43 protein-coding genes and 4 pseudogenes (1 of these 47 running past the window's edge) are annotated in these 57,671 nt (G+C 71.1%); 24 read left to right on the forward strand and 23 right to left on the reverse strand.

What is annotated here, in order from left to right; all coding sequences use genetic code 11:
* Window positions 1-5 precede the first annotated feature (5 nt).
* Window positions 6-6,059, forward strand: a pseudogene (locus AQJ67_RS50315) (type I polyketide synthase); the annotation flags it as partial.
* Between the two features lie 179 nt (window positions 6,060-6,238).
* Here the strand turns inward: AQJ67_RS50315 and AQJ67_RS50920 are convergent.
* The 3 genes and pseudogenes from AQJ67_RS50920 to AQJ67_RS42130 all read right to left on the reverse strand — a co-directional run.
* Window positions 6,239-6,599: pseudogene (locus AQJ67_RS50920) on the reverse strand (DNA polymerase III); the annotation flags it as partial.
* A 286-nt stretch (window positions 6,600-6,885) separates the two neighbouring features.
* Complete coding sequence (locus AQJ67_RS48050) at window positions 6,886-7,041, reverse strand: hypothetical protein (RefSeq protein ID WP_159058934.1); 156 nt, start codon at window positions 7,039-7,041, stop codon at window positions 6,886-6,888.
* Between the two features lie 505 nt (window positions 7,042-7,546).
* Entirely contained in the window at window positions 7,547-7,900 is a 354-nt protein-coding gene (locus AQJ67_RS42130) for a condensation domain-containing protein (protein WP_159058935.1), read from the reverse strand.
* 323 nt (window positions 7,901-8,223) lie between these two features.
* Here AQJ67_RS42130 and AQJ67_RS42135 point away from each other — a divergent pair, with 323 nt between their 5' ends.
* From AQJ67_RS42135 to AQJ67_RS42180, 10 genes and pseudogenes are all read left to right on the forward strand, one after another.
* A complete protein-coding gene (locus AQJ67_RS42135) occupies window positions 8,224-9,792 on the forward strand; it encodes a hypothetical protein (protein WP_279616925.1) in 1,569 nt (522 codons plus the stop codon).
* Entirely contained in the window at window positions 9,789-10,949 is a 1,161-nt protein-coding gene (locus AQJ67_RS42140) for a Gfo/Idh/MocA family oxidoreductase (RefSeq protein ID WP_079056529.1), read from the forward strand. The genes AQJ67_RS42135 and AQJ67_RS42140 overlap by 4 nt, the downstream gene beginning before the upstream one ends.
* A 14-nt stretch (window positions 10,950-10,963) precedes the next feature.
* Window positions 10,964-12,274, forward strand: coding sequence for a B12-binding domain-containing radical SAM protein (locus AQJ67_RS42145; protein WP_062725091.1), 1,311 nt, complete (start codon window positions 10,964-10,966; stop codon window positions 12,272-12,274).
* A gap of 7 nt (window positions 12,275-12,281) precedes the next feature.
* On the forward strand, window positions 12,282-13,397 hold the full coding sequence (locus AQJ67_RS42150; RefSeq protein ID WP_062725093.1) for a Gfo/Idh/MocA family protein: 1,116 nt from the start codon (window positions 12,282-12,284) through the stop codon (window positions 13,395-13,397).
* Entirely contained in the window at window positions 13,394-14,323 is a 930-nt protein-coding gene (locus AQJ67_RS42155) for a class I SAM-dependent methyltransferase (protein ID WP_244190784.1), read from the forward strand. Before AQJ67_RS42150 ends, AQJ67_RS42155 begins: the two co-directional genes overlap by 4 nt.
* A gap of 228 nt (window positions 14,324-14,551) precedes the next feature.
* Window positions 14,552-14,734: a hypothetical protein gene (locus AQJ67_RS42160; protein WP_062725095.1), complete on the forward strand. Its 183-nt coding sequence runs from the start codon at window positions 14,552-14,554 to the stop codon at window positions 14,732-14,734.
* A 196-nt stretch (window positions 14,735-14,930) separates the two neighbouring features.
* Window positions 14,931-16,058, forward strand: a complete 1,128-nt coding sequence (locus tag AQJ67_RS42165; protein WP_062725097.1) for a methyltransferase — start codon at window positions 14,931-14,933, stop codon at window positions 16,056-16,058.
* A gap of 155 nt (window positions 16,059-16,213) precedes the next feature.
* Window positions 16,214-18,931, forward strand: coding sequence for a helix-turn-helix transcriptional regulator (locus AQJ67_RS42170; RefSeq protein ID WP_341846199.1), 2,718 nt, complete (start codon window positions 16,214-16,216; stop codon window positions 18,929-18,931).
* Window positions 18,932-19,608: 677 nt separating this feature from the next.
* Window positions 19,609-19,854 (forward strand): annotated as a pseudogene (locus AQJ67_RS42175) (DUF5655 domain-containing protein); the annotation flags it as partial.
* 60 nt (window positions 19,855-19,914) lie between these two features.
* Window positions 19,915-20,655 carry a transposase gene (locus AQJ67_RS42180; RefSeq protein ID WP_244190786.1) on the forward strand — a complete coding sequence of 247 codons (741 nt, stop codon included), beginning with the start codon at window positions 19,915-19,917 and terminating at the stop codon, window positions 20,653-20,655.
* A 128-nt stretch (window positions 20,656-20,783) separates the two neighbouring features.
* Here AQJ67_RS42180 and adh read toward each other — a convergent pair whose 3' ends face one another.
* The 5 genes from adh to xylB all read right to left on the reverse strand — a co-directional run bounded on the left by adh (window position 20,784) and on the right by xylB (window position 27,448).
* Complete coding sequence (adh, locus tag AQJ67_RS42185; RefSeq protein ID WP_062725101.1) at window positions 20,784-22,307, reverse strand: aldehyde dehydrogenase; 1,524 nt, start codon at window positions 22,305-22,307, stop codon at window positions 20,784-20,786.
* A gap of 106 nt (window positions 22,308-22,413) precedes the next feature.
* On the reverse strand, window positions 22,414-23,730 hold the full coding sequence (locus AQJ67_RS42190; RefSeq protein WP_062725103.1) for a GAF domain-containing protein: 1,317 nt from the start codon (window positions 23,728-23,730) through the stop codon (window positions 22,414-22,416).
* Between the two features lie 94 nt (window positions 23,731-23,824).
* Window positions 23,825-24,424 (reverse strand): N-acetylmuramoyl-L-alanine amidase, encoded by a 600-nt coding sequence (locus tag AQJ67_RS42195; protein WP_062725105.1) that lies wholly within the window; start codon window positions 24,422-24,424, stop codon window positions 23,825-23,827.
* A 355-nt stretch (window positions 24,425-24,779) separates the two neighbouring features.
* Entirely contained in the window at window positions 24,780-25,988 is a 1,209-nt protein-coding gene (locus tag AQJ67_RS42200) for an ROK family transcriptional regulator (RefSeq protein ID WP_062725107.1), read from the reverse strand.
* Window positions 25,989-26,002: 14 nt separating this feature from the next.
* Window positions 26,003-27,448, reverse strand: a complete 1,446-nt coding sequence (gene xylB / locus AQJ67_RS42205; RefSeq protein ID WP_062725109.1) for a xylulokinase — start codon at window positions 27,446-27,448, stop codon at window positions 26,003-26,005.
* Between the two features lie 201 nt (window positions 27,449-27,649).
* On the opposite strand from xylB, the gene xylA reads away from it, so the two are divergent.
* Together xylA and AQJ67_RS42215 are read left to right on the forward strand one after the other, a co-directional pair.
* Window positions 27,650-28,816, forward strand: a complete 1,167-nt coding sequence (gene xylA / locus AQJ67_RS42210; RefSeq protein WP_062725111.1) for a xylose isomerase — start codon at window positions 27,650-27,652, stop codon at window positions 28,814-28,816.
* Window positions 28,817-29,217: 401 nt separating this feature from the next.
* A complete protein-coding gene (locus AQJ67_RS42215) occupies window positions 29,218-29,475 on the forward strand; it encodes a hypothetical protein (protein ID WP_062725114.1) in 258 nt (85 codons plus the stop codon).
* A gap of 89 nt (window positions 29,476-29,564) precedes the next feature.
* Here the strand turns inward: AQJ67_RS42215 and AQJ67_RS42220 are convergent, their stop codons facing one another.
* From AQJ67_RS42220 to AQJ67_RS42230, 3 genes are all read right to left on the reverse strand, one after another.
* A complete protein-coding gene (locus AQJ67_RS42220) occupies window positions 29,565-30,923 on the reverse strand; it encodes an esterase-like activity of phytase family protein (RefSeq protein ID WP_062725116.1) in 1,359 nt (452 codons plus the stop codon).
* 127 nt (window positions 30,924-31,050) lie between these two features.
* Complete coding sequence (locus AQJ67_RS42225; protein ID WP_062725118.1) at window positions 31,051-32,337, reverse strand: SWIM zinc finger family protein; 1,287 nt, start codon at window positions 32,335-32,337, stop codon at window positions 31,051-31,053.
* Complete coding sequence (locus tag AQJ67_RS42230) at window positions 32,334-35,186, reverse strand: DEAD/DEAH box helicase (protein ID WP_062725120.1); 2,853 nt, start codon at window positions 35,184-35,186, stop codon at window positions 32,334-32,336. Before AQJ67_RS42230 ends, AQJ67_RS42225 begins: the two co-directional genes overlap by 4 nt.
* 290 nt (window positions 35,187-35,476) lie before the next feature.
* Between AQJ67_RS42230 and AQJ67_RS42235 the strand changes: the two genes are divergently transcribed.
* Complete coding sequence (locus tag AQJ67_RS42235; protein WP_062725222.1) at window positions 35,477-35,659, forward strand: hypothetical protein; 183 nt, start codon at window positions 35,477-35,479, stop codon at window positions 35,657-35,659.
* 3 nt (window positions 35,660-35,662) lie between these two features.
* Here AQJ67_RS42235 and AQJ67_RS49985 read toward each other — a convergent pair.
* The 4 genes and pseudogenes from AQJ67_RS49985 to AQJ67_RS42250 form a co-directional block, all read right to left on the reverse strand.
* Window positions 35,663-35,916 (reverse strand): annotated as a pseudogene (locus tag AQJ67_RS49985) (tannase/feruloyl esterase family alpha/beta hydrolase); the annotation flags it as partial.
* Window positions 35,917-36,052: 136 nt separating this feature from the next.
* Complete coding sequence (locus tag AQJ67_RS42240; protein ID WP_062725122.1) at window positions 36,053-36,946, reverse strand: hypothetical protein; 894 nt, start codon at window positions 36,944-36,946, stop codon at window positions 36,053-36,055.
* Between the two features lie 134 nt (window positions 36,947-37,080).
* Window positions 37,081-37,395 (reverse strand): hypothetical protein, encoded by a 315-nt coding sequence (locus AQJ67_RS42245; RefSeq protein ID WP_062725224.1) that lies wholly within the window; start codon window positions 37,393-37,395, stop codon window positions 37,081-37,083.
* A gap of 114 nt (window positions 37,396-37,509) precedes the next feature.
* Window positions 37,510-38,034: a PadR family transcriptional regulator gene (locus AQJ67_RS42250; protein WP_062725124.1), complete on the reverse strand. Its 525-nt coding sequence runs from the start codon at window positions 38,032-38,034 to the stop codon at window positions 37,510-37,512.
* A gap of 229 nt (window positions 38,035-38,263) precedes the next feature.
* Between AQJ67_RS42250 and AQJ67_RS42255 the strand changes: the two genes are divergently transcribed.
* Window positions 38,264-39,019: an alpha/beta fold hydrolase gene (locus AQJ67_RS42255; protein ID WP_062725126.1), complete on the forward strand. Its 756-nt coding sequence runs from the start codon at window positions 38,264-38,266 to the stop codon at window positions 39,017-39,019.
* Window positions 39,020-39,023: 4 nt separating this feature from the next.
* On the opposite strand, the gene AQJ67_RS42260 is transcribed toward AQJ67_RS42255, so the two are convergent.
* Entirely contained in the window at window positions 39,024-39,632 is a 609-nt protein-coding gene (locus AQJ67_RS42260) for a class I SAM-dependent methyltransferase (RefSeq protein ID WP_208615143.1), read from the reverse strand.
* A 143-nt stretch (window positions 39,633-39,775) separates the two neighbouring features.
* On the opposite strand from AQJ67_RS42260, the gene AQJ67_RS42265 reads away from it, so the two are divergent.
* The 5 genes from AQJ67_RS42265 (at window position 39,776) to AQJ67_RS42285 (ending at window position 44,772) form a co-directional block, all read left to right on the forward strand.
* Window positions 39,776-40,549: an MHYT domain-containing protein gene (locus tag AQJ67_RS42265; protein ID WP_062725128.1), complete on the forward strand. Its 774-nt coding sequence runs from the start codon at window positions 39,776-39,778 to the stop codon at window positions 40,547-40,549.
* 69 nt (window positions 40,550-40,618) lie between these two features.
* On the forward strand, window positions 40,619-43,141 hold the full coding sequence (locus AQJ67_RS42270; RefSeq protein WP_062725130.1) for a sensor histidine kinase: 2,523 nt from the start codon (window positions 40,619-40,621) through the stop codon (window positions 43,139-43,141).
* Window positions 43,138-43,611 (forward strand): roadblock/LC7 domain-containing protein, encoded by a 474-nt coding sequence (locus AQJ67_RS42275; RefSeq protein WP_062725132.1) that lies wholly within the window; start codon window positions 43,138-43,140, stop codon window positions 43,609-43,611. Before AQJ67_RS42270 ends, AQJ67_RS42275 begins: the two co-directional genes overlap by 4 nt.
* Window positions 43,612-43,633: 22 nt before the next feature.
* Window positions 43,634-44,047 carry a DUF742 domain-containing protein gene (locus AQJ67_RS42280; RefSeq protein WP_062725134.1) on the forward strand — a complete coding sequence of 138 codons (414 nt, stop codon included), beginning with the start codon at window positions 43,634-43,636 and terminating at the stop codon, window positions 44,045-44,047.
* Between the two features lie 119 nt (window positions 44,048-44,166).
* Complete coding sequence (locus tag AQJ67_RS42285; RefSeq protein ID WP_062725136.1) at window positions 44,167-44,772, forward strand: GTP-binding protein; 606 nt, start codon at window positions 44,167-44,169, stop codon at window positions 44,770-44,772.
* 18 nt (window positions 44,773-44,790) lie between these two features.
* On the opposite strand, the gene AQJ67_RS42290 is transcribed toward AQJ67_RS42285, so the two are convergent.
* Window positions 44,791-45,219, reverse strand: a complete 429-nt coding sequence (locus AQJ67_RS42290; protein ID WP_062725138.1) for a PPOX class F420-dependent oxidoreductase — start codon at window positions 45,217-45,219, stop codon at window positions 44,791-44,793.
* A 95-nt stretch (window positions 45,220-45,314) separates the two neighbouring features.
* Between AQJ67_RS42290 and AQJ67_RS42295 the strand changes: the two genes are divergently transcribed.
* The gene (locus AQJ67_RS42295) at window positions 45,315-45,728 is read left to right on the forward strand and encodes a roadblock/LC7 domain-containing protein (RefSeq protein WP_062725140.1); all 414 of its coding nucleotides are present in this window, start codon (window positions 45,315-45,317) and stop codon (window positions 45,726-45,728) included.
* Between the two features lie 126 nt (window positions 45,729-45,854).
* Complete coding sequence (locus tag AQJ67_RS42300) at window positions 45,855-46,835, forward strand: DUF6397 family protein (protein WP_062725142.1); 981 nt, start codon at window positions 45,855-45,857, stop codon at window positions 46,833-46,835.
* Here AQJ67_RS42300 and AQJ67_RS42305 read toward each other — a convergent pair.
* Together AQJ67_RS42305 and AQJ67_RS42310 are read right to left on the reverse strand one after the other, a co-directional pair.
* Complete coding sequence (locus tag AQJ67_RS42305) at window positions 46,822-47,691, reverse strand: acyl-CoA thioesterase (RefSeq protein ID WP_062725144.1); 870 nt, start codon at window positions 47,689-47,691, stop codon at window positions 46,822-46,824. The two genes, AQJ67_RS42300 and AQJ67_RS42305, sit on opposite strands and share 14 nt — an antisense overlap.
* Window positions 47,692-47,719: 28 nt before the next feature.
* The gene (locus AQJ67_RS42310; protein ID WP_062725146.1) at window positions 47,720-50,233 is read right to left on the reverse strand and encodes a DEAD/DEAH box helicase; all 2,514 of its coding nucleotides are present in this window, start codon (window positions 50,231-50,233) and stop codon (window positions 47,720-47,722) included.
* Window positions 50,234-50,378: 145 nt separating this feature from the next.
* On the opposite strand from AQJ67_RS42310, the gene AQJ67_RS42315 reads away from it, so the two are divergent.
* A complete protein-coding gene (locus tag AQJ67_RS42315; RefSeq protein WP_062725148.1) occupies window positions 50,379-51,173 on the forward strand; it encodes a metal-dependent hydrolase in 795 nt (264 codons plus the stop codon).
* Between the two features lie 272 nt (window positions 51,174-51,445).
* Here AQJ67_RS42315 and AQJ67_RS42325 read toward each other — a convergent pair whose 3' ends face one another.
* From AQJ67_RS42325 to AQJ67_RS42340, 4 genes are all read right to left on the reverse strand, one after another.
* On the reverse strand, window positions 51,446-51,706 hold the full coding sequence (locus tag AQJ67_RS42325) for a type B 50S ribosomal protein L31 (protein ID WP_062725152.1): 261 nt from the start codon (window positions 51,704-51,706) through the stop codon (window positions 51,446-51,448).
* 123 nt (window positions 51,707-51,829) lie between these two features.
* Window positions 51,830-52,300 carry a DUF5709 domain-containing protein gene (locus tag AQJ67_RS42330; protein ID WP_062725154.1) on the reverse strand — a complete coding sequence of 157 codons (471 nt, stop codon included), beginning with the start codon at window positions 52,298-52,300 and terminating at the stop codon, window positions 51,830-51,832.
* A 705-nt stretch (window positions 52,301-53,005) separates the two neighbouring features.
* Entirely contained in the window at window positions 53,006-54,793 is a 1,788-nt protein-coding gene (locus AQJ67_RS42335) for an ABC transporter ATP-binding protein (protein ID WP_062725156.1), read from the reverse strand.
* Entirely contained in the window at window positions 54,790-56,643 is a 1,854-nt protein-coding gene (locus AQJ67_RS42340; protein ID WP_062725158.1) for an ABC transporter transmembrane domain-containing protein, read from the reverse strand. Before AQJ67_RS42340 ends, AQJ67_RS42335 begins: the two co-directional genes overlap by 4 nt.
* Before the next feature lie 320 nt (window positions 56,644-56,963).
* Between AQJ67_RS42340 and AQJ67_RS42345 the strand changes: the two genes are divergently transcribed.
* Window positions 56,964-57,671, forward strand: partial view of a L,D-transpeptidase family protein gene (locus tag AQJ67_RS42345; RefSeq protein WP_244190787.1) — the 5' portion only. Its footprint extends 9 nt past the window's final position; the window shows 708 of its 717 coding nt (coding positions 1-708); its start codon is at window positions 56,964-56,966; the stop codon falls past the right edge of the window.

A 57,671-nucleotide genomic window follows, 5' to 3' on the forward strand; every position in this document is an offset into this window, starting at 1 on the left:
TGGTGGCATGTGATGTATCGGACCGGGACGCCGTCGCCGGACTGATCGCCGGGGTACCGGAACAACACCCCCTCACCGCAGTGATCCACGCGGCGGCTGTACTGGACGACGGGACGATCACGTCACTGACCCCGGAACGCGTGGACACGGTGATGCGCCCGAAGGCGGACGCGGCGTGGTACCTCCACGAAGCGACCGCCGGGCTGGACCTCGACGCGTTCATCCTCTTCTCAAGTTTCTCGGCCACCTCGGGCGGTGCGGGGCAGGGCAACTACGCCGCGGCCAACGCGTTCCTGGACGCGCTGGCGTCGCACCGTCAGGTCCAGGGCCTGCCGGCCGCATCGCTGGCCTGGGGCTGGTGGGCTGACAGCAACAGCATGACCGGGCTGGGCCACACCGACCACGCCCGGTTCGGCCGGGCCGGGGTGCGTGCCATGTCGGCGGCCGAGGGGCTGGCGTTGTTCGATCTGGCCATCCGGCGCCCGGAAGCGAATCTGGTCCCGGTCGGGCTCGACCTGCCACGGCACGGCGGGCCCGGGTCGGTGCCGTCGCTGCTGCGGGGCCTGGTGAGTGCCGGCGGTCCGGCCCGTCCGGTCGCCCGCGTGGCAGTCCAGGACGGCACCGGCCTCGCCGGGCGACTGGCCGCACTGACCACCGCCGACCAGCAACGACTGCTCCTCGACCTGGTGCGCGGCCACGTCGCCACCGTCCTGGGACACGCCTCCGCCGAGGTCGTCGACCCCGAGAAGGCGTTGCGGGACATGGGCTTCGACTCGCTGACGACGGTGGAGCTGCGTAACCGCCTTGCGACGGCGACCGGGCTGCGGCTGCCCGCGACGCTGGCCTTCGACCACCCGACCGTGTCACGGCTGGCCGACTACCTGCGGCAGCGGCTGACCGGCACGGTCGAGGCCGTGCAGGTGACGCCGGTGAGTACGACGGCGGTGGACGAGCCGATCGCCATCGTCGGGATGGGCTGCCGGTTCCCCGGCGGCGTGGAGAGCCCCGAACAGTTGTGGGCCCTGCTCACGGCCGGTGTCGACACCATCTCGACGTTTCCGACACAGCGCGGCTGGGATGTGACTGGTGACGGCTCTGCCCGGGTGGGCGGGTTCGTCGAGGACGTGGCCGGGTTCGACGCGGCGTTCTTCGGCATTTCACCGCGTGAGGCGCTGGTGATGGACCCGCAGCAGCGGTTGCTGCTGGAGACGGCGTGGGAGGCGCTGGAACGGGCCGGGATCGACCCGAACACGCTGAAGGGCAGCAAGACCGGTGTGTTCGTGGGCGGGACAGGATCGGGCTACGACACTGTCGGGGACGCCGTGGAGGAAGTGGACGGATACCTGCTCACCGGTGCCGCGAGCAGCGTGCTGTCGGGCCGGATCGCGTACACGCTGGGCCTGGAGGGGCCCGCGGTGACGGTGGACACGGCGTGCTCGTCGTCCCTGGTGGCCTTGCATCTCGCCGCCCAGGCACTCCGCTCCGGCGAGTGCTCGATGGCACTGGCCGGCGGTGTGACGGTGATGGCCACCCCAGGGGTCTTCATCGCCGGGTCCGCCATGCAGGGCGGGGTGGGCGGCGATGGCCGCTGCAAGGCGTTTGCAGCGACCGCCGATGGGTTCGGCGTTGCGGAAGGCGTCGGCTTGTTGGTGGTGGAGCGGCTGTCGGACGCTCAGCGCAACGGCCACCAGGTACTCGCCGTGGTGCGGGGCTCGGCCATCAACCAGGACGGCGCGTCGAACGGCTTGACCGCGCCGAACGGTCCCTCCCAGCAGCGGGTGATCCGGCAGGCGCTGGCCAGTGCCGGCGTGGCCCCGGCCGAGGTGGACGTGGTGGAAGCCCACGGCACGGGCACCCGGTTGGGTGACCCGATCGAGGCCCAGGCACTCTTGGCCACGTACGGACAGGACCGGCCGGAAGACCGCCCACTGTGGCTGGGATCGGTCAAGTCCAACCTCGGCCACACCCAGGCCGCCGCTGGTGTCGCCGGTGTGATCAAGATGGTGCTGGCGATGCGACACGGCCAACTGCCCCCCACCCTCCACGTGGACCAACCGACCCCCGAGGTGGACTGGTCGGTTGGCGCGGTGGAACTGCTGACCGAACAACAACCGTGGCCGACGGTCGACCGGCCGTGGCGGGCCGGGGTGTCCTCGTTCGGGATCAGCGGCACCAACGCCCACGTCATCCTCGAACAGGCCCCCGAACCAACTCCGGTCACGGGCGCGGACGTCACTGCCCCGCCGGTGGTGCCGTGGGTGCTGTCAGCCAGGTCGGAGACAGCGCTGCGAGAACAAGCTCGACGCCTCGCGGCACACGTGGAAGCGGCCCCGGAACTGGACCCGGTCGACGTAGGTGCGGCACTCGTCTCCACCCGGGCGAGTTTCGGGCACCGGGCGGTCGTTCTCGGCACCGACCGGGACGAGTTGATCGCCAGGCTCACCGCACTGGCTGAAGGGGAGCCCGCTGCCGGTGTGGTGACCGGAGCAGCCGCTCAAGGCGGCCGGACAGCGTTCCTGTTCACCGGTCAGGCTGCTCATCGAGCCGGCATGGGCCGTGAACTCGCCGCAGCCTTCCCGGTGTTCGCGGACGCCTACGACGAAGTACGCGCACAGTTCGCCGAGTGGCCGGCGGGGTCGTCGACCGACGACGAACTCGCCGATCCCCGATGGGCGCGAGCGGCGTTGTTCGCGTTCGAGGTCGCCCTGTTCCGGTTGCTGTCGTCGTGGGGCGTCACGCCGGACTACGTCGCCGGGCACTCGACCGGCGAAGCGGTGGCGGCCTACGTGGCGGGAGCGTGGTCGCTGGACGACGCCCGCAAGCTGCTGACCACCGGGGACGACGAGAGCGGGACGGCGGTTGCCGAGACCCTGTCGTCCGGCCCTTCGCGGATCGCGTTGGTGTCGCTGGAGAGCGGCGAACTCGTCGGAGAGCGGCCCGTGTTCGCCGTAGCGGACACGGAGCGGCCGGCACGGTACGCCGAAGCTGTGGACCGGCTGCGTGAGCAGGGAGTGACCCGGTTCGTGGAGCTGGGCCCGGACGCGGCGCTGACCGCGCTTCGGCCGGACGGCGTGGACGCCGAGTTCGTCGCCGTGCAACGGCAGGACCGGCCGCAGGTGTGGGAGGCCATGGCGGCGCTGGCGTTCCTCCACACCCGTGGGGTGGCCGTCAACTGGCGCGCGGTGTTCGCCCGCTCGGGCGCCCAGCGGGTCTCGGGCACCCAGCGGGTCGAGTTGCCGACCTACGCGTTCCAACGGGAACGGTTCTGGCTGGCGGCCTCGGGAACGGGCGGTGTCGCCAGGGCGGGCCTGTCCACTGCCGGGCACGCTCTGCTCGGCGCGGTGGTGCGGTTGGCCGACCGTGATGAGCTGGTGTTCACCAGCCGGCTGTCGCAGGCCACCCACCCGTGGCTGGCTGATCACCGCATCGGCGCGGCAGCCGTTCTGCCGGTGGCGGCGCTCGTCGACATAGCGATGCGGGCCGGTGACGAGGCCGGGTGCGCTGTCGTGCAGGAGCTGACCGTCCGTACGCCCCTGGTGATTCCCGACCAGGGCGCGGTGCAGGTGCAAATCGTGGTCGGCAGCCCTGATGAGGAGGACCGGCGCTCGATCGCCGTGTACGCGCGTGGGGAGAACACGGACGACGACTGGCTCGCGCACGCCACCGGTCTGCTCTCCGCGGCGGCCGGCGAACCCGCGTGGACCGAGCGGACCTGGCCGCCGGCGGACGCCCGTCCGGTACCGGTCGAGGACGCCTACGGCATGCTCGCCGAGCGTGGGCACCGGTACGGGCCGGTGTTCCAGGGGCTGCGAGCGGTGTGGCGGCGGGCCGGCGCGGTGTTCGCCGAGGTCGCCCTGCCGCAACAGGCGACCGGCGAGTCCACCCGATTCGGCGTTCACCCGGCTCTGCTGGAAGCGGCTTTGCACCCCCTGCTGATCGCTGCGGGTGGGGACGTCCGGACGCCGTTGACGTGGACGGACGTCTCGCTGCACGCCACGGGCGCGACCGCGTTGCGGGTCGCCCTGACCCCGGTGGGCGACGACGCGTACCGGCTCGACCTGGCCGACGAAGTCGGCAACACCGTGGCCACGGCCCAGGTTTCCCAGTGGGAGTGCGTGTCCACCGACGCCCTCGCCGGCGAGCGGGGAGCGGAGGACGACCTTCTGAGGGTGCAGTGGGTGCCGGTCGGGCCGCTGGAGGACATCGGGGAACGCCACGACGAGGATGTGGTGGCGCTGCTCGGTGACGTGAGCGGCGGGTTCCCGGAGGCGGGATTCCTGCGGTTCGCCGACGTCACCGAGGCCGCAGGGTCCTACGAGCCATGGGACATCCTCGTCGCCGAATCACCCGCGGTGTCCGCCTCGGACGGTGAGCTGCCGTCCGCGGTGCACCGGGCGGTACAGCACGTGCTGGCCGTGCTTCAGGCGTGGGTCACCCGGGACGACCTGCCGGACAACCGGCTGGTGGTGTTCACCCGTGGGGCCGTCGCGGCGAGCGAGGGCGAGGCCGTGGTGGATCTCGCGGGTGCGGCGGTGTGGGGACTGGTGCGGGCGGCACAGTCGGAGCACCCGGGCCGCATCACCCTGGTGGACATCCCCGCGGGCACCGGTGGGCCGGTGCCGTGGGCGCGCGTGGCCGAGGCCGCCGCGAGCGAGCCGCAAGTCGCGGTACGTGACGGCGAGTTGCTGGTTCCCCAACTGGTCCGGACGGCCGACAGCGGGCCTGCCCGGCCGGCCCTGGCGGAAGGTGGCACTGTGCTGGTGACCGGGGGCACGGGCGCGTTGGGAGCGATGTTCGCCCGGCATCTGGTCACCCGTCACGGCGTACGGCATCTGGTGCTGGCCGGCCGCCGCGGGGCCGGGGCGCCGCAGGCGGACGCACTGCGGGAAACGCTGGTCGGACTGGGCGCCCACGTGGAGTTCGTGGCATGTGATGTGGCGGACCGCGAGTCGGTCGCCCGGATGCTGGCCGGGATCGGCGAGGAGCACCCGCTGACCGGGGTGGTGCATGTGGCCGGAGCGCTGGACGACGGGGTGGTCACCTCGTTGACCGGTGAACGGGTCACCGAGGTCCTGCGGCCGAAGGCCGACGGAGCCTGGCATCTGCACGAGCTCACCCGGCATCTGGAGCTGGACCTGTTCGTCCTGTTCTCCTCGGTGTCGGGGGTCCTGGGGATGCCGGGACAGGCCAACTACGCGGCGGCGAGCGCGTTCCTGGACGGTCTGGCCGAGCATCGCCGGGCGCAGGGCATGCCGGCGGTCTCGCTGGCCTGGGGGCTGTTCGACGACACCGCCGCGGCGGCCAAGCAGTTGGGGCTGAGGGCGATCACCGCCGAGACGGCGACCCGGCTGTTCGACCGGGCCCTGCTCGACGGTCCGGCGGCGGTCGTCCCCGCACCGCTGGATCTGGACCGGCTCGCACAAGGCGGCGTCCGGGTGCCCGCGCTGTTGCGGTCCCTGCTGCCGGACCTGACGATCCAGAGCGCCGGTCATGCGGCCGGCGCCGAGAAGCCGCTGGCCGAGCGGCTGGCGGAGCTGCCCAGGGGCGAGGCCGTGCAGTACGTGCGGGATCTGGTGCGCCGCGAGACGGCGACGGCACTGGGGTACGCCAGCGCCGGTGAGGTCGCACCGGAGGTCTCGTTCCGGGACGCCGGGTTCGACTCGCTGGCGGCGGTGCGGTTCCGTAACCAGCTGACCGACAAGACCGGTCTGCAGCTGCCCACCACGCTGGTGTTCGAGTACACCTCGCCCGCCGACCTCGCCGACCACCTCGTCAGCCGGCTGGTCGTCACCGAGGAGAGCCCCGAGCGGGCCGTGCTGGCCGAGTTGGACAGGCTGGAAGCGGCGCTGATGTCCCTGCCTGCGGGACCAAGCGCCGGTGGACACCCCGAGAGCGAGGCGATCGCTGCGCGGCTCGACGCGATCGTGTCGCGCTGGCAGACCACGTTCAGTCCCAGCGGCGGCGACGGCCACGCCGAGACGGTGGACACGCTCCAGGACGCGAGCGAGGAGGAGGTACTCGCCTTCCTCGACCGGCGTTTCCGCCGCGACGAACGGTAGGAGTCCAGCGCCCGCCGGGGGCCTTGCCGGAGAGATCCGGCAAGGCCCCTCGCCCGTTGCGGGGACCGGCCGGAGCCCTCAGCCGAACAGACGGCGCTGGATCTCCCGCGGGTAGTCCTCCAGAGTCGGTCGAGGTGCGCTCCTCCCAGTCTGCGCACTCTCTACGGCCCCGCCACCAACCTTGCTGGCCGAGAGGTTGACCGCCGCGGAGGCACCAAGAGCAACGGCACGAGCTCGTGCGGCCACGGCCTCTTCATGCGTACCGCCCAGAACCAGGACCCGACGCCCGGCCAGCAACTGACTTTCCCCGGCAGCAGGCAGGGTCGTTGCGGCCGTCCGCTGTGCCGGGACACTCGGGACGGACGCGGGCTGTGCGGTCGTCGCATCCTCGGGTTTATCGGCCGCGCGGCGCTGCCTGGCTGTGCCTGCGCGGGCTGTGCCTTTGGCCTGGCCGGGCTGGACATTCTCCAGCAGTCGTAGGTAGGTCAGCTCGTCCACGAGGGGAACGCCTTCGTCCGCGGCGCGACGCAGTTTGCCGGACGCGGCGCACCGGGTGCGGGCGCACAAGGGGCGCGGGCTGTTCGTCGCGGACGACGAGGGGTCGGGTGTCGTCTGCCTCGTTCTGCTGGTCGTGTTCTGGAAGGTGATCTGGCCGTACCTCGTCGGTGGGGTCGTTCTCGTCGGGAGTGCGTCCGGCGGGTGGTGGTTGTGGCGTATGAATCGATCCAGCAAAGGGCGCGATGAGCAATGGCGGAAGGAGGAGGCACTCAAGGCCGGCCACCGATCCGTCATCGAAGTGGACGCGATGTCGGGGGAGCGCCGACGGTCACGTAAAGCCCCAGGGGGCATGGTCACGTAATTCCCCAGGTGGTGGTTGCGGCGGTTTCCTGATCGTCTTGCGGTCCACCCCCAGCGAGGCGGCCACCTGGCTCTTGGACCGGCCCGCGTACCAGTGCACGTAAATCTCGACGATGTCGACCACGGTGACTGTTCTCCTTGCCATCCGGTGCGTCCGTCGACCTCTCGGCTCGCAGGTCAAGGGACCGCGAGGCTCCGAGAGGCCAGGACCCTCAACCCGGGCACCGGCATGCCTGTGGGGAACCCGACCGATTCGCAAGGAACAGCTAACAGTTGATCAAACCACCCGAGACAGGGCACATGCGGCCAGTTCGAGCAGGACACGGCGGGTGCGGACGGAGCCCGGCGCCAGCCGATGCGCTGTGCCTCGTACGGCAGCGCCGAGACGGGGTGACGGCGGACCTGCTCCACGAGCCCGGCGGCGAACTCCGCGGCGTCCTCGGGACGGCTCGGCGGCAGGGGCTGGGAGATGGGAGGCGGCAAGGCCGTCGGCGGGAGCGCCGTCGCGGCGCGCCTGTCGGCCGGCTCGCCGTACAAGTGCCAGATCCCGGCGTGCTGTGCGAACAGACTCCCGCCGTCGCAGACGAGGTGGTCCGCGCACAGAACGAGGGTGTGCTCGTCCCCGTTGCTCAGCAGAGTGGCCGGATGAGCGGCCCGTCCGCCTGCAGGGGATTGTTCCACTCGTCCTCGACCGCTTCCGGGCTGCCCGGCCGCAGGCCGAGGGCGGGTGCCTCCGCCGGCTGGAGCGGCTGGAAGGCGGGGCGTTCGCCTGCCATCACGACTCGGCGGCGCAGCGAGGGGTGCTGAGCCACCTTGGCGGCGAACGCCTCGGCAAGGCGTTTCGCGTCCGGGTCGCCCCGGAACACCGTAGCCAGCAATGCCCGGGCGCGGGGCATCAGATAGAACGCCTCCAGGGAGCACAGCTCGCGGTGTGTTCCGGCAGCGACGGACGATAGACCTGCCGAATGCTCAATTCCATCCATTTTCTCCACCGTCGCCCCTCTCTTGTCCTATTCATTATCTGGCACCCCATGGCGCCTTTTCGTACGCGAACCAGAGGTGAAGGCCGAAGTCGGAGGTTTCCCCCTCGAGTAGGGGTCTGTAGGGGTCTGTAGGGGGTGTAGGGGGTGGGAGGCCTCGCCTCGGCGTCCGTAGAATTTCGGGCAGCTGAATGGAGTGTCGGAATAATTCACAAGAAGAGGTCGAGTCGATGGATGTTTCTGCAAGCGAATCTTCGGTCACCGCAGTCGAAGATGGAATATCCGCATGTTTACCGGACGGCCGCTATGAAATTATCGACAGTCGTATGGCGACGTCGGCCCTGCTTGACATCGTGCTTTCGGTGCTGCGCGGAGAGGGAATACCGCTCGATGAACTCCATGACGTAGGTAAACCAGGCGCCGGGGAATACCGGATTGTTCTGGACGGCGTTCCGGTCCGAATCCGCAGTCGGGAGATCGCGGAATCGGCCCCCGGTACGCTGGACGCCGCCGACCCGCCGGCCGTCCTCAGTCAGGTGCTGATCGCCGCTGCCGGACCACTCTCCGAGCGCGCCGACGCCGTCTTCGCCCGGCTGGTGCGGGCCGTGAACCTGCGCGGCCAGTGCTACACCGACGCGGAGATCGACTCGATCGTCCGGGGCATGCCCCTGGTCGACCGGTACGCGACGGATGAACCCGCGTTCCGTGACTGGGCGTTGGTCTTCCGGGACCACTACGTGGAGAACAGCGTCGGCTTCCTGCTCGGCATGGAGCGCGCCGGGATCGACCCGAAGTGGATCTTCGCGCTCTCCAAGGGCGACCGGACCCTGCACAGGGAGCGGGTGCATGCCTGGTTCCTGCACCGCGGGTACCGCAGTGATGTCCTCGACAACTCGGTCATCAACGGCTCGGCCGACACGGCGGAGCGCGCCTACGCTCTCGCCGTCAACGAACAGGTGGACCAGTTCATCCGCCAGGCACACGCCTCGGGGCGCAAGGTTCTGGTGATCGACGACGGTGGACTGCTGGCCCAGGGCTACGGTGCCGACGGTGTGCTGGACGAACACATCGACGGCGCGCTGGAGCTGACCGTCAGCGGTCTGAAGCGCATCGCGGGCGCACCGGGCGAACTGACCGTGCCCGTACTGAACATGGCACGCTCCCGACTGAAGACCATGCTCGGCTACCATGAGATCGCCGACTCCTGCGTTCGCCGGCTGCGGGCCATCCTGCCCGGCGAGAAATTCCTCGGCCGGCACGTGCTGCTGCTCGGCTTCGGCACGCTGGGCGCGCGCGTGGCGCACTACCTGCGCTCCCAGGGCGTCAGGGTCGCCGTGGTGGACACCGACATGCTCGCGCTGATCACGGCCGCCGAGCACGGCTACGAGACCTACACCAGCACGGCCGAGGCACTGCGGGCGCACTCCCCCTTCCTCGTCATCGGCAACACCGGTGAACTCGCCCTCACCCACGAGGAGTTGCCGCTGCTGCCGGACGGGGTGTATCTGGCGGGGTTCGCCACCAAGGACTTCAGCGTGCTCAGCGAGGGGTTCGAGGGACTCAGCTCCACCGAGATCCCGTACGTCGGAGTGCGCTACACCCTGCCCACGGGCACCACAGCGACCCTTCTCGGCGACGGTCGTTCGCTCAACCTGTTCGAGTACGAGGGCATCGCCAACCGGGGGTACGACGCCTACCGGGCGGGCACGCTGATCGCCGCCAGGCTGCTGTGCCGCGAGGCGGACCGGCTCGGTCCCGGTCTTCATCTGGAACCCGTCGACCAGGTGATCGATGAGGCCGGTCTGTTCGCCGCGTACTACGAGCAGTACCTGGCCCCGGGCAGCCGCCGTCCGGCCGCCCCGGCGCAGGACGGCACGACCTCGGAGACCCGATGACGGCACCCGGGGCCACCGGCCTGCCCGATGACTCCGGCAGTCCCGAGGCCCCTCATACGTCGGGAGCGCATGTCTGCGTCGTGGGTCACGGCGCCGCCGGCCGGCTGCACCTGCGGTTGCTGGGCAACCTCGGCTTCGCCCTGAGTGTGGTCGACCCGTCCGCCGTCGCCCCGCCCCCGGGGGTGCCGGCCTTCGACCGGATCCACGCCGCCGTACGGCACCGTGCCGTGGACATCTGGTCGGTGTGCTCGCCGACCGCCACTCATGTCGACACCGTGGCGGCCATTCTGGAAACGGACCCCAAGGCCCGGCTGCTGGTGGAGAAACCGCTGTGCCGCACCTGGGAGATCCCCCGGATCACCGCGCTGCTCGCGTCCCACCCCGAGGCCCGGCTGGTCACCATGGACCAGTACCGGCACACCACGTCGATGGCCCTGCTGCGCTCGATGCTGCGGGAGCTCGCCCCGCAGCACCCGCTGCGGGCGGTGCGCGTGGGGTTCGGCAAGGACCGGCGGGACGACATCGCGGCGGGCCGGTTCGTCGACCGGGACCACGGCGTGTTCGGCTACGAGTGGCTGCACATGCTGGCCCTGTTGCGCGAGGCCCTGCCGCAAGAGTCCTTCGACGCCTATCTCGCTGCCTCCCCCGAGCCGGACCACCTGCGCGTGGCGAGCGACCCCGAGTTGGTCAGCGCAGCCGCACACGAGGTGGCCGAGGCCGGCGGAGTCGCCGTGGAGCTGTACTCCACCGTCGTGGGTCCCGCGGCCCGCGGCCAGGTGCCGATGCCGGGCTGGTTCGACCTGCCCGTCACGGCAGACGAGAGCCGGCAGCGCTACGTCGAGGTCGACGCCGGACTGATCCGGTTCGGCCTGACCCTGGATCCGGTGACCCTCCCGCAGGGCACCCGGCTGCCGCGCAACACCCACTGGCTGACCGCGACCGGTCCCGACCTGCGGCGCGAGTGGTTCGTCCACGACTCCCCGCTGGACACCGCACTGCGCTGGTCGATCGCGGCACTGCTGTCCCCGTCCGGCCCGCCCGCCCTCGACCTGCGCGGGGTGTCGCGCATCGGCCTGCTCGCCGAGGCGGCCCGTTCCTCGCGCACACCGTCGGTTCCTTCCCGGCTTCCGGCCGACACGCCCTCCATCCGTCTGTGAGGTCCCCCCACCCCATGCGTATCTGCCTGGTGATTCCCACCAATCGATTCGACCGGTTTTTCATCCAGGTCCCGCTGGACGTCCTGACCGCGGCCGGCCGGCTCCGGGCCGACGGGCACACCGTCACCGTCTGGGACCAGCGCCTGCAGGAGACGCCCCCGGAAGGCGAGGCCCCCGACCTGCTGGTGCTCTCCACGGCCATCGCCGACCGTGCCCAGTGCTACCCGCTGGACCTCGCTCCCGTCCGCGTCGCCCTTGACCGGGCGCGGCAGCACTTCCCGGCCGCCCGCACGATGGCGGTCGGCCCGCACGGCACCCAGCTGCCCGGAGCCACCCTGATCGAGCTGGGTGTGGAGCACGTGGCCGTCGGTGAGTCCGACTCGGCGACCGTGTACGGGGTCCGGGCACTCACCGACGGAATCACCGCCCCGGTGCTGTACGGGGATCTTCCGGCACCCGGCGCGGTTCCTCTCACCGTCGTGGGCAACAGCCCCCGCCCCTACCCGAACCTCGACCTGAACGAGTGGGCGCTGCCCGCCTACGACCTGGTCCCCCTGGAGCGTTACACGGCAGAGGTCATCGTCGACGGCCTGCCGCAACGGGGCCCCAGCGGCATGGTGCTGGCTGCCCGCGGCTGCACCTACGGCTGCACGTTCTGCCATCTCCCGTTCGGCACCCGCATGCGGCTGAACCCGGTCGACCGCGTACTGGCCGAGGTGGACGCGCAGCAGCGCGGCGGACTGCGCTTCCAGTTCTTCCTCGACTACGTCTTCGGCATCAACAAGGCCTTCTACGGCGAGATCTGCGAACGGCTCAAGGGCCGGGACATCGGCTGGGTGGGCCAGACCCGGGCGGAGATCGTCCTCAAGACCGATGTCCGGCAGTGGGCCGAGGCGGGGTGCCAGGGCATGTGGCTGGGCGCCGAGTCACCCTCGGTGGCCGGTACCAGTGTGCACAAGCGGGTCACCGAGCAGCAGATCCGCGACGCGGTGCTCAAACTGAAGGACGCGGGCATCACCCCCTTCGCCTTCATCCTGCTCGGCCTGCCCGACGACGAGGCCTGTGTCTCCGACTGGCTGGTCGACTGGGCATCGGAGATGCCGGCCTGGTTCGGCCTCAACCAGCTGTTCCTGCGCCCCGGCACCCCGCTCTACGACCAGCTGGCCGCCGACCTCAACGGTGGTACGGCGCCCGCCACCTGGGAAGAGGTCCGTGAGGTCACCCGCCGCTACCGCGAGCGGTACCCGGCGGACCTCGACGGACAGGAACGCCGACTCACCGCGTTGCCCAACTATCTGGGCAACGCCATGGCAGTGGCCGGGTGAGGCGGCCGTGCTGACCTTCGGCATCATCGGAAGCGGGTCGATCGGCGGCTTCCTCGCCCGGCTCCTCACCCGCGACGACCCGCTGCTGGCGGGCCGGGCCCGCCTCGCCGCGTTCGCCGGCCGGGACGCCTCCCGAGCCCGGGACGCGGCGGCACAGGTGGGCTGTGCCGCGCTGGACGTGCCGGGTCTGCTGGCCCGGCCGGACGTGGACGCCGTCCTGGTGTGCGCCCCGAGCGGTACCCACGCCGAGCTGGCCGAGGCCGCGCTGCGCGCGGGCAAACACGTGCTGGTGGAGAAGCCCGTCGACGTCACGCCCGAGGCGGCCGACCGGCTGACAGCCGTGGCCCGTGCCGAGGGACGGGTGCTCGGCGTGGTGTCGCAGCACCGCTTCGATCCGGCCGCCCGTCTCGCCCACGAGGCGGTCCGGGCGGGCCGGCTGGGCCGGATCACCTCCGCCACGGCCGAACTGGCCTGGTGGCGGGGCCCCGCCTACTACGCCTCCGGAACCTGGCGTGGCACCCGGGAGCTGGACGGCGGCGGTGCCCTGATGAACCAGGCGATCCACGCGGTGGACCTGGTGCAGTGGCTGGCCGGGCCGGTGGTGGAGGTGCACGCGCACACCGCGCGCCTGGCCCATCCCGGTATCGAGGTGGAGGACGTGGCCACCGCGTCCCTGCGCTTCGCGAGCGGCGCCCTGGGCACACTGCTCGCCACCACCGCCGCCTACCCGGGCCGCACCGCCCGGCTGGCGGTGCACGGCGACCGGGGCTCGGTCGTCATCGACGACGATGAAATCGCCTATCTGCATCTGGCCGCGGAGGGCGAACAGGCGCCCGCCTACGGGGCGTTCGGCGCGGCCGACCAGTCCGACGAATATGCCTCGGCACTGGTCCGGGACACCGCTCGCGACAGCTGCGGCCTGCTGTACCAGCCGCACCGAGACCAGCTCGTGGACTTCTGCGACGCGGTGCGCGAGGGCCGGCCGCCGCTGGTCGACGCGGCGGCCGGGCGGCAGGCGGTGGCCGTGGTGAGCGCCGTCTACAAGTCCGCCGCGACCGGCCGGCCCCAGCGGATCGACGGGCCGGTACCGGCCTACGACGCTCTCAAGGAGAGGATCTTGTGAACAGCACATCGCCCCACGCGGCCGGTGTCGACACCGACGGGATGACGGACCCGCAGAGGGCTGGGCAGCCGGACGGGCGAACCTGCGGAGAACCGGACGGGAAAGAGGCGCTGGCCGGGCTCTTCGACCGCAATGCGCCGAGCTACGAGCGGGTCGGCGTGGACCACTTCGCGCAGCTCGGACAGCGGTTGGTCGCCCACGCCCGGCTCCGGCCGGGGCAGCGCGTCCTGGACGTGGGCTGCGGCACCGGAGCCGTACTGGTGCCCGCCGCCCGCGCGGTCGGTGTGCACGGGGAGGTGACCGGCCTGGACCTGTCCGCGGGCATGGTGGCCCGCGCGAGGGAGGAGATCGCCCGGCTCGGACTCGTCCAGGCCCGCGCCGTACAGGGCGACGCGGAGACGGTCTCCCCGCGGGACCTTCCCGTCGCGGCCGGTTCCCTCGACGCCGTTCTTGCCGGGATCTGCCTGTTCTTCTTCCCCCGCCCCCATGTCGCGACCGCCCGCTACCGTGAACTGCTGCGCCCCGGCGGTCGGTTGGCGGTCTCCTGGTGGGGCGAGGGCGATCCACACTGGACCCCGGTGTTCGTAGCGAGCGCCCCCTACGGCCGGGCGGCATCCTGGCACACGGTCGGCGACGCCAGTCCGTTCCGCTCCGTCCCCGCGTTCCACGCTCTGCTGGCCGAAGTGGGATTCACCGAGGTGGAGACCGTCGAGGAGGAGTGCGTCACCCGCTTCGCCGACGCGGAGCAGTGGTGGCGGTGGTTATGGTCGACCGCGGGACGCCAGTTCTGGGAGGGAGTACCCGAGGACTCCCGCCCCGCAGCCGAGGCCGCGGTGAACGCCGAACTGGCCCGGCTGACCGCCCCGGACGGGAGCCTGACCAGCAGGTCGACAGTCCGGTTCACTTTGGCGCGGAGGCCCCGGTGAGTGACACGGACGTTTCGCCGGGCCGGCGTACGGGCCGGCGTACGGGCCGTCACCGCGGCCGACGCGGTCACCGCTTCGCCGACGGCCCGGAACGGCCGGTACCCGCTGTTCGCCCCGGCTTGGCTCGCGGCGGCGGATGTGGCATGCGGGGGTGCGCCGCCAGACTAGGAGACGGCCATCCGGGGCGGACTGCGCGTCACTGACGCGCCTGACGGAACCGCGGCGGTAGTGGAACTCCTCGCCGATCTGACCACCGGCGCCCTGCGGTTCCGGCCGGGGCCGATCACCGGGCGGCCGACCTGCACGCTCGATCTCGCCCACGCCGCGGCCAGAACACTTCTGCTGGGCACTGGTGCCCAACGCACCTCGCTGTTCGAGGACGGTGGCCTCCGGTTGGATCCACAGCGATGACGGCCCGCCACCGGGTGGGCCTGACCGACCACCCCTGTGGCAACGCCGACCGGGGCTGGGCTTTCGCGTGGAGTCCCGCCATGAGGCCCACACTCGCCATCGGCGACGCCGCGTACGAGGACCTCCGCCTCACCTTATGAGACACACCGTCGCATAACCCTCATGAAATGAAACCCTCACGAAAGGCAGCCGCAGAATGAGCACGAACACGAACACGAACACGAACACGAACACGGACACGAGCGCGCCCGGACGGCGTTCCCCGCACGAGATCATCTCCATCGCCACCGCGTTCTGGACCTCGAAGGCGCTGCTCAGCGCGGTGGAAATGGGCGTCTTTGCGGAGTTGGTGAAGGGGCCGATCAGCGCCGGGGAACTGTGCGCGCGGCTGGGCCTGAAGGGGCGGGGCGCGTCGGACTTCCTGGATGTCCTGGTCTCGATCGGATTGCTGGAGCGCTCCGACGACGGGGTGTACCGCAACACGGAACTGGCGGACGCTTACCTGGACCCGGGCAAGCCCGCCCAGGACATCTCCGGTTACCTGGAGTACCTCAACTCCGCCTTCCCCGCCTGGTCCCAGATGTCCGCGGTGCTCCGCAGCGGTGACCGGCTCGACTTCTCCGAGGCTCTCCGGGCGGCGGCCGATGGCGGCGCCTCGACGGCCTCGGGTGCCGTGCTCACCGATGCGGACGCCGAGGCTGACACCTTCGGCGAGGCTTTTGCCAGCCCCGAGCAGGTCACCGGGTTCGTCCGCTCCATGACCGGGTTCAGCCTGGGCGCCCACCAGGCGCTGACCTCCGCCTTCGACTGGAGCGAGGTGCGCGAGGTGATCGACGTCGGCTGCTCCGAGGGCGCGTTCCTCGGCCATGTCATGGCCGCCCACCCGCACTTGACCGGCACCGGGTTCGACCTTCCGCAGGTCGCCGACCGCTTCCGGGTCTATCTGGAAAGTGTCGGCATCGCTGACCGGGTCCGATTCGCGCCCGGCGACTTCTTCACGGACCCGCTGCCGTCCGGGGACGTTCTCGTGATGGGGCACGTCCTGCACGACTGGAACCTCGACATCAAGCAGATGCTGATCCGCAAGGCGTACGAGGCACTGCGGCCGGGCGGCTCCCTTCTCGTCTACGAGATGCTCGTAGACGACGAGCGGCGCTGCAACACCACGGGCATGCTAACCAGCCTCAACGTTTCCCTGGTGTCGGCCGGCGGGCTCGGTTACACCGGTGCCGAGTGCCGGGCATGGCTGACGGAGGCAGGCTTCCGCGAGGTCTCCGTCACCCATCTCGACGGTCCCGAGTACATGGTCGTCGGCACCAAGTGAAGCGGCTTACGCCTAATCAATCAGTCCTTCATGAATAGGTAAGGACAAGGCCAAGGTCTGATTCGTAAGCCGGACGGACATCCATCGTGTCCTAGAATTGATCATGGTGTGTGGGGGAACTCCCACACACCATGAACTCGTAACTGAACGGCTCCGTGAATCCTGCGGACAGGGGTGTTGTGATGGGTGTTCTGGTAATTCAGGGCGGTCCTGGAACAGGTAAGAGCCACACCTTGGCGGACATCAGAAGAAAATCCATGGGATCCGGCGCACTGTGTCTGAACGCGAGTGGGTTCCGCGACGAGCGACCCATTCGCTTCGCTATTCTGTCCCAGCTCACGCACACGCCGGGAATTCCGGAGGACTTACAGTCCGCTCTTTTACGACTGATCGACGAGGGGGAGCACCCGGGCCTGTTACCCAGGTTAATGCGGGAAATCGTCTCGGAAATGGCCGCGTGTGCGGCCCGGAAACCCCTCTTACTTCTCATCGACGACGCCCATCAGATGGACACGGCCTCGCAGTCGTGTCTTCTGCATATCACCCGGCGGATCGAACCCCATGCCATCACTGTGGCGCTGGTCTTTCCTCGGACTTCCGACGGCGGCGCCCTCTGTCCGCTGGAATTCGTCGGCCTCGGCGCCCGTCTGATCGAGACGCCCGTGTTGGGTGAGGCTGAGGTGGACCGGCTGCTGAGGGAGCGGACCGACGTCGCCACCGCCCGTCGACTGACCTCCCGCGTACACGCGATCAGCGGAGGAAACCCCGCTCTGGTCACGGCACTCCTCCGCGACCTGGGCCAGGTGGGTCCTGCGCACTGCGGGGACGCCGTCCCGGTGGGTGACGGCTTCCGGACCGCCTATCTCGGCTTGCTGGTCCGTCATCCGCATCTCGCCAGGTGCGTCGAGGGGCTGGCCGTGTTGGGCGAGAACGCCACCCCGCCCCGGGTGGCACGGCTGCTGGAACAGTGCCCGGTGGTGACGGGGAGCCACCTCGAGGAACTCGAAGCGGCGGGCCTGCTGGCGGACAACGGGTTCCGGCACCCGGCCGTTCCTGGCTTCGTGCTGGGAGTTATGGACGGCGACCGTCTGCGAAATCTTCACCGGCGGGCCGCCGAGCTCCTCTTCGCGGACGGCGCGCCGACGACTGTCGTGGCCCGGCACCTGGTCATAACCGGCGGCGTACCGGACGTCTCGCAGGTGAGTGTGCTGCTGCACGCATCGCACCAACTGCTGCTCGACGGCCAGGTGGAGGAGTGCGTCGCCTGCCTGCGCCTTGCCGACCGGGCGGACCTCGACGACCAGTCCCGCGACGAGGTCACCACGGCGCTGATCGACACCTTGTGGTGCACCAGCCCCGCGGCGGCGGAGCCGGAGGTTCGGCGCCTGCTGGCAGCGGCGCGTGAGCGTCAGGTCTGCTGCGCCTCCCTGCGGCTGTCGGTTACCTGGCTCCTCTGGTTCGGCAAGATTGATCTCGCGCGGGAGACACTCGCCGAGGTGGTCGAACTCTGCGGTCCCGGTCACGACCCCAGCGAGGAACTGGTACGGGATTACCGGACGCTGCTCGGATATCTGCGACCGGGGCTGTTGGAAGAGCTCACCCAGTACCGTGCTTCTTCTGGTTCGCGGTCCGGCAAGCACCGGACTCCCCCACGGGGGTTCCCGGCGGCCGGCGCTGCGCGCTGGGCTCAGCCGCACGAAGGGGGCCCGGATCCGGACGGTGCCCCGGGGTGCGAAGGAATCAATGGCCCTCGCCGGTTCTGGACCGCCGACCTCGTGTCCGTACTGAGGCTGGTGTGGGAAGGCGACCTGGGGCTCGCCGACCGTTCCTGCGCCGAACTGCTGGGTCGCCCCCCTCGCGGCCTTCCGGCCCGGCAGGCCTTCCTGGCCGGTGTACACGCCCACATCCGCTGGACTCTCGGGGACGTGGGCACCGCCGCGGCACAGGCGGCATCCGCCCTGCAGCTCCTGCCCGACCACAACTGGGGCATCACCATAGGTCTCCCCCTGTCGACGCTGATCAACACTCACACCGTGCTGGGTGACCTGGACCGTGCGGCCGACTACCTGGAACGCCCGGTCCCCCCAAACATGCAGGGATCGTTCTTCGGAGCGTTGTACGCCATGGCGCGGGGCCGATGGCTCCTGGCTGCGGGTCAGGCGGACGCGGCGCTGGACGCCTTCCTCTCATGCGCTCCGGCATGCGAGCCGTCCCACGCCCGGGGGATCGACCTGCTCGGCTGGCGTGCCAGTGCCGCGGAGGCATATCTGGCGCTGGGTGCGCCGGAGGAGGCGCGGCGCATGACGGAAGCGGAACTCGCCACGCTGTGTCCGCGGCCGTCCGACGACCGCGGCCGAGCCGTGACTGTCCTGGCCGATGCCCCGGAGCAGCGCAGAGCCCATCTGGAGGAGGCCGAGCAAGCTCTCCGGCTCACGGGCAGCCGACTGCCGCTGGCTGCGGTCCTCACGCAACTGAGCCGCCTCGCTCTTGCCGATGGGAACACGAGCGAGGCCCGTGCGCGTCAGAACGAGGCGCTGGACCTGGTCCCTTGGTGCGGTGTGTCACAACAGGTGCTGCTTCCCCCGCCCTTCCCATCAATGGCGCGCACGGACCCTGCGGTGGTCCCACAGACCGTTCAGGCCACGTCGAGACTGTCGGAAGCGGAGTGGCGGGTCGCGTCACTGGCGGCGGAGGGCAAGTCCAACCGGCAGATCGCCAAGCGGCTGTTCATCACGGTGAGCACGGTCGAGCAGCATCTGACGCGGGTCTACCGCAAACTCCGGATCCGCCGCCGCTCAGCCCTCTCCGGCATTCTGCGGCAGTCGCTGATGCTCACCGTTCCTACACCCGGTGACGGGCCGGAGGGCCCGTAAGCCCGCGTCGGGGACAGCTCGGCGCATGGTGCTGGACGAGGTCACATGAAGTTCCTGGCCGGTTGGTCACGCGTGGGCGGTGCTGGTCATGGAATCTGAGGAAACCCCAGGTCAGAGTGGGCAAACTGCGGAGACGACCGGTGCCGCCATCCCTGGCCCGTCTTAGCCAAAGCAGGCGCCTGACCAGGTGTTTTGCCCTCCGACCGGGAGTTCTCGATTCCCGCCTGGATCGGCCCCTATTCAGGTGTTTCTGACTGTTCCTGGCCGCTGTTGGCCACGCGGCCAACCGTCGGCTCGGCCCTGTGGGCTGCCGCGCCAGAAGTGGATCTCTCGCCGGGGGGACCAGTGCGGAGCAAGGAGTATGGCAGGCAGGACGGGGCGTGTGAGGAATTCCGCTTCAACGTGTAGCGGGTGACCTAGCGTCACTTCGCTGATCTGGCAAACACGCAGGTCACATGGGGGTTGGCTCTTCGGGGTCAGGCCCCTTGATGTTTACCGTGCTGGATTCGTGCTGGATGCCGACGGAACGCGCGTGCGCCGGGGGCGCTCGTTCCGTGAGCCGGGGCACTGACCCTGTCGATCGGCCCTCCAGCACACGTTCTTCGCAGGCTTAACGGCCGTTGCGGAAACAAATCACCGCCCGCCCGACGTTGTCGATCTCCGATGCGATAACGGGGGTGGTCGGCTTGAAGCTGTTCCGTACGGACACCACGAATAGCGGCGTCACCGAGGTCACGCCGCGCCTTGCTGAGGTCGAGGCCGAAGTGCAAGGTCTGGTCGAGGCGCACATGGAGACGCTGTTGGGCGTCCGATTCCTGGCGAGCGAGTACGGCACCGGGCCGGTCCACGGGGGCCGGATCGATTCGCTCGGCCTGGACGAGAACGGATCGCCCGTCATCGTCGAGTTTAGGAACGCAGCTAACGAGCTCGTGCACGGTAGGCGGTGAGACGTTGAGCTGCTGATCGTTGATCACGGTCGTGTGGTGGGGAACGTGTCTCGTGCAGCGATCATCAGCGACCGGAGGATCACTGGCCTGTCGGGCGACGTGATCGCTGAAATCGTCACAGAGCTGGGCCCGTTGTGGCACGAACGGCACCAAGCCAAGCTCGCGTCCAAGCCGCGAAAGCGAGCGATCGGCGCTGGCGCGAAGCACCGGTTGGCGTTCGTCGACCGGCTCCTGGCCACGCTCGTGCACCTCCGGCATGCCACCACGCACGACGTTCTCGCTTGCTGGTTCGGTGTCGACCGCTCCACCATCACCCGGGCCATCGCAGAAGTGCGGCCCTTGCTCGCCGAGCGAGGCTGCACCATCAGCCCGGGGGTGCGGCTGCGGACCCTGGCCGAGGTCATCTACCCCCTCGGTGCCGACGGGAAGACCGGGATCGTCGACGGCACCGAGATCCGGGTCCGCCGGCCGGCCGCCGGGCGCAAGGACCGGGAGGCGTTCATCTCCGGCAAGAACAAGCAGAACGCGGTCAAGACCATGGTCGTCACTGACGGGGACGGCCGGGTGCTGTTCTGCAGTCCGACCAGTCCCGGCAGCTGCGCGGACATCACCCACGCCCGCCAGTTGGGGCTCGTTCAGCTTCTGGCCGATGGGCCCGCGGTGGAGATCCTCGCGGATGCCGGCTACCAGGGCCTGGGCGCCCAGACCGGTGGACGCGTGGTGACACCACTGCATCGCGCTGGCCCGCCACCTCGGCCGCCGCGAGCACATGAGTGACATCGTCCAGGCCGTCGCCGCTCTGCTGTCCCACCAGCAAACCGCGGACCTCGCCTCGGCACAGCAGACGTGAGCACCGAGTCCCGCCGAAGCCCTCGACGTCTCACCGCCTACCGTGCACGAGCTCGTTAGAAGAAGCCCAGCTTCTTCGGCGAATACGACACCAGCAGATTCTTCGTCTGCTGATAGTGCTCCAGCATCATCTTGTGCGTCTCACGCCCGATGCCGGACCCCTTGTAACCACCGAACGCCGCGTGGGCCGGGTACGCGTGGTAGCAGTTCGTCCACACCCGGCCCGCCTGGATCGCGCGGCCCGCGCGGTACGCCGTGTTGATGTCCCGTGTCCACACCCCCGCGCCGAGCCCGTACAGCGTGTCGTTGGCGATCTTGACGGCGTCGTCGAAGTCGTCGAAGGGCGTCACTGAGACGACCGGACCGAAGATCTCCTCCTGGAAGATCCGCATGCGGTTGTCGCCTTCGAAGATCGTCGGCTGCACGTAGTAGCCGCCCTTCAGCTCACCCTCGTGCTCGACGCGTTCGCCACCGGTGAGGACCCGGGCGCCCTCCTGCTGCCCGATGTCGAGGTAGGAGAGGATCTTCTCCAGCTGGTCGTTGGAGGCCTGCGCGCCGATCATCGTGTCCGTGTCCAGCGGGTGGCCGGTCCTGATCTGCTCGGTGCGGGCGACGGCCGCCTCCATGAACTCGGCGTACTGGCCGCGCTGCACCAGGGCCCGCGACGGGCACGTGCACACCTCGCCCTGGTTGAGCGCGAACATGGTGAAGCCTTCGAGGGCCTTGTCCCGGAAGTCGTCGTTCGCCGCCCACACGTCGTCGAAGAAGATGTTCGGGGACTTGCCGCCGAGTTCGAGGGTCACCGGAATGATGTTCTCCGAGGCGTACTGCATGATCAACCGGCCGGTCGTCGTCTCGCCGGTGAACGCCACTTTGGCCACCCGGGCGCTGGACGCCAGCGGCTTGCCCGCCTCCACGCCGAAGCCGTTGACGATGTTCACGACGCCCGGTGGCAGCAGGTCCGCGACCAGGCTCAGCCAGTAGTGGATGGAGGCCGGGGTCTGCTCGGCCGGCTTGAGCACCACCGCGTTGCCCGCGGCCAACGCCGGCGCGAGCTTCCACGTCGCCATGAGGATCGGGAAGTTCCACGGGATGATCTGCGCGACCACGCCGAGCGGCTCGTGGAAGTGGTACGCCACCGTGTCGTCGTCGACCTCGCCGAGCGAGCCCTCCTGCGCCCTGATCGCCCCCGCGAAGTAGCGGAAGTGGTCGATGGCGAGCGGCATGTCGGCGGCCAGCGTCTCTCGTACCGGCTTGCCGTTCTCCCAGCTCTCGGCGACGGCCAGCTTCTCCAGGTTCGCCTCCATCCGGTCGGCGATCTTCAGCAGGATGTCGGCGCGCTCGGTCACCGAGGTCCGGCCCCACGCGGGCGCGGCAGCGTGCGCCGCGTCGAGCGCACGCTCCACGTCCTCCGCCGTGCCCCGCGCGATCTCGGTGAACGGCTGCCCGTTCACCGGCGACGGGTTCTCGAAGTACTGCCCCCGGATCGGCGGCACGTACTCACCGCCGATGAAGTGGTCGTAGCGCGCCTGGTAGGAGACGATCGCACCCTCGGTGCCGGGCGCCGCGTAACGGGTCATACTGCTCTGCCTCCCGAAGAAGCGCTGCCCGCCGTTGGGCAGCTCTCGCCGCGAGGCTAGCAACGGCGAGGTTGCAAGTACGTTGCGCGGCCGCGGGGGTGGGTGGTCAGTGGGCCGGAGGGTGCCGCCAGGGGGGCGGCGCTGCCGACAGCTCGCACTCCAGCGCGGCGAGCCGCGACCGCACCGCCGACGTCGGGCGTACGGCGGCCAGTGCTCGCCACACGTCGAGGTCGTCCTCGCCCCACGGGGCGTGCGCCCAGTCGGCCAGCAGGTCGGGATCGCGACGGGCGATCAGCGCCGCACGGAGGCCGTCGGCGAGGCGCCGCCTGAGCCGCACCACCGCCGGCGCCTGGGAGCCGGGCAGCAGCGGTCCGGCGTAGGCCATGGCCGCCCCGGTGATCGCACCGGCCTCCAGGCGCCGTTCGACGACCGCCACGTCCGACTCGACCGGCACCGTGAGCCGGTACGGCCGTGACCCGAACAGCCCGGGGCCGAGGATCCGGCGCAGTCGGGCCAGCTCCGCACGCAGGGTCACGGGCGTCACCGACTCGTCCTCGTACAGCGCGCACAGCAGCTCGTCACCGGTCAGGCCCTCCGGATGGCGGGCGAGCAGCACCAGGATCTCGCTGTGCCGGCGAGTGAGTCTGACCCTGCTGCCGCCGATGAGCAGCTGCGCCTCGTCGCGGCCCAGCGCGCTCAGCTCGGGCGCGTCCGCGGCGGGCGACTGCGGGGCGAGCAGCGCCAGATGGGACTCCGCGGCGCGCGCGACCGCCTGCACGAACCCGAGGCTGTGCGGATGCGCGAGCCCGTCCCCACCGGTGATGTCCACCGCCCCGAGCACCCGCCCGGTGCGTGGATCGTGCACCGGTGCCGCCGCACAGGTCCAGGGCTGCACCCGGCGGATGAAGTGCTCGGCCGCGAACACCTGCACCGGCCGGTCCACGGCGACCGCCGTACCCGGCGCGTTCGTCCCGACGGCGCTCTCCGCCCACCGCGCGCCCGGCACGAAGTTCATCCCTCCCGCCCTTCGCCGGGTCGTCGGATGGCCCTCGACCCACAGCAGCCGGCCGTGCGCGTCGCACACCGCGAGCAGATGCTCGCCGTCGGCGGCGAACGTGCCCAGCAACTCCCGGAACAGCGGCATCACCCGTGCCAGCGGATGCTCCGCGCGATAGGCGCCGAGATCGCTGTCCGCGAGCTCCACGCTCGCCGTCACGTCCGGGCCGACCCCGGCCCGCGCGGAACGCCGCCACGAGTCCGCGACCACGGCACGCACAGGCTTGGGTACGGTGCCCGCCTCGGTGAACGTCTCATGCGCACGGCGCAGTACCCGTACCCGCTCGGCGGCGTCGGCCCCCGGCTCCAGGGCCACCCATGGATCGCTCAACTCGGCCTCCCCGGAAGGCGATGCGGCTGGGGACATCGTCACTCCGGGTGCGCACCCGGACAACCTCTTCGACCCGGCTCACCCGAACGATGGGCACCCCTGGGTGCGGCGGTGCGAACCCTGCGCGCCCTCAGACGCCGTTGACCAGTCGTATGTAGTGCGCCCAGTCCCAGTTCGGTCCGGGGTCGGTGTGGTCCGTGCCCGGCACCTCGTAGTGCCCGATGATGTGCGCGCGATCCTTCGGTATGCCGTGTCTGGTGCAGACGGCCGCCGTGAGCCGGGCGGACGCCTCGTACATGACGTCGGTGAAGTAGCCGGACCGGTCCACCCAGCCCTCGTGCTCGATGCCGATGCTCCGCGTGTTGTGGTCCCAGTCCCCGGCGTGCCAGGCGATGTCCGACTCGCGAACGCACTGGGAGGTGTGTCCGTCGGCCGACCGGACGACGTAGTGGGCGGAGACCTTCTTCTTGGGGTTCTCGAAGAGGAACAGGGTCTTGGTGTAGGTGGTCTGTGTCATGTGGATGATCACTCGATCGACGGGATGGGTCATGGGGCGGTTCGCCGCCGTGTAGTTCGCGGCGCTGGCCGGCCGCCACTCGGCGAGGGGGTAGTCAGGTCCGGGGACATGCGCACCGGCCTGCCATTCGGGGAGCAGGACGTAGGGGACGGCGGCGAGGGCGGTGCCCTGGAGGAGCTGACGTCGGCTGGGGCGTGGTCTCTTGCGGTTCACGAAGGGTGCTGCCTTTCCGAGTTGAGGTCGGCTGGAGGGCCGGGCCCGTCGAATTGGACCTCGTGCCCCCGTCGCCGTGCCACGACGGCTGCTCCTCGCGTGAATCACGGTACGTCGCCCGCGGGTTGGGCAGAAGGGCGAGCCTGGGTTCCGTGGACAGGCGCGGGATTGTGGACAACTCGCTCACCCTCGTGGGTGAACTCGGTCTGGAACAGGGGTTTTTATCGCCCGCAACCGGACACGCCCCATGCCCGGCACCGGATGCGTCTCACCACCCGGAACCGGACTTACCCCACGCCCGGAACCGGACTCACCCCCCCCACGCGGCGGAACCGGACTCACCCCCCGCCCGGATTCAGCCCCGTTCCGCGACCGCCACCGGATCGTCCAGCACGCCGCGCACCACCGAGTGGGCGGCCCCCAGCAGCGGCCCCTCGGGACCCAGGCCCGACACGGACACCGGGCAGGCCGGCCCGGCGGTGCGCCGGTCCAGCTCGGCCTCCAGCGAGGGCAGCAGCCACGGGGCGAGCCCGGCCAGCGCACCGCCCAGCACCACACTCTCCGGGTCCAGCAGATTGACCGCACCCGTCAGCGCGATACCGAGCGCCGTTCCCGCGTCGCGCAGGGCACGCCGTACGTCCGCGTCGCCCTCGGCGGCACGCCCCGCGAGCAGTCCGACGCGGTCCTCGCCCGGCTCCAGCCCGGCCGCGCGCAGCACCGCCTCCTCACCGGCGTACTGCTCCAGGCATCCGCGCCCCCCGCACGGGCAGTCCGGTCCGTCCGGCTGGACCGGAACGTGCCCCAACTCGCCCGCGAAACCGTGCGTTCCGCGCAGCAGACCGCCGTCCACCACGACCGCCGCACCGATGCCGATCTCCGCCGACACATGCAGGAAGTCACGCGGCGTGCCGTCGCCGAGCCAGAGTTCGGCGAGGGCGCCGAAGTTGGCCTCGTTGCCTACGGTCAGCGGGAAGTCGACGGAGAGCAGATCGCCGAGGTCCCGGTCGCGCCAGTCGAGGTTCGGGGCGCGTACCACCGTGCGGGCGTCGCGCGCCACCAGACCGGGCACGGCCACCGCCAGTCCGGCAGGCCACAGCCCCTCGCTCTCGGCCTCGGCGACGACCCGGCGTACCAGCTCACCGAGCTCCTCGATCACCGGCTCGGGGTCGCGGCCCCGGTTCCCGCCGTGCCGCACCGCTCTGGACCGCACCTCACCGCGCAGGTCGACCGCGCAGACCGCGAGATGGTCGACACCGACCTCCGCCCCGATCCCCGCCGGGCCGCGCCCGCTGACGGCCAGCGCCGATCCGGGACGGCCCACCCGGCCGGGCCGCTCGGGGCCGAGCTCCTCCAGGAGCCCCGAGCGGATCAGCTCGTCGACGAGGGTGGACACGGCCGCGCGGGTCAGCCCGATGCGGGAGGCGACGGCGGCGCGCGAGAGAGGCCCCTCGGCATTGACGGTGTGCATCACCTTGGCGAGGTTGCGGCGGCGCATTCCCTGCTGGGTGTTGGGCAGCGCGCGTCCCACTCCGGTCGGGTGGGCCTCGTGCGGCGGTGCGGTCATGCCTCCGTCAGTCCTCAATGCGTCTCGGAGCTCCGCTCCAGCAGCGGGGCCGCGTCGGAGAGTACCCCGCTGATCCTGGCCAGCGTCTCCTCGTCGCGCTCCACAGCGTCGAGTACGGGCCCCCGGGTGGTGTTCCAGCGCCGGGCCACCGCCGCCGGATCCTCGCCGGTCAGCAGACCGGCCGCCTGGGCCGCGGCCCCCAGGGCGACCAGTTCCTTTGCCTCGGGGACCTGCACCGGACGCCCCGACAGCCGCCGTACGGTCTGCTGCCAGGCCGTGCCACGGGCGCCGCCGCCGATCAGCAGCAGTGGCGCCGAACGGTCCGCGTCCTCGTCCAGGACCAGGTCCAGGGCGCCGAGCAGCGCGTGGACGGCACCGTCGTAGGCGGCCTGGAGAAGCTGGCCGGCGGTCGTGTCGTGGCGCAGGCCGTGCAGGAGGCCGGAGGCGTTCGGCAGGTTCGGGGTGCGTTCGCCGTCCAGGTAGGGCAGCAGCGTGAGGCCGGTGGTGGGTTCCACGGCCTCGCGGTCGAGGCCCAGCAGGGACGCGAGGCGGTCGACGGCAAGCGTGCAGTTAAGGGTGCACGCCAGCGGCAGCCAGTCGCCGTGCGCGTCCGCGAAGCCCGCCACGGTGCCGGTCGGGTCGGCGGGACGGCGCTTCGACACCGCGTACACCGTGCCCGACGTGCCGAGGCTCAGCACCGGCATACCGGGACGCAGGCCGAGCCCCAGCGCCGCGGCGGCGTTGTCGCCGGTGCCGGGGGCGACCAGGGTGCCCTTGGAGAACGGCAGGTCATGGCTGTCGCGCACCGTGCCCGCCACCTCGCCGGACCGCACCACGCGGGGCAGCATCGCCGGGTCGAGCCCCACGCGCGCGAGGATCTCCTCGTCGTACGACTCCGTCCCCGACGCCCACCAACCCGTGCCGGAGGCGTCGCCGCGGTCGGTGGTGCCCTGCCCCGTGAGGCGTTCGGTCAGATAGTCGTGGGGGAGGCGTACGGCCCTGGTGGCCCGGACGGACTCCGGCTCGTTCTCGGCCAGCCAGGCCCACTTCGTCACGGTGAAGGAGGCGGCCGGGACGGAGCCGGTGCGCTCGGCCCAGAACTTCGCGCCGCCCAGCTCCTCGGTCAGCCGGCGGGCCTGCGGCGCCGAGCGCACGTCGTTCCACAGCAGAGCCGGACGGACCGGTTCGCCCCGGCCGTCCAGGGTGACCAGGCCGTGCTGCTGGCCGCCGATCGACACCGCTGCGGCCTCGCGCGCCGCGTCGCCGCACTGGCGCAGCGCTTCGCACAGGGCGTCCCACCACTGGCGCGGGTCGCTCTCGCGGCCGGCCCCGGAGGACACCGTGTGCGGTGCCTGGCCGCTCGCGACGACCCGGCCCGTCGCCGCGTCGACGACCAGCGCCTTGGTGGACTGGGTGGACGTGTCCACGCCGACTACGAGCGGACCCTCGGCTGCTGACATCGGGCTCTCCCTTTTCCGCGGCTCTACGGGCTCTGACCTGCTGTTTCGAGGGTGCCCGGAGTGTCACGACCCGGCCCTCACCCCTTCGGGGACATCTTGTCCCTTCCCAGGGGCGCGTGGGCATACTAATTTGTAAAGCGCCATGACGAAATAGTCGTAGCGAGTCGTGCAAGCAGTCGTCAGCAAGCAAGGAGCCGCGGCATGAGCTACCAGCCCACCCCCGAGGACAGGTTCACCTTCGGCCTGTGGACCGTCGGCTGGCAGGGGCGGGACCCCTTCGGCGACGCCACCCGCCGTGCCCTCGACCCGGTCGAGACGGTGCAGCGCCTGGCCGAGCTCGGCGCCCACGGCGTCACCTTCCACGACGACGACCTGATCCCCTTCGGGTCCTCCGACACCGAGCGCGAGGCGCACATCAAGCGCTTCCGCGAGGCGCTCGACGCCACCGGCATGAAGGTGCCGATGGCCACGACCAACCTCTTCACCCACCCCGTCTTCAAGGACGGCGCGTTCACGGCCAACGACCGCGACGTGCGCCGTTACGCCCTGCGCAAGACGATCCGCAACATCGACCTGGCGGCCGAGCTGGGCGCGCAGACGTACGTCGCCTGGGGCGGCCGTGAGGGCGCCGAGTCCGGCGCCGCCAAGGACGTACGCGTCGCTCTGGACCGCATGAAGGAGGCCTTCGACCTCCTCGGCGAGTACGTCACCGAGCAGGGCTACGACCTGAGGTTCGCGATCGAGCCCAAGCCCAACGAGCCGCGCGGCGACATCCTGCTGCCCACCGTCGGCCACGCCCTGGCGTTCATCGAGCGCCTGGAGCGCCCTGAGCTGTACGGCGTCAATCCCGAGGTCGGCCACGAGCAGATGGCCGGGCTCAACTTCCCGCACGGCATCGCACAGGCCCTGTGGGCGGGCAAGCTCTTCCACATCGACCTCAACGGCCAGTCCGGCATCAAGTACGACCAGGACCTGCGCTTCGGCGCCGGCGACCTGCGCTCGGCCTTCTGGCTGGTCGACCTTCTGGAGAGTGCCGGTTACGCCGGTCCGAAGCACTTCGACTTCAAGCCGCCGCGGACCGAGGACCTCGACGGCGTGTGGGCGTCGGCCGCCGGCTGCATGCGCAACTACCTCATCCTCAAGGAGCGTTCTGCCGCCTTCCGGGCCGACCCGGAGGTCCAGGAGGCCCTGCGTGCCTCACGCCTGGACGAGTTGGCGCAGCCCACGGCGGCGGACGGTCTCAAGGCGCTGCTCGCCGACCGCACGGCCTTCGAGGAGTTCGACGTCGAGGCGGCCGCCGCGCGCGGGATGGCCTTCGAGCGGCTCGACCAGCTGGCCATGGACCACCTGCTGGGCGCCCGCGGCTGAGACCACGCGTGCGTACCCGAGCGCGTGTGACCGCCCGACGCCCAGGGCGCCGGGGATCCGGTCACACGCGTGCGGGTGGTTGACCGTTTTTCGTGCGTAATGTTCCGGAACCATGCGATCCATGGCATGGGCCGGTATCAACTCCCGCGCGGGGGTCGCGTGCCGGCCGCCACGGGGCGACCCTTGACGGTATGGCCATGCCGCCCGTACCGCCTCAGCCGCCGGGACCGCCGGGTGACACGCCGCCTCCGGGCGGTGGCTTCGGACCGCCTACCGGCGGCTACGGGCCCCCTCCAGGGGACAGCGGCCCGCCCACGTACGGTGGCTGGCCTCCGCAGGAGCCCTCTGGCGGAGGCGGTGGACCGAGGCGGCGGCCCAGCCCTCTGGTCATCCTGCTCGTCGTGATCGTCGCCGTCGGAGCCGTCGTGGCCGTGGTCCTGATGGCCTCGGGCAGCGACGACTCACCCGGCGAGAAATCGCCCGCCGAGAGCACGAGCAGCTCGCCCAAGCCGTCTTTCAGCATCCCGACCGAGCTTCCCAGCAAGCTGCCGAGCGAACTGCCGACATCGCTCCCGTCAGGGTTTCCCACGGAACTTCCGAGTGGCTTTCCCAGCGACCTGGAATCGCTTCTCCCGTCGTTCGCCGACGAGCTGCCGTAGCGGCGGCCCGGGAAGAGCACGGTCGAGGGCACGCGCGCGTGCCGCCCCTTCGGCGGCCACGCACGCGTGCCGCGAGTTCGATGCCGCGATCAGATCCCGTGAGGCAACCGCACGTAGACCACGGACGTCTCCACCCCGCTGTCCACCAGCCTGCCCTGGCCGTCGAACGCGCCCTCGCCGTCCGTCATCCCGAAGTCGTTGTCGTTGACGAGAGCAAGGGTGTCGTGGTCCACGCGCGCGATGCCCTCGATCTTGCCGGGCACACCGGCGACCGTGCCCAGGTCAACGACCAGCTTCTTGGCGAGCACCGGCACACCCGAGGCCGCCGGGTCGTCGAGCTGTTCCAGCGAGGGAGACGTCGTGTCGTCGTCCCAGGGGCCGCCGAGGATGTCGGCGGAACGGTCCAGTCGTACCAGGTGCAGCCGAGCGGCCTTGTCGGTGCGCTCCTCGACCAGCAGCCGGTTCCCGCCCACCGCGACGACTGACGAGATCTTCAGCTCCGAGGTGTCGTCCTCGCTCGGGTCCACCACGTTCACCGGGTCGAAGCGGTACGCGTACTCGGCGGTGACCGACTTCTTGGCTGGTGAGAAACGCAGCAGCCGCGCGGTGCGCGACGCCTCCCCGGCATCCGTGTCCGGCAGCGACAGCGGGCTCTGGACGGCCAGCACCAGGTCGCCGCCCGGAAGTTGGGCCAGCCCCTCGAAGCCTCGGTTGATCTTCCGGTGGAGCAGGACGGAGGGCAGGGCCTCCACGACCGGGTAGCCGGTGCCGGTGAGCCCCAGGCCCTCGGGCACATAGCGCGTGAGGACCCTCCCGCGCGCGGAGACGTGCACCAAGGATGGTCCGTATTCGTCGACGAGCCAGAAACTCCCGTCCGCGGCCCGCACGATGCCTTCGGTGTCCAGCCCGTTCGGGTCGTACGACAGAGGAGTACGCGCGTCGTAGGAGTACGGCGCCTCGTCGCGACCCTTCTGGTTCGACAGCCCGGTGACGGGCTTCCCAGCGGCGGTCGTGACCGGGATCGCGTCCAGCACGCGCACGCTGCCTGCGGACACCCGGACCTTCACGATCGCGGGGTCGAAGCCCGGCACGGGAAACGTACGCCGCTTCGTGCCGTCGATCTTGATCTGGCCGTTGGGGCCGCGGTCCGTGACCGTCCAGAACTCGCCCTTACGGCCAGCCGGAAAGATGTCGCTCCCGATGCCGCCGAGATCCACACCACGGTCGTCGGCCACGGTGCCGGGCAGCAACGCGTTGCTGAAGGCGCCGAGCGGGATGTCGCCGAGCGTCGCCGTGCGCACGACGTGTGCGTCGCCGTCGCCGTCGCCGTCCCGGCCCCCGGCGCCGACGGCGGGCCCGGCGGCCGCGAGCGCCGCGATCACGGCGAGGGGCACGCCCCCGGCGACGAAACGGTGGGCACGGCGCCGGCCGGTGCGGTGCGGGGACATCGGGCATCCAGGGGACCAAGTTCACGGACAGCGGCCAGATTTGGAGCCCCCGCGGAACGCCGTACGACAGCTGGGTGAACGCGGGACGACGGGCGCTCGGCGAGCCGACGTCACCGCCGCGCGGGCCTCACCCCTGCTCCTCCGCGGTCGCCACGTCCACCGAGGCCAGTGCGGTTGCCGGATCCTGCGCGGGACCTCCTCCGGGCACCCAGCGGCCCCGTTCCTCGCGGTAAGGCCACCACTGGCCGTCCCGGCCCAGGCGGAGTTGCCTCTGCGCGCCGACCACCGTCCACCGGTTGCCCTTCGCCCGCAGCGACGGCCGTTCGTCGTCCCACGCGGCTTCCAGGGCGGCACGCGCACGTGCGAGCGTCTCGCCCTCCACGGTCCACTCCTCGTCCAGCACGGACAGCGCGGCGACACCGCCCAGATGCCACGCGCGTACGGCGATCTCCAGCTCCTCCCGGCCGCGTCCCGAACCCTCGGCCAGTCGCTCCGCCACATCCGTGACGGGGGAGCCGGCGGCGAGACGTACCGCGTCCTGACTGAGTGTCAACTCCGTCTCGGTGGCGTGCTGTTCCGAGCCGCTGGTGCGCAGGATCTCCGCGAGCGCGCGGTGTGCCTCCGCGGCGGTCCGGGCGGCCAGGAACTCCAGGGCGGCCGGGTCGACGCCGGGCGCGGGAGGCGTCTCGGTGTCCAGCGACGGAGGCCGTCCCGGCTCGGCCGGCAGCTCGGGCAGAGTGGGCAGCGGCGGCAGGATCTCGCAGGTCGCGTACGCCTCCTCGGCGTCCACTCCCTCCGGTTCGGGCGACGCCGACCGTTCGGACGGTGTTTCGGCGGGTGCCGCGCTGCGGGCCTGGAGGTCGTCCAGGAGGCCGCGTTCGCCCCGTCCGCGCATCAGCAGCAGCACGAAGGGGTCCTGGTCCAGGAGACGTGCCATCTGGTAGCAGAGGGCCGCCGTGTGCCCGCAGTGGTCCCAGGCGCCGCAGCCGCACTCCGGTTCCAGATCGCCCATGCCCGGCAGCAGTTCGATGCCCGTGGCTGCCGCGTCCTCCACCAGGTGCGGCGGCATCTCGCGGTCCAGCAGCGCGGCGACATGCCCGGCTCGTTCGACGGCCATGTCCAGGAAGCGGTCCCACTGTTCGTCGGTGAGCTCCTCCAGCAGCACGTCGGCCCGGTGCGCCGTACGGTCGCGGCCCTGCACGACAGCCGTGATACGCCCCGGACGCACGGACACCGCACCGACCGCTCCCGCGCGCGCGAGCCCGCGGCCCGCCTTGAGCTGCCGGGAGTCCAGCGCCGTCTCCTCCAGCGCCTTCAGCCAGGCCTGGCCCCACCAGGTTTGCGCGAACCCGCGTCCGTGCGCGGGCGGGAGCGCCGCGAAAGTGCGCTCCATGTCAGCGTCGTGTCCAGTCATCGGGCGCCCCCTCGCAGTTCCACCAGATCGGCCAGCTCCGCGTCCGTCAGCTCGGTGAGTGCCGCCTCGCCGGCGCCGAGCACAGCGTCGGCCAGCTCGCGCTTGCGGCTCAGCATGTCGGCGATACGGTCCTCGATGGTTCCCTCGGCGATCAGCCGGTGCACCTGCACGGGCCGGGTCTGGCCGATGCGGTACGCGCGGTCGGTGGCCTGCGCCTCGACGGCGGGGTTCCACCAGCGGTCGTAGTGCACGACGTGTTCCGCGCGGGTCAGGTTCAGACCGGTGCCCGCGGCCTTCAACGACAGCAGGAAGACGGGCACTTCACCGTCCTGGAAGCGCCGCACCAGCGTTTCGCGCTCGGCCACCGGTGTTCCGCCGTGCAGGAACTGCGAGGGTACGCCACGAGCCGCCAGGTGCCGCTCGATGAGGCGTCCCATCCGCACGTACTGCGTGAAGACCAGGACGCTCGCCCCCTCGGAGAGGATCGTGTCGAGCAACTCGTCCAGCAGCTCCAGCTTCCCGGAGCGCTCGGCGATCCTCGGCCGCTCCTCCTTGAGGAACTGCGCCGGGTGGTTGCAGATCTGCTTCAGACCCGTCAGGAGCTTCACGATCAGACCGCGCCGCGCCATGCTGTCGGCTCCGGCGATCTCCGCGAGCGTCTCGCGGACCACCGCCTCGTACAGACCCGCCTGTTCGGTGGTGAGGGACACGGCACGATCGGTCTCCGTCTTCGGCGGGAGCTCGGGTGCGATCCCTGGGTCCGACTTGCGCCGGCGCAGCAGGAACGGGCGTACCAGTCGTGTGAGGCGTTCGGCGGCGGCCGGGTCCTGCCCGCCCTCGACCGCCTGGGCATAGCGCGTGCGGAAGGTGCCGAGGCGGCCCAGCAGGCCGGGCGTCGTCCAGTCGAGGATCGCCCACAGTTCCGACAGGTTGTTCTCGACGGGGGTGCCGGTGAGCGCCACGCGTGCGCGTGTGTCGATGGAACGCAGCTCGCGCGCGGTCGCCGAGTACGGGTTCTTCACGTGCTGGGCCTCGTCCGCCACGACCATGCCCCACGGCACCTCGGCGAGGCGGCGGGCGTCCAGGCGCATCGTGCCGTACGTGGTCAGTACGAACTCCCCGTCCGTCACCGAACCCAGATCGCGCCGAGAGCCGTGGAAGCGGCGCACGCGCGTGCCGGGAGCGAACTTCTCGATCTCGCGCTGCCAGTTGCCCATCAGGGACGTCGGACACACGACCAGCGTCGGTCCGGTCGACGCGGGGTCGGACTGCCGGTGAAGATGCAGCGCGATCAGCGTGATCGTCTTGCCGAGGCCCATGTCGTCGGCCAGGCAGCAGCCCAGGCCCAGGGACGTCATCCGGGCCAGCCAGTTCAAGCCGCGCCGCTGGTAGTCCCGCAGCGTGGCGTCGAGGGCGGCCGGCTGGCCCACCGGCTCCTGTCCCTCGGGGTCCGCGAGCCGCTCGCGCAGCGCCGCCAGCCAGCCCGTGGCCTGGACCTCGACCTGGCGGCCGTCGACCTCCGTGGAGCCGGTCAGCGCGGCGCCGAGCGCGTCGATGGGCGTCACCTTGCGGTCCTGCTGCGCCCGGGCGCGAAGTACCTCGTGAGGGTCGACGAGGACCCACTGGTCGCGCAGCCGCACCACGGGGCGGTTCGCCTCGGCGAGCCGGTCCAGCTCCTCGCGCGTGAGCCGCTGGTCGCCCATCGCGAACCACCAGTTGAAGGCGAGCAGCGCGTCGGCCGACAGGAGCGACGGCGTGTCGGAGAAGACCCGGCCGGGAGCGGCCTCGTCGTCCGGCGGACCGATCACCGCGCGAGCGGTCAGTTTGTGAGCCAACTCCTTGGGCCAGTGCACGTCGATCCCGGCTCCGGCGAGCGTCCGAGCGCCCTTTCGAAGAAGGTCGGCCACCTCGTCGTCGGCCAGTTCCACCGCGTCCGGGACGGCCGCGGCGAGGAGCGGTGTGAGCGGCGCCCACGCGCGGGCCGCGCGGCGCAGTGCCAGAAGGGCGTCCATCCGCGCGCGTGGGCCGAAGGCTCCGGAGTCCGCCCATACGTCGGCGGCGTCCGCGACCAGCGTCGGATCGCTGACGCTGTGCACTTGCAGCACCGCCCGGAAGGACGGGGCCACGTCGTCGGAGGCCGCCGTGCCGAGGCCGGGTGCGTCGAGCCGCAGGGACAGCCGTACGCCCTCGTCGTGGCCGGCGGCGACATCCGCGGCCCACGCCCGCTGGTCGGGCACGTGCTGAGGCTCCTGCACGGCGTAGGCGGGCCCGCCGGTCACGAGCGCCGCCGCGGGCGAGCGGGGAAGCACATCGGCGACCGCGTCCAGGAAGGCCCGCAGCAGCCGCTCCGGGTCCGGCAGCCGTAGCGGCCGCACGCTGCTCAACGGCAGTGCGTGCGCCTCGGGCGGCATCGCGGCGGCAAGCGCGCGGACCTGCTCGATGTCCTCGGGTCGCAGAGGGCCGGTGCGCCAGGCATCGTGGTCGTTCGCCGAGAGGCCGGGCAGCAGCAGCCCACGGGCCACCAACTGAAGGGCCAGCACGGCGGCCGCGCCCCAGAAGACGCCCGCGCGGTGCGCCTGAGCGGACGTACGCGCACGCATGAGGACCGGCAGGGCTGCACGCACCGGAACCACGACAGCCGGCACGGTCACCAGCTCCACACAGTCGTCGCCGGGCAGCGCGACAGCGAGCTCCTCGACGGATCCGCACGCGACGAGCGGCACGGCGCCCCCGTCCGCACGCCAGAAGGCGACGCGGCCGGTGCGAGCCGGGTCGCCGGGCACGAAGACGGCACAGCAGTAAACCAGTTCGGAGATCTCGGACAGTGTTGCGTCGGGAAGCCTCGGCACGACTCTGCGACACTCCTCAAATTTGACTACCCGCATGGAGTCGCCGAGGGTACAGCATTCGAGCATTCCCCGGACGAGCCGACTGTGTGACCTGAGTCACCGTCCAGTCGACTGGGTATCTCCCTCCTGCGGAACCCGGCACGTTGATCGCACATCGGTCGGCGCCGGAGCTCCGTAACCAGTAGGGGCCGCACCTCAGGGTCGTCTCAGGGTCGCGGTTCGGAACCGTTGGAAGCGCGGACCCGTTTTCAGGTCAGAGAGCGGCAGTGGCCGCGAAGGAGGCGACGCACATGTCGAAGAACGCGAAGATCGCCGTGGGAGGTGTGGCGGCCGGTCTCATCCTGCTGATCTGGTTGCCCTGGTGGGCCGCGCTCCTGATAGTCCTGGGAGTCCCGGCCGCCGCGTACCTCACGCTCGACCCGTCACAGCGGCGCAGGCTGCGCCGTGTCACGCGCAAGGAGCTCGGTCGCTGACCCTCACCTGGCCGCCCGCGCTGCCGGGACGGACAGCGGGCAGGAGTTGAGGACGTCGCCGCTCGCGGGCCTGCCGACGGTGTGGTCCGCGGGCGGTCGGGTGCCCCGCTCCACCCAGGAGACCAGCGCGTCTAAGGCTGACCGGTAGCACGGCAGATCGGGCGGAGCCGGTCCGAATAGGTGTCGTACAGGCCGTCGACATGAGTGCCGCCCGTGATCGTGTAGTAGCGGTGCAGCCGGCCGCGACCGCCGGCGTCGTGAAGGCTGCCTCATGGTGCGGTCCTGGTTCCGTGCCATCCATGGGTCGGGGCCACCTGAACGTCATCGCGAGATGGGGTCGCCTGACACCGACCTGTTCCGTGCTCGGGCGCTGCCATGCCGTCCGCGCGCCGCTCAGCTGGGACGTACGGCCATCTTGTCGAGCGCCTCCAGCAGCCCGGGCAGCTCCGGCCCGCGACCCACCGGCAGGACCTCGCCGGGCTCGTCGTCGAGGAGTACGAACGCGATGTCGTCGGTCCTGGCGACCAGCGACCAGCCGGGACCGTCCGCACGCAGGGTCCGCGCGTCGCCCGGGGCGAACGAGGACCTGACGCGGCCGAGGGGCGGCGGCGAGTCCACGTAGGCGCGAGCCTCCGCGAGGACCCTTCGGATGCCGCCGTGGCCACTCTGGGGCTCGCCGCGGTCGCCCTTCTCGGTCCCTTCGCTTTCGCGCTCGCCCGCGCCCGCGCCCGCGTCCGCGTCCGTGGCCTCGGTGGAGTCCGTCGCCCCACCGCCCGGTGTAGCGAAGTCGGTGTCGTCGATCTGCTCGCGCCAGATCGCCCACTGCAAGGCGATCTCGTCGGCGCCCAGGCGCCGCTGGGCCGGCCCCCACACGCTCGTGTCCGGCGGCGCCAACGGCGGACCGTCCGCGACGTCGGGGTCAGGATCGTGCGGATCCGGCACGTTGGGGGCGGCGACGGCGACCGCGAGAGGCCATCCGGGCAGCGCGGCCACGACCGTACGTTCGTCGGGTGAGAGGTCGTACTCCATGCCGCAGTCCCAGGACGCGATGGCGACGGCGACCAGGGAGACGTCGTCGATGACGACCGTCCACCGGGCTCCGTCGCCGTCCTGGCCGAGGACCAGGCCGTACCCGTCGGCGAGCGGCGCGAGGCCGAGCGCCGCACAGGCCTCCGGGTAGTCGTCGCCCAGCACGCTCGGGAACTTCGCCGGCGTCAGCAACACCGCCGTGAGCACATAGAGCGCATCGTCCGCGGCGGCGACGGCCTCCTCGTCCGTCCCGGCCATCCCAGCCTCCCCATCGGTTCGTCCATCGGCGCGCACCCTAGTGCGAGCGGAAGCCGCTTGTCACGACTCCCCGGCACACCCGAGCTGCAGCTTTCCGACTGGTCGGGGCGAATCGACCGAGATCGTCCACGGTGTCAGGCCGCCGGGAGCCCTAGCAGGGTCCGGGCGACGGTCTGCGGCGACTCGTCGCGCTCCCGGGCGAGCGCGATGACGGCCCGGCACGCCAGCTCGCTCACCCCGAACGACAGCGCCTCCGGTGAGACCCATCCGGAGGCCTCGTCGATCTGATCCTGGTCGTCCTCCGCGCAGGCCGACACGTACACGGCGGCGGCCTCGAAGAGGTTGTGCGTGCGCTTCTCCTTGTGCGTGTGCTCCTCACGGTTGCTGACTTCCTCGGTGTGCGAGGAGCGGAAAAGTCTCGAACACGCCTTGCGCACCGTGTCCCACATGATGACCGCCTTCCCCCTGTGTGGCTGATCCGGCTGATCGTTCATCTTCCACTGTTCAACCTAGAGTTGGAGCTTCGGCGACAGAAGAGGGCCGGTGCGGTGAAGCGCTTTCCATCAGCCGTCAAGTGAGGCGATCGTCTCGCGCAGCCAGGTGAGTTCGGCCCGGGAAGTGGCCCGCGCGATGGTGAGCAGGCCGCGCCGGAAGGGATCGTCCAGTTCCTCGGCGCGCAGTGGCCGCTCACCGTCGTAGAAGAAGCTCGCGGGCTCTTCGAGGAAGGCCAGCCGACGCCGGAGGACGGCCGACTGGGCGGGCGCGTCCCCCAGGTGCCGCAGGAAGGCGAGCACCGTGAACCACCGGTTCTCGTCGCTGATGTCGCGCTGGTCCGGCTCGGCGAGCCGGCGGCGAAGTTCCAGTCGGCCCGATTCGGTCAGCGTCAGGACGTGGCGCGGCGCGGCCACGGAGCCGGGTTCCGTGGCGCGGGCGAGCAGGCCCGCCTTCTCCAGGCGTTTGATCGCGGGGTACAGCGTGCTCTCGGCGACCGGCTTCACGTGCCCTGTCAGTGCTGTCAGGCGTTTGCGCAGCTCGTAGCCGTGGAGCGGGGTGTCGTAGAGGAATCCGAGGATGGCGAGCTCCAGCATGGCCACATTCTCGCTCGCATGGGTTGTATATCCAAGGCGGAGTACATCGAGGTGTTGATACATCGGTGACGATGTATATCCTTCGTGAAGCGGCAAGGCGCAGCGGCACGGCACGGCACGGCACGGCACAGCCAAGGCCGGGCGTGGCCGACTCGCCCGGCCGCCGAGTCGCGGCCGCCGGGTCACGGCCGCCGAGTCATGGCCGACAAGGCTCCAAGGGGAGGACGCGATGAGGCAGACCGAGTTCGACGGCAAGGGCAGCTGCATCCGCTGGACGGAGACGCCGGGGGAGGGACCCGCGCGCGTGTACGTGCACGGACTGGGGTCGGTCTCCTCCGTGTACCACGCCCATATCGCCGCACGGCCCGAACTCGCGGGCCGACGGAGTCTGTTCGTCGACCTGCCGGGGCATGGCATCAGCGACCGGCCCGAGGACTTCGGCTACCGGCTGGAGGACCACGCCGACGCCCTGGCGGCGGCCCTGGACGCGGCGGGTGAGAGCGGGGCGGAGCTGATCGCGCACAGTATGGGCGGTTCCGTCGCCCTGGTGCTGGCCCACCGTCGGCCCGACCTCGTCTCCCGGCTGGTCCTCACCGAGGCCAACCTCGACGCCTCGCCCCCGCCTGCCGCAGGGAGCGCGTGGATCACGGCCTACGAGGAGGAGGAGTTCGTCGGCGGGGCGTACGCGCGCGTGCTGGACGCGGTCGGCCCGTTGTGGGCGTCGACCATGCGGCTGGCCGACCCGCGGGCCCTCCATCGCAGCGCGACATGGCTGAGGCGGGGTTCCGACCCGATCATGCGGGACATCCTCGAGGGTCTGCCGGTCGACCGTGTGTTCCTTCAGGGCGAGCTCACTGGTGAACTCGCCGGCAGCGCGGCCCTGGAGGCCGCGGGTGTGCGTGTGGTGACCGTGCCCGGCGCCGGCCACAACGTCATGCTCGACAACCCGGACGCGTTCGTGGCCGCCGTCGCCGGGCGGGGCTGAGACGTCAGGAATCCCGGACGGCCAGCGCCAGGAAGCGGTCGTCCTCGTCGACGTACGACGTCATGCGCCACCCGGAACCGGCCAGCAGCGGGCGCAGGTTGGGCTCGGCGCGTAGATCACCCGGAGTGATCTGCCGACCCTGGCGGGCCGCGAGGGCCGCCCTGCCGATCGGGTGGAACAGCGCGAGCATGCCGTCGCGGCGCACCACGCGGGCCAACTCCCGCAGGTTCTCGGCGGGGTCGGGCAGATGCGCGACGAGGCCGGCCGCGAACACGGCGTCGAGTGATTCCGGCCGCAACGGCAGCGCGGTCACGTCGGCGAGCAGCAACTGCCCGTCCGCGCCGCGTCCCGCCCGTACGGCGGCCTCCAGCATGGCCGGGGTCAGATCGGCACCCAGAACCAGTCCGGAGGGGCCCACGGCGGCACGCAGCGGCGGCAGGGCCCGCCCCGTGCCGCAGCCCGCGTCGAGCACGCGGTCCCCCTCGCGCAGCCCGAGCTCCGCGACCGCGGCCGCGAAGGCGGGCCCGTCGTCCGGGAACCTGCTGTCCCAGGCGGCGGCGCGGGCCGTGAAGAACTCCTGCACATGCGTGTGGTCGTCGCTCATGTTCCGCATGATCCCTCACCGGCACGGATGACACTGCTGTGCACACGTTCGAGCGTGACGCGATCGTTCCGCTGCATCTCTGCGTCATATTCCAACAGCTTTCGAAATGCGCCCCCTCCGCGCGCCCCTGCCCCGACTAGCGTCCCGGGGCCATGGGACACCTGGACCACGCCGCCCTCGGCTGGCTGACCCCCGTGCTGTCGTACGTGATGGCGTGCATAGGCGCCGCGCTGGGGCTGCGCTGCACCGTCCGCGCGCTCGGCGCCACCGGCCGGTCGCGCCGCAACTGGCTCATCACCGCCGCCTCGGCGATCGGCACCGGCATCTGGACCATGCACTTCGTGGCCATGCTCGGCTTCAGCGTCAGCGGCACCGACATCCGCTACGACGTGCCGCTCACCATCGTGAGCCTCCTCGTCGCCATGGCCGTCGTCTGCGGCGGCGTCTTCGCGGTCGGATACAGCCGTGACCGCGCCCGCGCGCTCTTCCTCGGCGGGCTCACCACCGGGCTCGGTGTGGCGAGCATGCACTACCTGGGCATGGCCGCCGTACGCCTGCACGGCGACGTCACCTACGACCCGGTTCTCGTCGGACTCTCCGTCCTGATCGCCATCGTCGCGGCGACGGCGGCCCTGTGGGCCGCGCTCAACATTAAGTCGCCCGTCGCCGTCACCATCGCCTCACTGATCATGGGCGCCGCGGTCAGCAGCATGCACTACACCGGGATGTTCGCGGTGAGCGTGGACGTCACACCGGCCGGCGCGGTCCTGCCCGGGGCCACGGCGATGCAGTTCATCTTCCCCCTCGCCGTCGGCCTCGGGTCCTACCTCTTCCTGACCTCGGCATTCGTCGCGCTGTCGCCCACCACGGGGGAACGTGCGGCATCCGCTTCGGCCCAGGAACCGGTCGAGAGCGTCACCGGCTAGCGGCCGGCGGAGCCGGACCCGTGACGGCCCGGAACAGCACGCCCCGAATTACTTCCGAGCGAGGAGGCCATGCGTACACCCCGTAGGACCATCGCAGCCGGCGCCCAGACGCCGTCCCAGCCCCTCGTGCGCGGCCGCCGCGCCCACGCCGGACCGCCGGCCGACGAAGGCCCCGAGGCGCCCCTGGGCGGGACGCCGGAGGACACGCCCACGCGTGCGGAGCGCTGGCGCATACGTCCGCGCACCGTCCGCGCCAAGATCGTCTGCCTCCTGATGGTGCCCGTCGTCTCACTGCTGGCCCTGTGGGCCTACGCCACCGTCAGCACCGCACAGGACGTCTCCAGGCTGCGCCAGTTGCAGCGCGTGGACACCGAGATCAGGTCGCCGGCAGCGGCCGCCGTCGCCGCCCTCCAGGCCGAACGCGAGGCCGCGGTGCGTTACGCGACCGACCCGTCGGCGGGATCGAGCGACGACTACAAGAAGCTCGCGGCGGACACCGACAAGGCGGTGGCGCGGCTACGGCTCGGCGACCGCAACACCGTCGCCGACGGCGAGGAACTCCCCGCCGGAGTGGCCCGCCGGCTGGAGGCGTTCGTCACCGGCGCCGAGCAACTGAGCACCGTACGGACCGCCGTGCTCGATCGTCGCTCGGGCTGGGACGAAGCGTACGGGCGGTACACGAGGACCATCGAGAGCGCGTTCTCGGTGGGCGGCGCGCTCACCGGCATCCAGGACGCCGAACTCGGCTCCGACGCGCGCGTACTGCTCGAGTTCGCCCGCGCGGGCGAGGCGCTGGCCCAGGAAAACGTCGTGCTGGACAGCGCACGCCTCGCCGGACGCCTCGACGGAGAGCGGCTGCGGCTGTTCACCGGGGCTGTCGACACCCGCCGTACCCTCACCGAGTCCGCCGTGGCCGACCTGCGTGGCCCGGAACGCGCCGCCTGGCAGAACCTCGCAGCCGGCGGCGACTACGCGACCGTGGCCGCCGTCGAGGACAAGGTCCTCGCCACCGCACCGGGCGCACACGCGATCGACGCCGCGGCCGAAGCCACCTGGGGCAAGGCACACGCACACGTGCAGGACGCGATGCGGACGGTCGAGCAGGACGCCGGGCGCGATGTCGCGGACCGCGCCGACCCGTTCACCCGCGGTCTGCTCACCCCGGCCGGCGCCGCCGTTCTCTTCGGCCTCGCCGCCGTCGCCGCGTCACTGGTGATCTCCGTACGGATCGGCCGCGGCCTGGTCGTCGAGTTGGTGAGCCTGCGCAACAGCGCCCTGGAGATCGCCCGGCGCAAACTCCCCGAGGCCATGCGGAAACTGCGCGCCGGTGAGGAGATCGACGTCGAGGCCGAGGCACCGACCGGACCGCCCGCCGAGGACGAGACCGGTCAGGTCGCCGAGGCCCTGGGCACCGTCCACCGCGCCGCCCTGCGTGCCGCCGTGGAGCGCGCCGAACTCGCCAGCGGCATCTCCGGCGTCTTCGTCAACCTCGCCCGCCGCAGCCAGGTCCTCGTACACCGCCAACTGAGCCTGCTGGACAGCATGGAGCGACGCTCCGACGACCCGAACGAACTGAGCGACCTCTTCCGGCTCGACCACCTCACCACCCGCATGAGACGCCACGCCGAGAGCCTGATCATTCTCTCCGGGGCGGCGCCCGGGCGGGCCTGGCGGAAGCCGGTCTCCCTGACCGACGTGGTCCGCGCGGCCGTCTCCGAAGTCGAGGACTACGCGCGCGTGGAGGTACGACAGCTCCCCGAGACGTCCGTCGTCGGCGCGGCCGTCGCAGACCTCACCCACCTCCTCGCCGAGATCATCGAGAACGCCGCCCAGTTCTCACCGCCCCACACACGCGTGCGCGTCACCGGCGAACCCGTCGGCAACGGCTACGCCGTCGAGGTCGAGGACCGCGGCCTCGGCATGGGCAAGGAGACGCTCACCGAGGCCAACCGGCGCATCGAACAGTCCGAGGCGCTCGACCTGTTCGACAGCGACCGGCTCGGACTGTTCGTCGTCAGCAGGCTCGCGTCCCGGCACGGCATCAAGGTGCACCTGCGCGCCTCGCCCTACGGTGGCACCACCGCGGTCGTCCTGCTGCCCACGGCCCTGCTGCACAACGCCACGGCGGAACGTTCCCTCGAGCAGCAGGCGGACGCCGACCGGCCCGCCGAACGCGCGTACGCGCGCGTGCCCGCAGCCGACCGGCACCAGGAGCCCGTCCACGCGGTCGCCGACCGGCCCGCGCTGGTGGCTTCCGCGCCGACCGCGGCGGAGCCCCGAACCGACACCCCACCCCGCGGAGTCACCACCTTGCGACTGCATCGCCCCCCGGACGACTCCGAAGCCTCCGACGACCTCCCACGCCGCGTACGCCAGGCGAGTCTCGCCCCCCAACTGCGCGCGGGACGCCACGACGAACAACCGGCGACAGCCACCTCGCGCGACGACGACCGGCGCACCCCCGAACTCGTCAGGGACCGCATGGCGGCCTACCGCGACGGCTGGGCGCGCGGCGGCGGCAGGCAGCCCGGCCACGGGGGCGCACCCGATTCCGCAGAGCACAGCGACGCCGACGAAGGAGACCTCGCATGATCCAGGATCCGAGCATGAGGGCCGGCATGGGGGTCCCCCCGAACGAGCAGAGCCGAGAGTGGGGGAGGTCCGGTGAACTCGACTGGCTGCTGGACGACCTGGTGCTGCGGGTGAGCGAAGTACGGCATGCCGTGGTGCTGTCCAACGACGGCCTCACCGTGGGCGCCTCGACGGGCCTGCGCCGCGAGGACGCCGAGCACCTCGCCGCGGTCGCCTCCGGCTTCCACAGCCTGGCCAAGGGCGCGGGCCGGCACTTCGGCGCCGGCGGCGTGCGGCAGACCATGGTGGAGATGGACGACGCCTTCCTGTTCGTGGCCGCCGCGGGCGACGGCTCCTGCCTCGCCGTCCTCACCGCAGTCACCGCCGACATCGGACTGGTGGCGTACGAGATGGCACGGCTGGTCAAGCGCGTCGGCGAGCACCTCTACACGCCCGCGCGTGCCGCCGCGCGCCCGCCCGCCGCGGGATGAACCGGAAGGGCGGTCCGCGCAGATGACCGAGGACACGACGGACGCCCCGCGCGAGCCGGGCAGCCAGTGGTACGACAACGAGGCCGGGCCCCTCGTCCGCCCGTACGCCATGACGGGCGGACGCACCAAACCCGGGCCCACCGGGGTCCGCTTCGATCTGATCGCCCTTGTCACACTCGACGCCACCGCAACCGGCGCCGGTGACGACAGCGCGCTCGGGCCGGAACACCGGACCCTCATCGACCTCTGCCGACCCGAGACGCAGTCGGTCGCGGAACTCGCGGCCGGCGCCGATCTGCCCGTGGGGGTCGTCAGGGTGCTCCTCGGCGACCTCCTGGAACGCGGCCGCGTCACCGTCAGCCGTCCGGTACCGCCCGCGCAGCTCCCCGACGAACGGATTCTGCGCGAGGTGATCGAAGGATTGCGGGCGCTGTAGACGTCCTTTCAGAACCAGCCAAAAGCGGTCCAACCCCACGAAGAGGAGCCGCAGTTGTCATGATGCTGACTTCGCACCGTGACGTCGACCTATGCCGGTACTCCCGAGAGAAGTGATCGATGGTCTCCGAGCACCCCGACGCCTCCGACGGCGAGACCGCCGCGCTGGCGTTGAAGATCCTCGTCGCCGGCGGTTTCGGCGTCGGCAAGACCACCCTGGTGGGCGCGGTCAGCGAGATCAGGCCGCTGCGCACCGAGGAACTGCTGAGCGAAGCCGGGCAGTTGGTGGACGACACCGACGGCGTGGACCAGAAGGTCACCACGACGGTCGCCATGGACTTCGGGCGCATCACCATACGCTCCGGCCTGTCCCTCTACCTCTTCGGCACCCCCGGCCAGGACCGGTTCTGGTTCCTGTGGGACGAGCTCTCACAGGGAGCGCTGGGCGCCGTGGTCCTCGCGGACACCCGGCGCCTGGAGGACTGCTTTCCGGCGGTGGACTACTTCGAGCACCGCCACATCCCGTTCGTCGTGGCTGTCAACTGCTTCGCGGGCGCACGGACGTACGGCGCCCAGGACGTCTCGCGCGCCCTCGACCTCGACCAGGGGACACCGGTCGTGCTGTGCGACGCACGGGACCGCGACTCGGGCAAGGAGGTGCTGATCCGACTCGTCGAGTACGCCGGACGGATGCACACCGCCCGGCTGCTGGACTCCGTGGGCTGATCGGCGTCCGGCCCGCGGTCAGTCGGCGACGCCCTTCTCCGCCAGCACCTTGTCGATCGTGACGCGGACGAGGAGTTCACCCGGCACACCGTTGCGCGCCCCGAACTCCTCCGCGCGCTCCTCGCCCATGTAACGCGCCCCGATGCGACCGGCCCAGTGCCTCAACTCATCGAGATCCTCCGAAACCACGGCCCGTCCCCGCAGCACCACGAAGTCGTACGGCGGCCGGTCCTCGTCCACGCACAACGCCACCCGGCCGTCCCGGGCCAGGTTGCGGCCCTTCACACTCGACTTGCCGGTGTTGAACACCAAGTCGTCCCCGTCGAGCACGAACCAGATCGGTGTCACATGGGGGCTCCCGTCGGACCGCACGGTCGACAGCTTCGCGGTGCGGGTGCCCTGCGAGACGAACGCCCGCCATTCCTCATCGGTCATCTTCTGCGCCATGCCCCCATCCTCCTTGCCCATGGGCCGGATCGTCGGGAAGGGTGGCGAAGAGACCTCCGGCGCAGGGGGAGACATCTACACGGGGAGACCGGATCATGGCGCAGAACCAGGGACTCGGCTGGCTCCTGGACGACCTGACAGAACGCGTCGATCATGTGCGGCACGCGTTGGTGCTGTCCAACGACGGTCTGGTGACGGGTGCGAGCACGGGGCTGCGACGCGAGGACGCGGAGCATCTCGCGGCCGTCTCGTCCGGACTGCACAGCCTGGCCAAGGGCTCGGGACGGCACTTCGGCGCGGGGAGAGTCCGTCAGACGATGGTCGAGTTCGACGACGCCGTGCTGTTCGTCACCGCGGCCGGCACCGGCAGCTGTCTGTGCGTGCTCAGCGCGGCGGAAGCCGACATCGGCCAGATCGCCTACGAGATGACCCTGCTCGTCAACCGGGTCGGTGAGCACCTCGACGTGGACGCCCGACAGCCCGAGCGGAAACCGGTCACAGAGCTCTGACCTGCTGGATCGTTATCCCCCGCGGAGTTATCCACAGGCCTGCCGCGAGATCCGCCGGAGCGGCTACGGTTTTGTCACGGCGAACGCACAGAGCGTGAGCCACTGACTCCGCGGGGGAGACCGACCATGTCCGACACCATCACCACACCGCACCGCCTCTTCTTCACGCCGAGCCGCGCGTCCCGGGAACTGGGCCTGAAGCGAGGCGAGTTGGACCTGGCCGTCCACCTCGGACTCATCCGGACCGTGCCTGACGAAGGAGGCGGAGGCAGGCGCGTCCCACGGACGGAGATCGAGCGTCTGCGTACGGGGGAGGGGTTTCCCGAGTCGTTGCGGCACCGCGTGCAGGTGGTGGGCACGACGGAGGGGGCGGACGTCATGGGCGTACCGCCCGGCAGGTTCACTCGCCTCGCACGCCTGGGCCTGGTGGTGCCGGTGAAGTGGTACCTCAACCGCTATCGGGCCGTGGTCTGGCTGTATCTCGCCGAAGAGCTGAAGCAGTCCGCCGCCGACGAGAAGAGCGCCCCTCTGCTGCACGCCCGCCGTATGCCGGAAGGCCCGCGCGGTCTGCTGGACGCGGGACTGGACCTGCGTGCGCGCAACTGGCGTGGACGCCACAGGGGGTTCCTGCTGCGACTGGCCGAAGACCCATGGGAGAGCGCCGGCGCCCTGGCCGCCTTCCTCGATCCAGTCCAGATCGCGGAAATCGTCCCCGACCCCTATGAGCGCTCCCACCTGAACCGCTTCCGGCCAGGGCCACCGGCCGCCGGTGCGCCGGGCTCACCCGCCTCGCTGATCGCCGGCCGGATCATGACGGCGGACGACCCGGACGAGATCAGCCTGCTGCGGGCCGACCTGGCGTCGGTCCTGGAAGAGGCACGCGACAGGCGACCCGCCCCGCGCCCCACGGGCAAACGGACCCCGGTGCCCACGCATCCGGCGCACGTCGGATCGCCGCGGACCGAGCAACCGGAACTGCCGGAACAGCGGGAACGGAGGGAGCTGCCGGGACGCCCTGAGGAACTGGGACGGCCCGAGGAGCCGCAACCGCCACGCGGCCTGCTGAGCCGGTTCCGTCGCAGAAACCGCCGGGCTACAACGACCTGAAGAGCCCCTCCTGGACGACGGACACCAGAAGTCGACCCTCCAGGTCGTAGATCCGCCCACGGGCGAGGCCACGCCCGCCGGTCGCGATCGGTGACTCCTGGTCGTACAGGAACCACTCGTCCGCGCGGAAGGGCCGGTGGAACCACATGGCGTGGTCCAGCGACGCGATGTCGAAGCTGCGCGGACCCCACAGCGGTTCGACGGGGATACGGACCGCGTCGAGGAGGGTCATGTCGCTGGCGTAGGTCAGCGCGCAGGTGTGCACGACCGGGTCGTCGCCCAGCGGCCCGACCGCGCGCATCCACACCGCGCTGCGCGGTTCGGCGTCCTTGACCTCCTCCTCGGTCCAGCGCAGCCGGTCGACATAGCGGATGTCGAAGGGCTGACGCCGTGCCATCCGCTCCAACTGCTCCGGCAGCGTGCCCAGATGCTCCCGGATCTCGTCGGTGACCGTCGGCAGCGACTCCGGGTCCGGCACTTTGCGGGCCGGCGGCAGCTGATGCTCGAAGCTCCCCTGTTCAGGCTTGTGAAAGGAGGCGGTGAGATTGAAGATCGTGCGGCCCTGCTGCACCGCGGTGACCCGCCGGGTCGTGAACGACCTGCCGTCCCGCACCCGTTCGACCTGGTACACGATCGGCACCCCCGGCCGCCCCGGGCGCAGGAAGTACGCGTGCAGCGAATGCACAGGCCGGTCGCCTTCGGTGGTGCGCGCGGCGGCGACCAGTGCCTGGCCCGCCACCTGGCCGCCGAAGACCCTTTGCAGGGACTCCTGCGGGCTGCGGCCACGGAATATGTTGACCTCGATCTGCTCCAGGTCGAGCAGGTCGACGAGCCTCTCGGCCGGGTTCGTCGTCATGGGTGAGATTCTCCTGTGCTCACAGCGCTCACAGCTGGCCTACGTCGGTGACGCGGACCACGGCGCGGCCCTCCGCGTCGGAGGCGGTGAGGTCGATCTCCGCGCTGACGCCCCAGTCATGGTCGCCGGCCGGATCGTCGAAGATCTGACGGACCCGCCACAGCCGGTTCGCCGGCTCCTCCTCGATCACCAGCAGCTTCGGGCCACGGGCGTCGGGGCCGGTGCCGAGGTCCTCGTACTCGTCCCAGTACTTGTCCATCGCCTCGCCCCAGGCGTCGGCGTCCCAGCCGGCGTCGGCGTCCATCTCGCCGAGCTCCTCGACCTGGTCGAGAGCGGCGAGTTCGACACGGCGGAACATGGCGTTGCGGACGAGGACGCGGAAGGCACGCGCGTTCGTGGTGACGGGCTTGACCTCGTCGGCCTTCTCCTGGGCCTCCTCGGCGGTCATCTCCTCCGGGTTGGCGAGCTGCTCCCACTCGTCGAGCAGACTGGAGTCGACCTGGCGCACCATCTCGCCGAGCCACTCGATCAGGTCCTGGAGGTCCTCGGACTTGAGGTCGTCCGGGATGTTGTGGTCGAGGGTCTTGTAGGCGCTGGCGAGGTAGCGCAGCACGATGCCCTCGGTGCGGGCCAGCTCGTAGAAGGACACCAACTCCGTGAAGGACATCGCCCGTTCGTACATGTCCCGGATGACGGACTTCGGCGACAGCGGATGGTCACCGACCCAGGGGTGGCTCTTGCGGTACGTGTTGTACGCGTGGAAGAGCAGCTCCTCCAGGGGCTTCGGGTAGGTGATGTCCTGGAGGCGCTCCATGCGCTCCTCGTACTCGACGCCGTCCGCCTTCATCGCGGCGACGGCCTCGCCCTTCGCCTTGTTCAGCTGGGCTACGAGGATCTGCCGCGGGTCGTCCAGGGTGGACTCGACGACGGACACCATGTCCAGGGCGTAGGACGGCGACTCCGGGTCCAGCAGCTCGAACGCGGCCAGTGCGAAGGTCGACAGCGGCTGGTTGAGCGCGAAGTCCTGCTGGAGGTCGACGGTGAGACGGACGATGCGGCCCGTGGCGTCCGGCTCGTCGAGCTTCTCGACGATGCCGCCGTCCAGCAGCGAACGGTAAATGGCGATGGCACGCCGGATGTGCCGCAGCTGCTGCTTGCGCGGCTCGTGGTTGTCCTCCAGCAGGTGCCGCATCGCCTCGAAGGCGTTACCGGGACGGGCGATCACGGACAGCAGCATCGTGTGCGTCACCCGGAAACGGGAGGTCAACGGCTCCGGTTCGGAGGCGATGAGCTTCTCGAAGGTGTTGTCCGTCCATGCGACGAAGCCCTCGGGTGCCTTCTTGCGGACGACCTTGCGACGCTTCTTCGGGTCGTCGCCGGCCTTGGCGAGCGCCTTCTCGTTCTCGATGACATGCTCGGGCGCCTGGGCGACGACGAAGCCCGCCGTGTCGAAGCCGGCCCGCCCGGCGCGGCCGGCGATCTGGTGGAACTCGCGGGCTCGCAGCGTGCGGACGCGGCTGCCGTCGTACTTGGTCAGCGCGGTGAACAGCACCGTGCGGATGGGGACGTTGACGCCCACGCCCAGCGTGTCCGTGCCGCAGATGACCTTCAGCAGACCGGCCTGCGCGAGCTTCTCCACCAGGCGCCGGTACTTCGGCAGCATGCCGGCGTGATGGACGCCGATGCCGTGCCGCACGTAACGGGAGAGGTTGCGGCCGAACTTGGTGGTGAAGCGGAAGTTGCCGATCAGCTCGGCGATCTGGTCCTTCTCCTCGCGCGAGCACATGTTGATGCTCATCAGCGCCTGCGCCCGCTCCACGGCCTGCGCCTGCGTGAAGTGCACGATGTAGACCGGCGCCTGCTTGGTCTCCAGCAGTTCGGTCAGCGTCTCGGTGAGCGGGGTGAGTTTGTACTCGTAGGAGAGCGGCACAGGTCGGGTGGCCGAGCGGACCACCGCCGTCGGGCGACCGGTGCGCCGGGTGAGGTCCTCCTCGAACATCGAGACATCGCCGAGCGTGGCCGACATCAGGATGAACTGCGCCTGCGGCAGCTCCAGGATCGGGATCTGCCAGGCCCAGCCCCGGTCCCCTTCCGCGTAGAAGTGGAACTCGTCCATGACGACCTGGCCCACGTCCGCGTCCTTGCCGTCGCGCAGCGCGATCGACGCGAGCACCTCGGCGGTACAGCAGATGACGGGGGCGTCGGCGTTGACGGACGCGTCACCGGTCAGCATGCCGACGTTCTCGGTGCCGAAGATCTTGCACAGCTCGAAGAACTTCTCCGAGACCAGCGCCTTGATCGGAGCGGTGTAGAAAGTGACCTCGTCACGGGCCAGCGCGGCGAAGTGGGCACCCGCGGCGATCATGCTCTTGCCGGAGCCGGTCGGTGTCGACACGATCACGTTCGCGCCGGAAACCGCCTCGATCAGCGCCTCCTCCTGGTGGGGGTAGAGAGTGAGACCGCGCTCCTCGGCCCACGACTCGAAGGCTTCGTAGAGGGCGTCGGGGTCGGCGGTCGGCGGCAGCTGATCGATGAGGGTCACCCACCCATCTTGCCTGCCCTCCTCCCTCACAGGGGAATCGGCTGCGAGCACGAAGATCGCGAACGCTACGCTGTGTCGCCGACTACATGTCAGCGAACCCGGTCAACTGGACAGCGGCACACGAGGAATGGGGCGGGCAACGGCGATGATGGGACCAGCACACTCACTGTCGGGCGCTGCAGCCTGGCTCGGCGTCGGAGCGGCGGCCGCCGCTGCCGGGCACGGAATGCCCTGGCCGGTCCTCCTCTCCGGCGCGCTGATCTGTGCCGGGGCCGCCCTCGCCCCGGACCTCGATCACAAGGCGGCCACCATCTCGCGCGCCTTCGGACCGCTGTCACGCTGGCTGTGCGAGATCGTCGACAAGCTGTCGTACGCCGTCTACAAGGCGACGAGGAAGCAGGGCGACCCACGTCGTTCCGGTGGGCACCGCACGCTCACCCACACCTGGGTGTGGGCGGTCATGATCGGTGGGGGCGCGTCCGTCCTGGCGATCACCGGCGGCCGCTGGGCGGTGCTGGCGATCCTCTTCGCGCACCTGGTGCTGGCCATCGAGGGCCTGCTGTGGCGTGCGACCCGGGGCGCCAGTGCCGATGTGCTGGTGTGGCTGCTCGCCGCGACCAGTTCCTGGATCCTCGCCGGAGTACTGGACAAGCCAGGCAACGGTTCGGACTGGCTGTTCACGGCGCCGGGCCAGGAGTATCTGTGGCTGGGGCTGCCGATCGTGCTGGGTGCGCTGGTGCACGACATCGGGGACGCGCTCACGGTGTCCGGCTGTCCGATCCTGTGGCCGATCCCGGTGGGCCGCAAGCGCTGGTATCCCCTGGGGCCGCCCAAGGCCATGCGGTTCCGGGCGGGCAGCTGGGTCGAGCTCAAGGTGCTGATGCCGGTGTTCATGGTGCTGGGCGGAGTGGGCTGCGCCGCGGCGCTCAACGTGATCTGAGCGGGTGGGGGCCGTCACGTGGTCGTGTCAGGGGTGCGCGCCCCCACGGTCCGCGCCCCCACGGTCCGCACTCCCACGGTCCGCGCCCCCACGGTCCGCGCCCCCACGGTCCGCGCTCCCACGGTCCGCGCTCCCACGGTCCGCACTCCCACGGTCCACACGTCCGTGATCCACACGCCCTTGATCCTCACTCCCGCGAGCCGCACGCCGGTGATCCGCCGACGGTACCTCGCGGCCGGGCGGCGCCAGGGGGCTCCGGGCCGGTCCGCGGATCAGTCGCCTTGTCCCGCCCCGCCGCCGTAGCGCCGTTCGAAAGCCGCGACGCGGCCCTCGGAGTCCACCGTTCGGGCCTTGCCGGTGTAGAAGGGGTGGCTCTCCGAGGAGATCTCGACGTCCACGACCGGGTAGGTCTCGCCGTCGTCCCACTCGATGGTCTGGTCGCTGGCCGCGGTGGACCGGGTCAGGAAGGCGTAGCCGGCGGCGCGGTCGCGGAAGACGACCGCGTGGTAGTTGGGGTGCTTGTCCTGCTGCATGCGAGCTCCTCGGGTGCGATGGCCTCGATGGCGGCCGCCGGCAGAGGCCGACGGCCGGGCGCCGAAGGCGCGGGGACGGCGGCACAGGGGCTGCGGGGATCAGCCGTGCCGGTACCGCGCCGGTCAGCCGTGCAGGGCGTCCTCGTCGACGATGTGCATGGCGGCCTCCTCGGCGGACGCCGCCGCACCGTCGATGCCCACGTCCGTCGCGACGAGGGCGCTCTCGTCGTCCTCGTGGGCGCCTTCGTCGGGGGCCACGAGGCGGCCGGAGCGCAGGGCGCCGACCTCGTTGTCGAGGAGTTCCCCGTCGGTGCCGTCGGCGTCGCCGAGGCCGTCGCCGTCAGGGGCGGCGAGGTCGGGTTGCTCCTCGGCGAGCCGCTGGTCGAGGGTCTCGCCCCGATGGCGCTCGGCGGCCGTGACACCGGTGTGCTCCACCGCCAACGGTCTGTCCGGAGGGGACCAGCCCCGGTCCAACGGGTCGTCGACGCCGTCGTTCTCCAGGGTGTCCTCCGCGTCGAGCAGCCCTGTGTCCTCACGTTGATCGGATGCGTCGGGCTGGTAGACGTCGTCACCCCATCCGTCGGCGCTGTTCACGGGTACCTCCAGGTGGTGGGGACGGGCCCGAGCTCACCGCGGTCGGCGGCGGGCCGCCACGGCGCGGGGCACAAGCCGCACCCGGCACGAACCGCGTGGTTCCCGGGTGCTCCCCGAACCGGTGCCGCTATCCAGCCTTCCACCCCTTTTCACCCCGGCGCAACGGCACGGGTGCCCTCCGGTACGACAGGAGGAGGCGACGGTGAGGGATGGGGATCTCCCGGCCGGGAGGCGGGCGCGCACGCCATCGGGTTCGCCTCCGCAGTGGTCGCTCACAGCCGCTTCCCGGGGGGTGTGTGGCCTTCGCAGCCAGGCCCGCCGTGTGCCGGCCCGCGTTCCGGGCCATGGCTGGCACAGTGCACCCGCCTGGGGGCGACCTTGCCTCCGGCGGAGACGGCCCCGTCCCTTCATCCCACCTCCACGGACGGCCCGTCGCTCCGTCCCACCCCCACGGACGGCCCGTCCCTTCAGCCCAACCCCGCGGCCGGTCGGTGCTGTCGGCCTCCTGCTGGGTTCCGGCTGTGGTTCCGGCGGCTCGCGGGGCGACCTGCCCGCTGCTTCAGCCGGTCGCCGGGAGCGGAAGTGACCGTGGCCCACCCCGCAGGCGCCCCCGGCCTGCGAGGACCCCGGCCCTGCCCGACGGTGCTTCCGGCGCGGTCGGCCGAGACCGCCGGCAGCCCCGGTCGACCGGCCTGCCGACTCCCGTCACCCGTGCCACGACCGCCACAGCGCCGCGTAGGCCCCGTCCGCCCTGACCAGCTCGTCGTGGCTGCCCAGCTCGCTGATCCGGCCGTTCTCGACGACGGCGATGACGTCCGCGTCGTGGGCGGTGTGGAGGCGGTGGGCGATGGCGACGACGGTGCGGCCGTCGAGGACACGGGCCAGGGACCGTTCCAGGTGGCGGGCCGCGCGGGGATCGAGGAGCGAGGTCGCCTCGTCCAGGACCAGCGTGTGCGGGTCGGCCAGGACCAGGCGGGCCAGGGCGATCTGCTGGGCCTGGGCCGGGGTGAGGGCGAACCCGCCCGAACCGACCTCGGTGTCCAGGCTGTCGTCGAGCGCGCGGGCCCAGTCGTCCGCGTCGACCGCGTCCAGCGCCGCCCACAGCTCGGCGTCGGTCGCGTCGGTGCGGGCCAGCAGCAGGTTGTCGCGCAGGGAGCCCACGAAGACGTGGTGCTCCTGGTTGACCAGGGCCACGTGCGAGCGGACCCGTTCGGCGGTCATCCGGGACAGTTCGGCACCGCCGAGGGTGATCCGGCCGTCCCGGGGCGCGTAGATGCCGGCCAGCAGCCTGCCCAGGGTCGACTTGCCGGCGCCCGACGGGCCGACCAGCGCCAGACGGGTGCCGGGGGCGACCTCCAGGGAGACCTTGCGCAGCACGTCCACGCCCTCCAGGTAACCGAAGTGCACCTGGTCGGCGTGCACGTCGCGGCCTTCGGGCGCCAGCCGGGCGTCTCCGGCGTCCGGCTCGATGTCCCGGACCCCGACCAGCCGGGCCAGCGACACCTGGGCCACCTGGAGCTCGTCGTACCAGCGCAGGATCAGCCCGACCGGGTCGACCAGCATCTGCGCGATGAGCGCGCCGGTCGTCAGCTGACCCACCCCGATCCAGCCCTGGAGGACGAACACACCGCCGACCATCAGGACCGAGGCGAGGATCATCACGTGGGTGACGTTGATGAACGGGAAGAGCACCGTCCGCAGCCAGAGCGTGTAGCGCTCCCAGGCCGTCCACTCCTTGATCCGCCGCTCCGACAGTTCCACGCGGCGTTCGCCGAGACGGTGGGCCTCGACGGTGTGCCCGGCGTCCACGGTCTCGGCGAGGGCGGCGGCCACGGCGGCGTACCCGGCGGCCTCCGAGCGGTAGGCGGACGGCGCCCGCTTGAAGTACCAGCGGCAGCCGATTACCAGCAGCGGCACGGCGAGCAGCACGGCGGCGGCCAGGGGCGGCGCCGTGACGACGAGCCCGCCCAGCAGCAGGATCACCCAGACCACGCCGATCGCCAGCTGGGGCACCGCCTCGCGCATCGCGTTGCCCAGCCGGTCGATGTCCGTCGTGATCCGGGACAGCAGGTCGCCGGTCCCGGCCCGCTCCAGGACACCGGGTGGCAGTCCGACCGAGCGGACCAGGAAGTCCTCGCGCAGATCGGCCAGCATCCGCTCGCCGAGCATCGCGCCGCGCAGCCGGACCTGGCGTACGAACACGGCCTGGACGACGAGAGCGGCGACGAACAGTCCGACGGTGCGTTCCAGATGGAGCTCCCGGTCGCCGGTGCCGTCCGACACCCGCTCCACCAGTCCGCCCAGCAGCCAGGGGCCCGCCATCGAGGCCACCACGGCGATCGTGTTGACGGTGATGAGGAGGAGGAAGGCGCGGCGGTGCCGACGGAACAGCTCGACCACGTAGGCGCGTACGGTGGTGGGGGCGCCGACCGGCAGGGTGTTCGCCGTCGTCGGGGCCGCCGGGTCGTACGCCGGTGGCGCGACGCCGATCATGCTGACTCCTCGATGTCTTGCAGTTCCTTGAAACCGTGGTCGAGGGCGGTGGCCCCGGTCCCTTCGGCCGGCGCCTCGCCTTCGTCCAGGGCGGCGGCGTTCAGGGCCGCCTCGTCGTCGGTCTCCCGGGTCACCACGGCCCGGTACCGCGGCTCGGCGTGGATCAGTTCACGGTGCACGCCGACCGCCGCGACCTCGCCCTCATGGACGAGCACGACCCGGTCGGCGCGGTCCAGGAGCAGGGGCGACGAGGTGAACACGACCGTCGTGCGCCCGGCCCGCAGGTCCCGCGCGCCCTCGGCGATCCGGGCCTCCGTGTGCGAGTCCACGGCCGAGGTCGGTTCGTCCAGGACGAGCACCTCCGGGTCCGTGATCAGCGACCGGGCGAGCGCGAGGCGCTGGCGCTGGCCGCCGGACAGGGACCGGCCGCGCTCGGTGATGCGGGCGTCCATCGGGTCGTCGGCGTCGAGCGACCCCTGGACCAGTGCGGCCAGGACGTCCGCGCACTGCGCGGCCGCCAGCGCCTCCTCGGCACCGACGTCGCCGGACCTGGGCACGTCCAGCAGTTCACGCAGGGTGCCGGAGAGGAGCACCGGGTCCTTGTCCTGTACGAGGACGGCCGTACGGGCGCTGTCGAGCGGCAGCTCGTCGAGCGGGACGCCGCCCAGGAGAACCGAGGTGGCCCCGTCTTGCGAGGGATGTCCGCCCAGCCGTTCCGCCAGCCGGCCCGCCGTGTCCGGGTCGCCGCAGACCACGGCGGTGAGCCGGCCGGCGGGTGCGAGCAGACCCGTGGCCGGGTCGTACAGATCTCCGGCGGCCGGCTCGGACCCGTCGCGCGTCCCGGTGGTGTCGGTGGCGCGTTCCAAGGACAGCACGCGCGCGGCCCGGCGCGCCGAGGGCCGGGAGAAGGAGTACGCCATCGCGATCTCTTCGAAGTGCCGGAGCGGATAGGTGAGGATCATGATCGAGCTGTAGACGGTGACCAGTTCGCCGACGGTGACGCGGCCCTGGCGGGCCAGGTGGACGCCGTACCAGACGACCGCGATCAGCAGCAGTCCCGGCAGCAGAACCTGGATCGCCGAGATCAGGGACCACATCCGGGCGCTGCGTACGGCGGCGTGGCGTACCTCTTGGGAGGCTCGGCGGTAGCGGTCGAGGAAGAGTTCCTCACCGCCGATGCCGCGCAGGACGCGCAGTCCGGCGACGGTGTCGGAGGCCAGCTCGGTGGCACGGCCCGCCTTCTCGCGCTGGAGGTCGGCCCGTCGGGTCGCCGGGGGCAGCAGGGGCAGCACGGCGACCGCCAGTACGGGCAGGCCGACGGCGACGATCACACCGAGCGCGGGCTGGTAGACGACCAGGCCGACACAGACGACCACCAGGGTGACCGCCGCCGCGGTGAACCGTGACCAGGCCTCGACGAACCAGCCGATCTTCTCGACGTCACCCGTGGAGACGGCCACGACCTCACCGGCCGCGACACGCCGTGTCAGCGCCGAGCCCAACTGCGCGGCCTTGCGAGCCAGCACTTGCTGGACGCGGGCGGCGGCCGTGATCCAGTTGGTGACGGCGGTGCGGTGCAGGAAGGTCTCGCCGAGCGCGTTCCCGGCGCAGCACAGGACCAGAAGCCCGCCCGCGAGGGCGAGTTGACCACCGGAACGGTCGACGACGGCCTGCACGGCGACGCCGACGCAGAACGGCAGCGCGGAAACCGACAGGAAGTGCAGCAGCCCCCAGGCCAGGGCCTTGAGCTGTCCGCCCACCTGGTTCCTGAAGAGCCACCACAGGAATCGGGGACCCGAGCGCGCGTCCGGCACACCTGGATCGGGATACGGAAGGTCTTGAATCTGCATGACGTCCCAGTGGCTCGTGTCAGTGGGGGGATCAGGGAGGGGAAAGGGGTGTGAGTCGGGTACCGATGCGCGGAACAGGGCAGCGCACGGCGGCAGCAAACCGTGACAGGTTCGCGTCGCAGCGTGGCCGGACGCAAACGGTTTTCCACGCCGCCGTACAGATCCGGCTGCCGTGCCAAGCGGGGTGCCACCATGGACCGATGAGGAACGGCGGAGTGCGCGGAGTGTGTGAGGGACGCGGGGTGCGCGGGGCGCGCGGAGCACGGCGTGCGACGGGCGCGAGGTCGGCCCTCGGATCCCTCCGGGCGGCCCTGACGACTTTGACGGCGGTGACGGCTCTGGCGACCGTGACAGCCTGCGGCGGCACGGAACACGGCAGCGGCGCGGAACACGGCAGCCGTGCGGACGTCGGCAAGGGTGCGCGCACAGGTCCGGCCGCCACCCAGGATCCGACGCGAATCCCGGGCGTCGGCGACCGATGGCAGCGGCGTATCCCCGCCGACTCCCGCCAGGTCGTGGCGGTCTACGGCGACGGCAGAGACTCCTCGAGCGCGACGGTCGTGCTCTACGCCAGAGAGGGCTCCACCTGGGACCGCGTCCACAGCTGGCCCGCGCACAACGGCAAGAAGGGCTGGACGACCAACCACCACGAGGGCGACAACCGCAGCCCTGTGGGCGTGTTCACGCTGAGCGACGCGGGCGGCGTCCTCAACGACCCCGGGTCGAAACTGCCGTACACACGCTCCGCCGCCTTCGCCGCACCGCGCTGGTGGGCGAAGTCGTACTGGCACGACTTCGACTACGTCATCGCCATCGACTACAACCGCGTCAAAGGCACCCCGCCCAACGACCCCACCCGCCCCGAGGGTCAGGGCAAGGGCGGGGGCATCTGGCTGCACATGGACCACGGCAGTGGCACCTCGGCCTGCGTCAGCCTGTCCGAATCGGCGATGGCGTATCTGCTGCGCACGCTCGATCCGGATCGGCATCCCGTGGTGGTGATGGGGGACTGGGCAGACCTAAAACGC

The organism is Streptomyces caeruleatus (genome assembly GCF_001514235.1).
In the GTDB taxonomy this organism is placed as follows: Bacteria; Actinomycetota; Actinomycetes; order Streptomycetales; family Streptomycetaceae; genus Streptomyces; species Streptomyces caeruleatus.

Coding starts and splice junctions, on each gene's coding strand:
- AQJ67_RS42130 (WP_159058935.1), bottom strand. CDS start 7,900: ATGGATGGAATTGAGCATTCGGCAGGTCTATCGTCCGTCGCTGCCGGA.
- AQJ67_RS42135 (WP_279616925.1), top strand. CDS start 8,224: ATGGCGACGTCGGCCCTGCTTGACATCGTGCTTTCGGTGCTGCGCGGA.
- AQJ67_RS42140 (WP_079056529.1), top strand. CDS start 9,789: ATGACGGCACCCGGGGCCACCGGCCTGCCCGATGACTCCGGCAGTCCC.
- AQJ67_RS42145 (WP_062725091.1), top strand. CDS start 10,964: ATGCGTATCTGCCTGGTGATTCCCACCAATCGATTCGACCGGTTTTTC.
- AQJ67_RS42165 (WP_062725097.1), top strand. CDS start 14,931: ATGAGCACGAACACGAACACGAACACGAACACGAACACGGACACGAGC.
- adh (WP_062725101.1), bottom strand. CDS start 22,307: ATGACCCGTTACGCGGCGCCCGGCACCGAGGGTGCGATCGTCTCCTAC.
- AQJ67_RS42190 (WP_062725103.1), bottom strand. CDS start 23,730: ATGTCCCCAGCCGCATCGCCTTCCGGGGAGGCCGAGTTGAGCGATCCA.
- AQJ67_RS42200 (WP_062725107.1), bottom strand. CDS start 25,988: ATGACCGCACCGCCGCACGAGGCCCACCCGACCGGAGTGGGACGCGCG.
- xylB (WP_062725109.1), bottom strand. CDS start 27,448: ATGTCAGCAGCCGAGGGTCCGCTCGTAGTCGGCGTGGACACGTCCACC.
- xylA (WP_062725111.1), top strand. CDS start 27,650: ATGAGCTACCAGCCCACCCCCGAGGACAGGTTCACCTTCGGCCTGTGG.
- AQJ67_RS42220 (WP_062725116.1), bottom strand. CDS start 30,923: ATGTCCCCGCACCGCACCGGCCGGCGCCGTGCCCACCGTTTCGTCGCC.
- AQJ67_RS42225 (WP_062725118.1), bottom strand. CDS start 32,337: ATGACTGGACACGACGCTGACATGGAGCGCACTTTCGCGGCGCTCCCG.
- AQJ67_RS42235 (WP_062725222.1), top strand. CDS start 35,477: ATGTCGAAGAACGCGAAGATCGCCGTGGGAGGTGTGGCGGCCGGTCTC.
- AQJ67_RS42240 (WP_062725122.1), bottom strand. CDS start 36,946: ATGGCCGGGACGGACGAGGAGGCCGTCGCCGCCGCGGACGATGCGCTC.
- AQJ67_RS42245 (WP_062725224.1), bottom strand. CDS start 37,395: ATGTGGGACACGGTGCGCAAGGCGTGTTCGAGACTTTTCCGCTCCTCG.
- AQJ67_RS42250 (WP_062725124.1), bottom strand. CDS start 38,034: ATGCTGGAGCTCGCCATCCTCGGATTCCTCTACGACACCCCGCTCCAC.
- AQJ67_RS42255 (WP_062725126.1), top strand. CDS start 38,264: ATGAGGCAGACCGAGTTCGACGGCAAGGGCAGCTGCATCCGCTGGACG.
- AQJ67_RS42260 (WP_208615143.1), bottom strand. CDS start 39,632: ATGCGGAACATGAGCGACGACCACACGCATGTGCAGGAGTTCTTCACG.
- AQJ67_RS42265 (WP_062725128.1), top strand. CDS start 39,776: ATGGGACACCTGGACCACGCCGCCCTCGGCTGGCTGACCCCCGTGCTG.
- AQJ67_RS42270 (WP_062725130.1), top strand. CDS start 40,619: ATGCGTACACCCCGTAGGACCATCGCAGCCGGCGCCCAGACGCCGTCC.
- AQJ67_RS42275 (WP_062725132.1), top strand. CDS start 43,138: ATGATCCAGGATCCGAGCATGAGGGCCGGCATGGGGGTCCCCCCGAAC.
- AQJ67_RS42280 (WP_062725134.1), top strand. CDS start 43,634: ATGACCGAGGACACGACGGACGCCCCGCGCGAGCCGGGCAGCCAGTGG.
- AQJ67_RS42285 (WP_062725136.1), top strand. CDS start 44,167: ATGGTCTCCGAGCACCCCGACGCCTCCGACGGCGAGACCGCCGCGCTG.
- AQJ67_RS42290 (WP_062725138.1), bottom strand. CDS start 45,219: ATGGCGCAGAAGATGACCGATGAGGAATGGCGGGCGTTCGTCTCGCAG.
- AQJ67_RS42295 (WP_062725140.1), top strand. CDS start 45,315: ATGGCGCAGAACCAGGGACTCGGCTGGCTCCTGGACGACCTGACAGAA.
- AQJ67_RS42300 (WP_062725142.1), top strand. CDS start 45,855: ATGTCCGACACCATCACCACACCGCACCGCCTCTTCTTCACGCCGAGC.
- AQJ67_RS42305 (WP_062725144.1), bottom strand. CDS start 47,691: ATGACGACGAACCCGGCCGAGAGGCTCGTCGACCTGCTCGACCTGGAG.
- AQJ67_RS42315 (WP_062725148.1), top strand. CDS start 50,379: ATGATGGGACCAGCACACTCACTGTCGGGCGCTGCAGCCTGGCTCGGC.
- AQJ67_RS42325 (WP_062725152.1), bottom strand. CDS start 51,706: ATGCAGCAGGACAAGCACCCCAACTACCACGCGGTCGTCTTCCGCGAC.
- AQJ67_RS42335 (WP_062725156.1), bottom strand. CDS start 54,793: ATGATCGGCGTCGCGCCACCGGCGTACGACCCGGCGGCCCCGACGACG.
- AQJ67_RS42340 (WP_062725158.1), bottom strand. CDS start 56,643: ATGCAGATTCAAGACCTTCCGTATCCCGATCCAGGTGTGCCGGACGCG.